The organism is Cupriavidus pauculus, assembly GCF_008693385.1.
GTDB lineage: Bacteria > Pseudomonadota > Gammaproteobacteria > Burkholderiales > Burkholderiaceae > Cupriavidus > Cupriavidus pauculus_D.
The window spans coordinates 1865021-1922691 of record NZ_CP044067.1 but is presented as its reverse complement, the minus strand read 5'-3'; the positions used below and the strand labels follow the sequence as shown (position 1 = coordinate 1922691).

The following is a 57671-nucleotide window of genomic DNA, read 5'->3' as shown; positions in this document are numbered from 1 at the left end:
CGCCTGTGCGCGCCGCCCGCGCACGGGAAGCAAGCCGATGTCGACTATGCCGGCAAGTAGCCCATGCGCTGGTTTGTGGGCTGGCGAACGGTCCCGCCCCCGGTGCCGCGTCACGATGGTACGCATATGGGCGCCGGTGGCGCGGAACCGGAAGAAGGACCCCACAACATGATTCAGGATCTGTCGTCGTTCAGGATGCCGCCGGGCTTCCGTGGACGCTCCGTGGTGGTGGTGCAGTTGTGGTGGTGCGTGCAGAGCCTGCTGTTCCATCGCTCTCCACGTTTCGCCAACGGCTGGCGCCGATGGCTGCTGCGCTGCTTCGGCGCGCGCGTCGGACGCGACGTGCTGATCCGGCCCAGCGTCAAGGTGACCTATCCGTGGAAAGTCTCGATCGGGGACTACGCATGGATCGGCGACGACGTGGAGCTGTACAGCCTGGCCGAGATCGAGATCGGCAATCACGCGGTGGTCTCGCAGCACAGCTACCTGTGCGCGGGCGACCACGACTATCAGCGCAGCGATTTTCCGATTCGGGGCAAGCCCATCCGGATCGCCGACGAGGCGTGGGTCGCGAGCCATACCTTTATCGCGCCCGGTGTCACGATCGGACATGGCGCCGTGATCGGCGCCTGCAGCGCGGTGTTCCGCGACATGCCTGCCGGCATGGTCTGCATGGGCAGCCCCTGCCGGCCGCTGCGCCCGCGCGCGGACACGTCGGCCGAATCGGAAAACGCGACGGGGCCCGCGGCAGCGCGGGCCCGGACGCGACGCGCTGCCGCGCGGATCCACGAAGACTTGCACGTCAACTAGCACGGTAACTAGCACGTCAGCCAGCACAGCAGCGAGGGCGAGCCATGCGAGAGCTGGGAGGGGAGAGGGGACCTCATGATGATCGATATCTATCACAACATGCTATGGCCGAAGTACAAGGGCGCGGTGTTCAGCGAGGCGTTCTCTCGCGCGCGCGCCATCGGGCGCGAAGTCAGGTTTTCCCATATCGCCCCCACCGGCTACGGACGCTCGGCTTACAGCAGCGTGGATACCAGCTATCACCGGTATCCGTATCGGATCCTCTTCGACGAACCCTATGACCGCGTGCCGCAGTGGCGCGTCGCGCTTCGCCTGATCAGCGAAGTGTGGCGCTCGCAAAGCGAACTGGTGGTCCTGCCCGGCTATCACCGTGTGGAGTACTGGGCGATGCTGCTGGCCTGCATGGTGCGCGGCAAGCGCCGCGGCGTGTTCTGCGACTCGACCATGCGCGACCAGCCCGACCGCCCGCTCAAGCGGCAACTCAAGCGCTTCTTCTTCCGCCGCTGCGACGGCATCTTCGTCTACGGCCAGCGCTCCGCGGAATACGTGATCGCGATGGGGGCCGATCCGGCCAGGATCATCGACCGCTGCCAGGCCGCGGCCCTGCCCCATGCGTACAGCCCCGAGCAGGCCGCGTGGCAGCGCCTGGCCAATGCGCCGCGCGCCGACGCGCCGCGCTTCCTGTTCGCCGGCCTCGTGTGCCGCAACAAGGGCATCGCGGACCTGCTGCGCGCGTTTGCGCGGGTGCGCAAGCAGCATCCCGCGGCGACGCTGGTGCTGGCCGGCCCCGTCGTCGAAGGCGACGGATTGCGGGAGCTCGCCACGTCGCTCGGCATCGACGGCGCCACCGAATTTCTCGGCGCGCTGGATATCGAACAACTGGCCGACCAGTATTCGCAGGCCACCTGCCTCGTGTTGCCCAGCCATACCGAAGCCTGGGGCCTCGTCGTCAACGAGGCGCTGAGCTACGGCTGCCCCGTGGTCGTCAGCGACTGCTGCGGCTGTGTACCCGAGCTCGTGCATGAAGGTGTGACCGGGCACGTGTTCGCCACGGGCAACGTGGACGCGCTGGCCGGCACGCTGGACCGTGCCGTCGAAAGTTTCGGCGAGGTGGAGCTGGCCATGCGCAACTGCCTGCAGCTGGCCAGCCAATACACCCCTGCCTGTGCCGGCCGCTCCATTATGGACGGCTGCGTGAAGATCATCGAGGAGAACCGCACATGACCACGCCCATTGCCAAGCAGCGCACCGAGCCGGCGGCCGAAGGCCCGTCGCCGCAGGCGCGGCACGCGGCGACGCCCGCGGACCTGGCGCGGCCGGTGATCTTCCTCGGCCATCTTGGGCTGGCGAACAACGGCTTTTCCGCGGCATGCCAGCGCATGCTCGAACGCATTCGCGAACGCGGGCCGGTGGTCGTTCTCGACGTGGCCCGGCGCGGCCGCGGCGCGATGGCGGGCATCGGCACGCTGGGGAATCGCCTGCGCCAGTTCGCGCGCATGTTCGGCACCTGCGTGGCCGCACGCCCGCATACGCTGTATCTCGGATTCTCCGGCGGATTCGGACAACTGATGGATGTGCCCTTCATCGCACTGGCACAGTTGTTCGGCATGGAGATCTATTTCCACCATCACAGCTTCGCGTATATCAATCAGCCCACCTGGTACACGCGGCTGGCCATCCGCTGCGCGCCGCGTGGCCGGCATCTCGTGCTCTGCGACATGATGCGTACCGAGCTGGCGCGCATCTACGACCTGCCGCCGGAACGCGTGCAGGTCTTGTCCAACCTGGGATTGATCGAGCTCGCCGAGCCGGCGCCGCAGGGCGCCGGGCGCCAGACGGAAGACGACGCCATCCATGTGGGATTCCTGTCGAACATCACCGCGGCGAAGGGCATCTTCACGTTCTTCGAGGTGGTCCGGCTCGCGCAGGAGATGAACATTCCCGTCTGCGCCCGCATCGCGGGCCCGGTAGAGGCCGCCATTCGCGAACGCTTCGACGCGGAACTCGCGCGCACGCCCTGCGTGCGCTACCTCGGTCCCGCCCACGGCGCGCAGAAGCAGGACTTCTTCCGCAGCATCGACGTGCTGCTGTTTCCGACCACCTACCACAACGAAGCCGAGCCTCTGGTGGTGCTCGAAGCGCGCAGCCATGGTGCCTCGGTGGTCGCCTATGCGCGAGGCTGCATCGGCGCCATGATCGACGAATGCAGCGGCCTGCTGGTACCGGCCGACGCGGACTTCGCCGAGGCCGCGGTGCCCTATCTGCACCGCCTGATGCTCGAGCGCGCAGGCGGTGCGAGGACGGATGGGAATGCAGAAAGGGATGCAGAAGACTTGCGTGCCCGGCGCGTGGCGCATTTTCATGCGGACCGGATCCGCGCGGAAGCGACGCTGAGCAATGCCGTGGCAATGATCAGCCGCCGCCCCTGAGGCGCCGCTCAGATGTCGTGATAGCGCATCAGCACGGCGCCGGCCTGCTTCAGCGTCTGGGCCAGCGCCGCCGGCGCCATCAGCGGCGCGCCTTCCTGCTTGCGCCAGTCTTCCGAGAAGCCCGGATGCACCGACATCTCGGTGACGCCTTCGGCCAGGACCGCGGGCACCTGCGCCGCCCAGTCCGACTCCAGCGCATCCACCCCGAGGTAGTAGTCCGTATAGCGCAGGCCGCCGAAGTTGCGCAGCAGCATCGCGTTGAGCGTGCCGCGGACGTTGTGCGCGGTCGGATACCAGTTCTGCGGACGGCGCACGCGCGTAATGCCGGCGCGCAGCATTTCGTCGCGCAGCACGCGCATGATCGCCGGGTACTTGTGCATATGCCCGTGCCCGTCCACATGCGTGACGGAAACGCCGTTGTCGCGCAACTCGTCGAGCTGCAGGCGGAATTCGCGGCGGATATCGGCCGCATCGATCAGACCTGCCATGGCGCGGGCGCGCTGCACCCGCGCGGGAAACAGCGAGCCATCCTTGCGGCACAGCGTGCTGGCCGCGCTCTTGGGCCGCCAGCCCTCGACGATATTGAAGTGCAGCCCGAACGAGAAGCGATCCCGATGCTCGCGCGCATAGGCGCAGGCCTCGGCCGTGGCGGGCCGCCCCGCCAGGATCGTCGCGCTCGTCAGCAGCCCCGCATCGAAGCAGGCCACCGTCGCGCGGAATGTATCGTCGTCGTAGCCGAAATCGTCGGCATTGATGATCACGCCTTTCATCCGTTTTCCCCTTTCGCTTTCCCTTGCCATGCATGCCGCCCATGCGACGCGCATGGGCCGTGTGCGCCACGTTATGCGGCGCGTCCGCAGGCCTCGGTGCGCTGTGCCACGTTGCCATGGTGGGGTCCGGGATCAATGTGCGAGAGCGCACCGATAGTGGCATGACGTGCTCCTAGCATCCCATCAACCGGACCATGGCTGACGTTCCAGGCCATGGCCGATCGAGAGACTGGGGAGAGTGCCGTGAGCCATATCGAATACCCGATTACCACCCGGCTGGGCGCCATTGCGGCCATGCTCGGCGCCGCCATCGTGATGGCCGGCTGTTCCACCGCGCCGGGGATGCAGTTCAGCCCCAAGGCGCCCGTCTCCGCGGTCAGCCCGGATGCCGTACCCGATGTCACGCCGATCACGCTGGACCTCGTGCGCGAACAGCGCGCCAAGTCCAAGCCCACGAACGATGGCGTGGAAGAGCTGTACGCCAAACCCGAGCCCTATCGCATCGGTCCCGGCGACATCATCTCGGTGGTCGTGTGGGACCACCCCGAGCTCGTGTTTCCGACGCAGACCTACAGCATCGGCGCCGCGTTCGAGATCCCGACGTCGAGCGGCGGCTCGAACATGCCCGGCTACGTGGTGAGCCCGGCCGGCGACATCCAGTTTCCGTACGCGGGCGTCATGAAGGTGTCGGGCAAGACCGCCAACGAGGTGCGCGACGAAATGGCGCGCATTCTCTCGCGCGTGGTGCGCGACCCGCAGATGACCGTGCGGGTGCTCGGGTTCCGCAGCCAGCGCGTGTATGTCGATGGTGAAGTCAAGACCCCCGGCATGCTCGCCATCGACGATGCGCCGATGACGCTGGTGGAAGCGCTCAACCGCGCGGGCGGCGTGCTGAACCTGACCGGTGACAACAGCCGCGTGCGCGTGACGCGCGGCGAGCGCAGCTGGTACGTCAACATTCCGGCGCTGCTCGCCAAGGGGACCGATCCCTCGCGCATCCTGCTGCGCTCGGGAGATATCGTGCGCGTGGAGCAGCGCGAGGACAGCAAGATCTTCGTGACCGGGGAAGTGGTCAAGCCCTCTTCGCTCCTGATGCGCAACGGACGCATGACGCTGAACGAGGCGCTCGGCGACGCGGGCGGTGTGAACCCATCCTCCGCCAATGCCGAGCAGATCTTCGTGATTCGCAAGGCCAGCGACGGCAACCCCAAGGTCTATCACCTCGACGGCACCTCGCCGGTGGCGCTGGCCATCGCGGAGAGCTTCGAACTCGAACCGAAGGACGTCGTGTACGTGGACGCCCGCGACCTCGTGCGCTGGAGCCGCGTGATGACGCTGCTGATCCAGCCGGTCGTCGGCACGGCCAGCATCGCACGTCCGTGAGAGGAGACTCGATGGACGGGACGCGCACCATTCACACGGTACTCGTCGTGTGCCTGGGCAACCGATGCCGCAGCCCGATGGCGGCCGACCTGCTGCAGCGCGCGCTGCCCGAGTGCAGCGTGATCTCGGCCGGGCTCGAGCCGCCCCCGGACCTGCCGGCCGATCCACGCGCGGTGCGCCTGCTGGCCACCGAGGGCTCGGACCTCAGCGCCCATCGCACGCGCGCCATCGATGCCTCGCTCGTTGCCCGCGCCGACCTCGTGCTCGTGATGGACAACGAACAGCGCGAGGCGCTGGAAGACCTGTTTCCCAATGCACGCGGCAAGACGTATCGCCTGTGTGAGAAGGAAGAGACCGATGTGCCCGATCCCTATGGTGGATCGCAAAGCATGTTCGTCATCGTACTTGGCTTGATCAAGCTGGGTGTTGAATCATGGTCGGCAAGAATCCATGCCGCGGAGCCGACCCATCACGACGGAGGGGCATGATGAGCAACGTTAGGAGTTTCCGAGATCGGGCGCCCGAAACTTGGGAAGAGGACGACAAGCCGATCGACATGACCTCCTACCTGGACGTGTTGATCCGCTACCGAATGACCTTCATCGTCGTTGCCGCGGCGATTCTGGGCCTCGGACTGCTCTATGCCTTCCTCGCGAGGCCTGTGTATCGCGCCGACATGCTGGTGCAGGTCGAGGACACCAACCCCGGCAATTCGGCCAGCAAGATGGTGGCGAACATTTCCCCGGTGTTCGACGTGAAGCCCGCCGCGTCGGCCGAGATCGAACTGCTGCGCTCGCGCATGGTGGTCGGCAAGGCGGTAGATTCGCTGCGCCTCGACATCGAGGCCACGCCCAAGTATCTGCCGCTGATCGGCGCCGCCATCGCCAGCTATAACCCCGAGCTCACCAAGCCCGGCCTGTTCGGCTTCGGCGGATATGCCTGGGGTGGCGAGTCGATCTCGGTGTCGCGCCTCGACGTGCCTGCCGAAATGGACGGCCGCGCCATGGTGGTGACCGCACTCGGCAACAAGAAGTACCGCCTCAGCTTCGCAAGCAGCGACCAGACTGCCGAAGGCACGGTGGGCGCGCCGCTGACGGTGGCGATGCCCAGCGGCGACGTCACGCTGCAGATCGAGCGGCTCGACGGGCAGCCCGGCGCGCAATTCGTGGTCCGCCACGTGGCCCGCGCCACCGCGATCACGCAGTTGCAGGAGCAGCTGATGATCGGCGAGCGCGGCAAGCAGAGCGGTGTGATCGGCGTGGCGCTGGAAGGCTACTCGCCCGGCAAGACGGCGGCGATCCTCAACGAAATCGGCAACGAGTACGTCGAGCAGAACGTGCGCCGCAAGGCCGCCGAGGCGGAGAAGTCGGTCGCCTTCCTCGAGAGCCAGCTGCCGCAGCTGAAGCAGCAGGTGGAAACGGCAGAGAGCCGCTACAACACGATGCGCAACCAGCGCGGCACGATCGACCTCAGCGAGGAATCGAAGCTGATGCTGGCGCAGTCGGTGCAAATCCAGACCAAGTTGCAGGAACTGCGTCAGAAGCGGCAGGAACTGATCGCGCGCTTCACCGGCAACCACCCGACCATCGAGATCCTCGACAACCAGATCGCGGGCCTGACCGGCCAGCTCAACGGCGTGAGCGGCAAGATCCAGCGCCTGCCTGAAGTCGAGCAGAACGTGCTGCGGCTGATGCGCGATCTCAAGGTCAGCACCGAGCTCTACCAGTCGCTGCTCAACGACGTGCAGCAGCTGCGGCTCGTGAAGGCCAGCAAGGTCGGCACGGCGCGCCTCGTCGATCCCGCAGAGGTCCCGCTCCGGCCCGTGCGCCCCAACCGCATGCTGATTGCCGGCACGTCGGCGGCCCTGGCGATCATCGCCGCGCTGCTGATGGTCGCCATGCGCCGCATGCTCGACGGCGGCGTGACCGATGCGGACGAGATCGAATCGCAATGCGGCCTGACCGTCTACGCGACCATCCCGATGAGCCCGCAGCAGGCACGACTCGCCCGCGCCAAGGCCGCGCCCAACGATGTGCTGGCCATCCAGCAGCCCGACGATCCCGCGGTCGAGAGCCTGCGCAGTTTCCGCACCGCGCTGCAGTTCGCGCTGCTCAACGCGCCGGACAACCACGTCGTGCTGTTCACGGGCCCGGCGCCCGATGCAGGCAAGTCGTTCCTCTCGGCCAACTTCGCCGTGGTCGCCGCGGCGTCCGGCCGCAGGGTCATGCTGATCGATGGCGACCTGCGGCGAGGCGAGCTCAACAGCCGCTTCCATGCGACGCGCAAGCCGGGCCTGACCGAACTGCTGACCACCGGCGCGGACCTCGACGAGGTGATCCAGCAGGGCGTCGCACCGAATGTCGACTTCATCTCCACCGGTTCGGTACCGCCGCTCGCGGCGGACCTGCTGCAGAGCCCGGGCATGGACCGCCTGCTGTCCACACTGCGCGGCCGTTACGACCTCGTGCTGATCGATACGCCGCCGGTGCTGGCCGCGTCGGACGCCAGCATCCTGGCACCGAAGGCGGGCGCGGTATTCCTCGTGGCACGGGCCGATGCGACCACGGCAAGCGAACTGACCGCGGCGCGGCGTCTGATCGAGCAGGCAGGCGGCGAGGTCAAGGGCGTGCTGTTCAACGGCCTCAAGGTGGAAGGGCGCTGGTATCGCGCCCACTACCGCTTCGGCAAGTACCGCTACCTGAACCGTTACGGCAGCGAACAGGCCAAGCGCGCGTAAGTCACCACCAAAGCGCCACCACCAAGGCGCGCAAGAAGAAGGGGCTGAGCCTTGCGGCTCGGCCCCTTTGACGTTTCCGGGCGCTTCTCAGCCGATATTCTCAGCCGATATATTCCACCAGCGCGACCGCACCGCCCCCGGGCGACTGATCGGTGCCGGCGCCGGCCACCAGGCTTAGCGTGCACTGCTGCCGCGTGGTGCAGCGAAAGACCGTGCGCTGGTCCGCCAGACCGCCGGCCGAGAACTGCTGCATGCGCAGCGTGGCGAGCACCGTGGGCTTGCCCTCGCCGCTCTGGATCGTATAGACGCCCGCGCCCGACGACGTCGCGGCGCCGGGCGGCACATCGAGGATCACGCGCGTGACGATCGCATTGAGCGGCAGCACCACGGTCTGCGCGCCGTCGGCCGCCGAGGGCAGCCTGCCGAACGCGTTCTTGAACGACACCACCTTGGTCCTGACCGTGGCAGCGGCCGCCACATGCCAGCCGATCTCGGCATCGGCGAACACGCCACCGCTGGAGTCTCCGCGGCAGCCTTCCATCGTCACCACGCGGCGCCGGCCCAGCTGATTGCCGGCCTCCGAGAACATCACGGCTTCGTCCGGATGCTTGTAGTTCAGGAAGTCGCAGTTGCGGTACACCGCCCGGCCCTGGCCGGCCGGCCCCTGCCCCGCGTTGTACTGGTGCTTGCCCATGATCGCGCAGTTGTCGAACACCACCTGCGCGCCGGCGGTATTCCCGGGAGAAAACACCGCGGAGATCGTGCCGGCCGCATAGGGCTGGTAGGCCTGCGAGCCGAAGTCGCAATCCTTGAACCCGATGTTCCCCTGCTCCCACTCGCAATAGATGACCGCCGCGTTCTTCGTCTTCTGTTCGACGCGCAACCCCTCGGCCTTGAACGAGCACACGCCCAGCGCATGGTTGTTGCCGCGCAGGTTGAACAGATACGTCTGGCCGGCGGGCTCGTAGCCGCTGACATCGCAGTCGGTCAGCTTCACGTTGCCGCCGCGCTGCATGTCGATCCAGTTGCTCGAGGACCAGTACTTGCAGTGATCGAACCAGTAGTTGAGGAACTGGTCGGACGTGTTGTCCTTGCCGACGTAGAGAAACGATTTCCAGTTGCCGGCCCACGCGCAGCGCCAGAACTTCCATTCGCTGTTGCAGTTCTCGCCCGTCAGGTTCGCGCCATAGCGCCAGTCCCCCGTGAAGATGCAATCGTCGAACGCATAGTCCTGCGCGCCGCCGGCGCTCACGCTGTCGATCAGGTCGTTGTTGGGCGCCTTGCCATGAAACTGCAGATTGCGGAAACGGACGACCAGCGCCTTGTCCTGGTTGCGGATCAGCGCACCGCTTCCGCGCGGGTCGTAGAGAATCACGACCGATCCGGGCGGTCCGTCGCCTTCGATGACGAGCCCCTGCGTGCGGCCCGAAAGCAATGACGAATCGAACAGCGCGCCCGGACGTGTCAGACGATAGGTGCCCGGCGGCAACACGATGCGCTTGCCGCCGATGAGGTTCGGGTTCTCGCCGAAGGCCGACTGGCGTACCTGCGTCGCCATGTTGCGCAGGGCGCTGGCGAACGCGCCATCCGACGGCGAGCGTCCAGTCGGGTCCAGCCCCTGGAACTCGGCCACGGACACCACGCGCTCGCCCGCGCCGTCGTCGGCGGGGCGGGCCAGCACGTTGCGCGATGCGCCGGTGGCCGCGAGCGCGGCCCCCGTGCTGCCGATCACGCCGAGCCGTGCGAGAAAACTTCTGCGAAGACTGCGCATGCGGTTGTCCTTATATCGGTGAATTCACTGCGTCAGCAGGAACGACCAGAGCGCGGTGCAGTCGGCATCCGCGAGCTGGTATTGCGGCATCGCCTTCGCCAGCAGCACCCCGCCCTGATCGATACTGCTGGCCAGCGCGTGGCAGAAGCCGTCGCGGTCGTAAGCGGTGGGAGGCCCACCGCGGCGCGCGGTGAGCGTGAGCAGGGAGTCGGAGGTCAGCCGGGGCCCGAGCGGCTCGGCGCCGGCCGCCGCCGCATGGCAGTTGATGCAGCGCACCGCGGCCGCCGGCAGCAGCCGGGTTTCACCGCGCATATGCGCGGTGACCGGTGCCTCGCCCTGGAAGATGCGCCGCCCCCGGTCGACGTCGGTCGCCGCCTGGGCCTGTACCCACAGACTGGCGGTGGCCAACAGCCACGCCAGCCTGCGCAGACGGGCGCTCGCCCGCATCAACGTACGCGCACGATCGCGGACACGCTCGGCACCCCGGCGGCGTTCATGGCGAACAGCATGTAATAGCCAGGCACCGCCACGCCAGGATCGGCCGGAATCTGCAGCTGGTACTCGCCGCCCGTGCCGACCGTGAAGTTCAGCGGAATGCGGCGCTGCTCGTTGTTGACCGAGTGCGTGACCGAGGACATCCGCACCAGCGAGAATGCCTTCATGTTCGCGGTCGCGTTGACCGCGATGGTGGTGCCGAGATAGGCGTCGGCCGGTGCGTTGGTGATGGCCGGCCGCGTGGCCGCGGTGCCATCCGCGTTGAGCAGATACGGCGGCGTCAGGATCTCGACGTTCGGATGGTTGGTCGCGCAGTTGCCGCACAGACCGCCGCCGCCGCTCAGCACACGGCCGTCGGGCAGCAGCAGCGCCACGCTGTGATACGTGCGCGGTGTGACCATCGATGCCAGGCGCGAGAACTTCTCGGTGGCCGGATCCCACATCTCGGCCACGAGCACCGCGCCATCGTCGCTGAACGTCACCGGCCAGGCCTGGCCGCCAATCACTACGATCTGTCCGTTCGGCAGCACCACGCTGTTGTGGAACGCCCGTGCATACGACATCGAGGCCACCTTGCGCACCGTGGGCGTCGTGGTACGGATGTCGATGACATGCGCGTTCGCGGTGGCGTTGGAGTTCTCGTAATCGGGTGCGCCCCCGACCGTGAAGATCCTGCCGATGTCGTAGAGCACGGCGTTGCCGTTCATCGCATCGCCGTCCGCCGCGCGCGTGCCTGCGGGTGTCACGCCGCCGTTTCCCGCGGTGTCGATCCAGTTCATCTGCTTGCTCGGGCCCGCATGGAACACGCGGCCGTTGGACACCGCGAACAGCCAGGCATGGTTGTCGGAGCGATAGATGCCGCCCGCATCGCCGGTCAGGATGTAGTCGTCCCACACGGCGCTGTTCAGCTTCCATCCAGTGGCCGATTGCCAGGTCTCGCCGTCCTTGTCCCCGATGTTGCCGCTCCAGGAGCCGCCGATCGTGAACACGCCGCCGTTGCTCAGCGTGACAGCACCCTGATAGCCGCGCCCCTTGACCATCGCCGCCGCAGCCGTCCAGGCATTGGTGCTGGGGTTGTAGATGCTGGTCTTGGAGTCGCTGCTGCCGCCATTGACAAGGATCCGGCCGTCCGGAAGATTGGCCGTACCCGGGCAGAACATGTCGTGCTGGGTGTTCGTCACGAGCTTCTCGGTGGACGTGTTGTTGGCCGGGTTGAAGATGGCGGTGTAGGTCTGCCCGTTATCGCCACCGAAGTTGAAGCGATCGTAGGCCGACCACACGAGGATACGGCCGTTGGGCAGATTCGCCGCGGCCGCCGGTACCAGCGGCAGGGTGATCGGCGCCGACCACTTCGACGGCAGCACCGTGACCTGCTGGATCGTGATGTTCCACGTCTGCGCCACCGCGCCCGTACAGGTCTTCTGCACGACGGCCTGTCCATCGGCCGCAGTCGAATTCGGCGCGAGACATTTGCCGCTATGAACGGCCACGATCGCGTAGCCGCCGTTCTGGGCCTTCAGCGTGTAGCGCTGGTTGGTCGTGCCGCTGCAGGTCCACTGCAGGGCCGGCGCATTGTTCGCGGTGCTCGCGTACTGGATATCCAGGCACTTGTTGCTGTGCGACGCGGCAAGCTGGTACTGGCTGCCGAACGCAGTCAGGATCCACTGCTGGTTGGCATCGCCATGACAGGTCCAGATGATGGCCGGCGCATCGTTGTCGACGACGCCACCCGAAATATCCAGACAGAAATTGGTGCCGCTCAGCTTGATGGGCACGGGCGCCGACTGCGCCTGCGCGGGCGCGCTGCACAGGAGGAGCAGCGGCAGCAGGCACGCGCCGATCCACCTCGGAAGCCATGCAAGGGGCGACCAGTTGCGAGAGTAGAGATTCATGTTAGGTCCCCTGAAGTGAACCGGTTCAAACGTTATGGTCTTGGTGTCCGCGTGTGCCGTTATGTGTTTGCCAGATGGTCGAGGACGGTCACGATGTCCCCGGGCTCGGGCAGCGACGGACTACGCCAGCACAGCTGCGCCGCCGCGTTGAAAAAGTAGACCTGTGTGGTATGGCGATCGAGGTTCGCGTCGGGCGGGCGGCCGGCCAGTGCGCTCCGGAGGTCGCGCGCGTCGCCGACGGGAATCACGCCCGCCCACGATGGCCCCGCATTCATCTGGCGGAGCCACGCCTGCATCGACTGGGGGGTATCGCCGAGGGGATCGATACTGAGGGATAGCAGGCGTTTCGGGCGGCGTCCGCTGCTGCGTGCCAGGCCCTCCTGCACGGCGCCGAACATCGCGCCCTGCAGCGGGCACACCGAACTGCATCCCGTGAACATGGTTTGCACCGCAGTGGCCTTGCCGAGAAGCAGTTCGGGCAGGCGGCGGCGCTGACCGGTCGCGTCGAGCACCCAGATATCGGGTGCCGGCACCAGTGGATCGACAGGCCCCGTACCAATATGCGCCGCGAGGTCGCGCGAGGCGACGGCAAGGGCAGTGACAGAAATGCTGCGCAGCCAGGCGCGGCGGGTCCAGCTCATCGAAACGCTCCAGCCATCGGTGCATGCCGCACCGGATCATCGCCTCATCTTGCGAGTCCGATGGTGCCTTCATCCGTGCGCTTCCGCACAAAACACGCCTGTGGAGTGAAGCCGCACTCTGTCACCATCCGGGTAGGTGGTCAAACAGACCGATGCCGGAGAGCCACTGTTCTCATAGTTGGCATGACTACCCCAACAACAGGAAGAACCCAGGGAGAAAACGTGAATCCGCATCGGACACCAGGCGCGGCACACGCGCACCGCATCGCCGTCATCATCGCCACCAAGGGACGTCGGGAAGCCCTCTCGCACGTGCTACGGCTGCTCGAGACGCAGACACGCGCACCGGACCTCGTGGTGGTCTCGGCCACCTCGCAGGACGACGTGGAAACACCGTTCGTCACGACGTTGCCCATCGAGTACCTGTTCGGGCCCGCGGGTCTCCCCGCGCAACGCAATCGCGGGCTGGAACGGGTGCTGCAAGCGAGCGACATCGTGGTGTTCCTGGATGACGACTTCGTCCCCGCGACGGACTGGCTCGCGCGCTGCGCGGAAGGCTTCGACGCGCGTCCCAATGCGGCCGGCATGACCGGCGCGGTGATCCGTGACGGCGCCAACGGCGATGCACTCGACTGGGACCAGGCCGCGGCGTTGCTCGCCGACGATGCCGCGCATGCACCCGCGGGTGGGCTGGTGCCGGTGGGCAAGCTCTACGGCTGCAACATGGCATATCGCTGCGCCGCGATCGGCGACCTCCGCTTCGACGAACGGCTGGTGCTGTATGGCTGGCTCGAGGATATGGACTTCTCGCGCGCCGTGGGACGCCGGGGGCAGCTGCTCGAGGTCCATGCCGCGCGCGGGGTGCATCTTGGACTGCGCTCGGGCGGCCGGACATCGGGTAAACGGCTCGGCTTCTCGCAGATCGTCAACGCGTGGTACCTGTACGAGAAAGGCGCGTTGTCCGCGCGGGAAGCAATCCTCAACACGCTGCGCGCGCTTCTCGCCAACAGCGGCAAAGCGTTCTTCCCCGAGGCGCATATCGACCGTCGCGGGCGGCTCGCGGGCAACCTCATCGGTCTGCGCGAACTGCTGTCCGGACAGTGCCGGCCCGAGCGCAGCGCCGAACTCTGAGCGTAGCGCCGCGCTGAAGTTGCCGCCGGCCGCGGGCACCATGCGCGGGCCGGCTCAGTCCTTCTGACGGGCGACGGGATTCTGCGCGACGCGCGCGGGCACGCGCACGGGGCGCGGCGGCCGCACGGTATTGCGCGCGGCCGCGCGCTCCACGCGCACCAACTGGCGTGCCATCGAATCCTGCACGCGCGCCACGTGCGCGAGCAATTGCTCCGCAAACGCCTCGCGGCTCGCCACAAGGAACAGCGAGTGGTCGAGCATCGGCAGGATACGCACATCGACGGATGGCAGCGATGCAATCGCCTCCAGCTGCCGTCCGAAGCCAAGCCGCACTTCGCGCAGGCCCACGTCGCTGGCGCCATAGACGAAATCGGTGCGCACGCCGCGCCGGTTCAGCTCGCGCACGGCGCCGCACGCGAACGCCGACACCCCGGACTCGCCGCCGCCCTCCGTGTGCGCCGCGGCACCCGCGGCACGTGCGCGATGCCGGATCCGCCGCAGCGTCGCGCTGACGATCCGCGCCACATCGAGTCGGCCGCTCAGCAGCCGGCGCCAGTTTTCCCACTTGCAGGCCGCGGCCAAGTACACACGTGCCGAGCGCAGGTCGTCCGATGCCTCGGCCTCGTCGGCGGCATCCCAGCGGAACTTGACGAGGTTCGCGAGCACCACGCCGGTCACGTTCGGGTTGGCCAGTGCCGCGTGCAGGCTCAGGAAGGCGCCCGAGCAGACACCGGCGAGCACGATGCGCCGGTAGCCATGCGCGCGCATGCCGTCCACGGCGAGGCTGACGTCGTGGCGGGCCGTGCGCGAGTAGATGCTGGACAGGTCCATCGTACGCGCCGCGCAGAGGCTGTCGCCGAGCAGCGAGACGTCGAGCCGCAATGCCGCCACGCCCTCGCGTGCGAGACGGCGCGACAGCTCCACGAAGATCCGGCCATCGCCGACATGATGGTTGCCGCCGGTATTCGGAAAGATAACGACGAGATCGGCGGGGGCGCGCTCGGGCGTGCACAGGATGCCGAACAGGCGTCCGTTGCCGAGCCGCACGGGCTGCTCCACCATACCGTCCGCGAGCAGCGTATCGGGCGGTGGCGAGACGCTGACCGCCGTGATTGACTCGTGGGGGGACTCGTTGGGCTGCGAGCGCTCCGCCACCCATCCGACCACGGCTGCCCAGGCGCGTGACGGCACGTCGGCGAACTCGGCCGATCGCATCATCATCGGGTACTCGTCGAACCTCTCCATCCGCACCTGTGCGCCGAGCGAATGAAACTGCCCCAAAAGCGCGGGCGCCGGCGACACATGCTCCGGTCCCGCATCGAGCAGCAGCACGTGCGGGGCCGGCGCCTTGTCGAGGCGATCGAGCCGCAGGGCCTGGATAGCCTCGACAGTGGCAGCGGGCATGCGGAAGCTCAGCACATCCATATCGCCGGCGGGTGCCGGTGGCGGCTGCAGTTCGGGAATGGCGCTGTTGCGCCAGCCCGCGTGGAGCGCGCGCAACTCGCGCAGATAGGCGCGGCCGTCGGCCACGGGAGACAGCATGACGAGCCCCGATGCGCCCACGCGCGTCGCGGCCATGGCCGCCAGGCACGCGCCCATGCGCAGCCCGCACAAGACGACCTTTTCCACGGCGCCATGCCGCCGCAACAGCGCCGCGCCCGCCTCGATATCGGCCACGGCGCGCATCATGGGGTCCTGACTGGCGACATCGGCGGAGTCGCCCGTGCCCGCGTAATCGAAGCGCAAAACCGGCACGCCGGCGGCGGCCAGCTGATCGGCCAGATGGCGCCAGGCCCGGTGCGACCACACGGCCTCATGGCCCAGCGGCGAACACAACACTACCCCCGTATCCCGCGGACCGAGGGGCCCCGTACTGCCGTGCAACCATCCCGCACAGCCGTCGAAAATGACCCGTTGCATCGATTCTCCTCGTGCGGCTGCCTGAGGCAGCCCCGGCGATGCGCACGCAGGAAGGTGTACGCAGAAACGGGTACGCTCGCCGGCGCTTGGGTGTCGTCAGTGACTGCTTTTTTCTTCTTCGGCGGCCGCATGGGCGAGGCGCCTGGGTTCGTCCGACGTGCCGATCAATGGCATGCCGAGATACGGGTTCATGGTGCCGAACTCCGCGCGATTGCTGCGCCGGGGTGTCACGCCATTGAGAATGCCGCCGAGCATGTGGGCATCGGCACGCGCCAGCCGCTTGAGCGTTTCCTCGGCCTGCGAGGGCAGCGTCGATTCCGCGCGCAGCACCAGCAGCGTCGAGCCGGCGAGATTGGCAACCAGCGTGGCATCGGCCACTGCCAGCACCGGCGTGGTGTCGATCATCACGAGGTCGAAGCGCGAAGCGCAGGTATCGAGACACTCGGCAAACGCGGGCTGCATGAGCAGTTCCGACGGATTGACCGGTGCCGTGCCCGCCGACAACACGGAGAGGCCACTGACAATGCTGGGCCGTACGGCGTCGGACAGCTCGACACGCCCCGCCAGCACTTCCGCCAGACCGGGTTCCGGATGCTGGTCGAACCAGCTCGCCACACGCCCGCGGCGCAGGTCCGCGTCGATCAGCAGCACGCGCTTGCCCGCTTCGGCAAACAGCACGGCCAGGTTGACCGAGACGAAGGTCTTGCCCGCGCCGGCCGTGGGGCTCGTCACCGCGATCACATTGGCGCGCGGCGCCTGCGATTTGCCGCCCGTCGCCAGCATGGTGAAATGCAGGGCGGCGCGCACGTTGCGCAGTCCTTCCACCGCCATCGAATGCGGGGCATTGCGCGCAAGCAGGAAGTGGTCGTGCAGCACCATGCCGGGGAGCGCGTCGACGTCCTCGTCATCGTCGTCGTACAGCAGCGCGTCCACCACATCGCGGCCCGGCGGGGGCGACGCCAGCTGGGCAAGGCGCGCACCGCCTGGATACCAGTGCGTGCGCGTGCACGATGCGAGCAGCCGCTCCAGTTCCACCTGCTCGCGGCTGTAGCAGATATCGCCGAGCATCGGCAGCCCCAGACTCGCCTCCGCGTCACCGATGTTCGCGACCACGGGCTTGATACGCTGCCGGAACGAGACGAGCCCCATGGCCAGGAAGATGCCCAGCACGCCGCCGCCAGTCGTCAGCAGGCCCGTGCTCATGCCGATGGGCGCGGCGGGCATCAGTGCGGCGTCGACCACGCGCGTCGGACGCGCGCGGTCCATGCTCGCCAGCGACAGCTGTTCGAGCCGGTTGCGCAGGCCGATGTACGTATCCTCGGCCACCTTGACGTCACGCGTGAGCGCCACCGACTTCCGCTCGGTGACCGACAGGTTCTGCAGCTTGGAGTCCATGTCGCGACGTTCGCGCGTCAGCTGCTGGATCTGGTTGTCGATGGTCTTCACCTCGTTGGATTCCTCGGTGAAGCGCTGCAGTGCCTTGGTGCGCTCGAGCTTCAGCTGCGCGATCTGGCGCTGGTAATCCATGCTGCCGTTGAGGTACGACTGCGCATCCTGGCTCGGCTGGATCGAACCCTCTTTCGCGCGATAGCGCGTCAGCGCGGCCTCGGCGCGTTCGAGCTCGGCCTGCACGCGCGGCAGTTCGCCGGACAGGTAGGCAATGGCGGCCGCGCCTTCTTCGCGGCGCAAGCCCGCCTGTTCGCCGATATACGATTCCGCGATGCCGTTGACGAGCGGCGCCACCGCGGTCCGGCTCGGGCTCTCCCACGTGATGCGGACCGTGCTCGAGTCGTTGCCGTCGCTGTCGATGCGAAGATCGCGCGCGATCGTGTCGATCGTCTGCGCCGTGTCGCGACGGGTCACCACGAAGCGCGTGCCGGGGCGCGCGGCAATGCGGTCCACCTGGAACGTCACGCCATTGACCTGCACGCGCTCGCCCACGCTGCCCTCCAGCAGCGGCTTGTCGTTGTGCCACACGCGAAACGTATTGGTCGGCAGCACCTGAAGTACCAGCGGCGCGTTGAGCAGGGCGTCCGGCACATCGAGCGTGCGGACCTCTAGCTGCTCGCCGCCCCATGCGTAGCCGAGACTTTCCGGCCACGGCCCATGCAGGCTGCCGGGTTCGGCAAGGTGCGCGGCCACGCCGCCGATCAGCGGCGCGCGCAGCGGTTCCACCGAGACATCGAGGCGAAGGCGCTCGACCACCGGCCCCACGACCGTACGGCTGCGCAGCATGCCCGTGTCGAATGGTGCGGCGCGCTTCGCGCCGGCGCCGGTGTCGGCATCGTTCTGATTGACCTGGATCAGCGTGTTGGCACGGTAGACATACGGCCGCGAGACGGCGGCCACGCCGGCGATCATCGCGCCGACTGCGCCTGCGGCAAGGATCCAGCCCGCATGGTCCATCCACGCTCGCACGTGCACGGCCCGTTTGCGTCCCATCTCCCCCGGAGCCGGCATGGCGCCGGCAAATGACATGGTATTCACGAGATGCTCTCCTGGCGTGTTGCCTATTTGCGCCCGTAGTTGTCTTCGAATCTCACGATGTCGTCTTCCTCGAGATACGCGCCCGACTGGACCTCGATGATTTCGAGCGGTGTCTTCCCTGGGTTTTCGAGACGATGCAGCGTGCCGATCGGAATGTAGGTGGACTGATTTTCCGAAAGGATGCTGACCGTATCGCCACAGGTCACGCGCGCGGTACCGCGTACCACCACCCAGTGCTCGGCGCGGTGATAGTGCATCTGCAGCGACAGGCTCGCGCCGGGATCGACCACGATGCGCTTCACCTGGAAGCGGTCGCCATGATCGATCGAGTCATAGCACCCCCACGGCCGCCGCACCTTGCGATGGTTGACCACCTCGGCGCCATGTTCGGTGCGCAGGCGCTGCACCACGTTCTTGACGTCCTGCACGTGGTGCTTGTCCACGACCAGCACCGCGTCCGCGGTTTCCACCACCACCACGTCCTGGACGCCGACGCAGGCGATCAGGCGCCCTTCCGAATGCGCGAGGCAGGAGGTGGCGCCGTCGAACAGCACACGGCCCCGGCAGGCGTTGCCGGCGTTGTCCTTCGCCGCGATATCCCAGATGGCCGCCCATGAGCCGACGTCGGACCAGCCGGCATCGAGGGGCACAAGCATGCCGGGAATGCCGGGCAGCGCGTCGAGCTGCTCCATCACGGCATAGTCGATCGAATCGGAGGGACAGCCCTCGAACGCATTGCGCTCCAGCTGGAAAACTTCGGGCTGGGCCGCGTTTCCGCTCTCGCCAGCCATCTCGCAGGCGGCGCGGCACTGCAGGTACATCTCGGGCTGCAGCTGGCTGACGGCCTTGAGCCAGACCGACGCCCGCACCACGAAGATGCCGCAGTTCCACCAGTACTCGCCAGAATCCACATAGTGCTGCGCGAGTTCCAGATGCGGCTTCTCGACGAAGCGGTCGATCAGGAAGGCCCCGGGAGACACGGCAGCGCCGGCATGGATATAACCGAAGCCGGTCTCGGGCGCGGTGGGACGCGCGCCCAGCGTGACGATCGCGCCCTGCTCGGCGTGCTGCACGGCCGTGGCGACGGCATCGCGGAACGCTTCGGTGTCGGTCACGCAATGGTCGGCCGGCGTGGCGATCAGCACCGCATCGCCTGCGTCGCCGGCCGCGAGCAGCGCGTGGAGCGCCGCCACGGTCAGCGCGGGCGCGGTATTGCGGCCGCAGGGTTCCGACACCACGCGTGCCCGCTTGCCCTGCCGCTTCAGCATATCGCTCACCATGAAGCGATGTTCCTCGCCGCACACGACGATCGGCGGCGCATCGAGGCTCACGGGACGTCCGGTGCGCGCGGCCACGCCTTCGAGCCGGAGCGCGGTGGCCTCCAGCAGCGTGTCGTCGGCCACCAGGTTCAGCAGCTGCTTGGGATGCTTTTCGCGGGACAGCGGCCACAGGCGCGTGCCCGATCCGCCAGCGAGGATCACAGGTTGCAGCGCCACGCGCACGGGCGGCGCCAGCACCGTGTCATCGACCGCCCCCAACGCTTGCGCCTGTCCGGCAGGGGGGAGGGCGATGCCCGTCGGCGCGATGCCGTCCTGAATCCGAAGTTTCATGATGTCTCCTGCGTGCACGCAGAAATGGGTACGAAATCCACTCCGGCACGAGCGCCGGAAGATGCGGCCCAGTGTGAAACGTGCACTGCGCAGTATCTGTTCGATTCCGCACACGCTTGCCGGCGCCGCGTCGGCGCCGGCTGGGTTGGACAGCGAACAGATGCGCGGGCGCGCCGGTGCTGCAATGGCACGCGCTGTTTCCAACGTTCCGGAGGGACAAGATGGAGCAAGGCATCGAGACGGTCCTCGAACGCGCGGGCATCGACGGGCAGCAGGACACGCCGCGCCCCGGCAATCTGCACGGCGACGACGCGGTCTGGCAGGAAACCAACTGCTATATGGATCTTTGGATCGAACTGCTCTACGGCTGGGGGCTCGATCCGCGCGCGGCGCTCGCGTTCACGGTCACGCAGGATTTCGAAGGCGACCACTTCACCTTCTTCAAGTATCCGGTGGCCGACCTCGAGCAGCTCTACGGCACCGCGGTGCAGGAGATGGCGATCTACGACACGCTCGAGGCGCATATCGGGGAGCAGGTGGGACGCGGGCACACGGTGCTCGTCGAGGTCGACAGCTTTTACCTGCCCGACACGCGCGCCACCGCTTACCGCCGCGGTCACGTGAAGACCACGGTGGCTGTCGAGGGTATCGACACCGCGCAGCAGCGGCTCACCTACTATCACAACCTGGGCCGCTACACGGCCGTGGACGAGGACTATCGCGGTCTGCTGCGGCTGGAGCCGGCACTGCGCGACAACTCGCTGTTGCTGTTTCCTTACGCCGAATGCGTCAAGCGCGTGCGGCCGCCGCTCGATGGACGCGTGCTGTCCAATGCCGCCGCGGCGCAGATGCGCCAGCACCTGGACCGGCTGCCGGAAATCAATCCCGTCAGCCGGTGGCGTGAGGTCTTCGACGACCACGTCGGCACGATACTGTCGCGCGGCGATGCGTATTTCCATCATTACGGATTCAACCTGCCGCGCCAGCTCGGCGCCAATTTCGAGATGCTTGCGCATGGCCTGACATGGCTCGGGGAACACGGCTATCGCGTGCCGCAGTCGATCGTTGCCGGCGCAACGTCGATCGCCACCGAATGCAAGGTGCTCCAGTTCCGCCTGGCCCGCGCCGTCGCGCGGGGCCGTGCGGACGCGTGCAGTGAATGCCTGGACACGCTCGAGAGCGCCTATACGCATGTCACGCAGGGGCTGCTGAACTCGTTCGGCCGCGCCAGTGCCTGGCAGACGTGAACCGATGCGAGAAGGCGGCGAGTGAACGGCCTGCGCGGCCATTCATCTCCGCCCGCTCGCGTATCGCCGCCGGCTCACGTCGCCGCGTTCGCGCTCAGGCATGCACGCCGGCCAGTGCCGGCAGCAGGCGGTCGTATTCGCGCTTGACCAGCTTGTAGCATTCGCAGGAATGCCGCTCGAGGCCGCAACGGTCCAGCACCGTGATATGGCCGCGGCTATGGTGGATCAGGCCCAGGTCTTCGAGCTTGCCGGCCGCCTCGGTCACGCCCTCGCGGCGCACGCCCAGCATGTTGGCAATCACCTGCTGCGTGATCACCAGTTCGTTGGAGCTCATGCGGTCGATGGCCAGCAACAACCAGCGGCACAACTGCTTGTTCAGCGAGTGGTGGCGGTTGCAGGCGGCCGTCTGCGCGATCTGGGTGAGCACGGCCTGCACGTAGAGCAGCGTCACGCGCTGCAGCGTGGGCATATGGCCCAGCTCCGCACGCAGCACGCGCGCCGGAATGCGATAGGCAAAGCCGGGACTGCGAACCTCCACGCGGCTCGGCATGGTGTCGCCGCCCGTGACCACGGGAATGCCGACCAGGCCCTCGTTGCCCACCGCGGAGAACTCCACCGTGGCGCCATCCTCGAGCAGCGACAGCAGCGATACCACCGAGGTGGTCGGGAAGTAGACGTGCACGATGCGCTGGCCGGAATCCGTCAGCAACTCGCCGGCACGCAGGCGAACCAGTTCGAAATGCCGCGAGAGCGTTTCCCACTCATGGCGAGGCAACGCGCTGAGCAAGTGATTGACATGCAGGTCCGACCGATGCGTGATCATTTTTCTCTCTCCCATTAACCCCGGAAGAAGCGATATCGGTCCGCGCCGCACCTGACGTGCGATATGTGACCCGACTTCGCCGCTCCACCGTATCTCGATGACTGACGAAATTTCGGCAACCTTTTCAGCATTCGCCGCGGTTGCCACCCGTGTTTCCCTGTCCCAGGCGATTGGCCCGGTTTGCTCTTGCTGTGCTTGTATTAAGTGTCATGGCGCACAGAACTGACAGTAGGCAGACGGATAGGTCAGACGATCATGCTTTGGTAGGTTGTATGGAGGAAAACGGCGGAGACGGCACGCGCGGGACACATCCGCGTGGAGGATGGGTCGAGTGGGGCGGCAGGGGGTTGAAGCGGCATTCCGCCAGTCCCGGCGTGGGCTGGCGGGAAAGGTGGAGAAGGTTGAGGTCAGCCTTGATAGAACACCGGCGAATCCGCGTTGAGCGCGTGGATCTCACCCGAAGGGATGGCATGCGCACTGCCTGCCGCGGCGGCCTCATGCATCAGGCGGACACGACGCGTTTCGCCGGGCCCGAGGTGGAACCAGTCATGCTCCGCGACGAACGCGTGGTCATCCACATGGACCCACCGCGCGAAGCGGCGCGTACCGATGGTGAGCCACCACTCGCCGTCTTCTTTCGCGACGCTGGCATGCAGGCCCGGATCGCGCAGCGCGGCGGCACGCCTGTCGGGCAGATAGGCCGACTGGCTGAGCAGCGTGCCCGCGTCATCGTGCAGTGTGGCCAGCACGACGTCGTGCGCGGGCGGCCCGAAGCGGTACGCATAGGTGAAGTCGAAGAAGTGGTCGAGCAAGGCCGCGGCCGTCAGCTGGCGCGTCTCGCGCGGTGCCAGCGTGACGTCGAGCGAGGCGCGTGCCGCCACCGCTTCTCCATCGCGCAGGCAGCGCAATGACAGCCGTACCGTCCGCGGTGCCGCCGTCTCGTTGACCAGATGGATGTGCAGCCCGTTGAGCCCCTCATCCGTCAGGATGACCTGCAGCGGCTGCCACACCTGACGCAATGCATGCCAGGCCGACTTCGGCCGCGCCTGGGCGTCGACGATTCCCCATCCCGCCCCCGGCTGCAGGTCCTGCAGCTGCCATACCAGCCCGCCCGCGCACGAGGAGCCCGCCCGGCGCCATTCGCCGAACACCTCGGTCATCAGTTCGGCCACCACGGCGCGCGACAGCATGAGGTAACGCGCGGGCTGCTCGTAGCGCAGTCGCGGCGGATCGACGTCATAGAGCGCGCGCAGGTAGTAGTCGCGGATATCCTCGAAGTCCCACGACGCGCCGGCATCGCGCGGCACGCGCGCTTTCCAGCGCGGATCGTGCACGGGCTGGGTCAGTCCGGCTTCGGCCAGCGTTCGCGCGCAGGGCACATTGGCGAACGCCAGGCATTCGGCGGCAAAGCGCACACCCGCAAGGCGGGCATCCGACAGCGGACGCTGGTAGGCGCCGACGCCGTAGTAGTGGGTCACGCCGGTGTCGGGCTGGAAAGGCCACGCGCCATCGCTGGGCGAGTTGCGTACATAGACCACGTCTGGGCGATGCTCGGCCACGAGCCCCGGAATGAGCGTGTCGAACAGCGGCTGGCGCCAGTCGCCGCGCGCCGCGCCCATCATCGCCGCCTGCTGTTCGGCTTCGCTGCCGCCGCACAGCACGGCAAGGCTCGCGTGGGCGCGCGTCGAGGCGAGCCACTGCGCGACCTCGCGCGCGGCGTCGTCCATCAGGCCCGCATTCGCACCGCCCGCATCGCCGTAGTCGAAGTTGGCGAACATGAAGTCCTGCCAGACCATCAGGCCCAGCGCATCGCACTGGCGATAGAACGCCTCGCCCGGATAACAGGTCACGCCGCTCACGCGCACCATGTTCGCGCCCGCGTCGCGCGCCAGCCGCAGCCAGCGCGCCACCGCCTCGTCGGTATCGGCAAGGCCCGGCAGATCGTGCGTCGACACGCACGCTCCCCGGCAGAACACGCGCTCGCCGTTGACGCGCAGCGTAAAGGCGCCGCCCTCGCGATCCGCCTCGACGGTACGAAAGCCGACATGCCCGCAGGACACCACATTGCCACCGATACTTGCCTCGACCCCATACAGCGCGGCCTCTCCGTGCGTATGCGGCCACCAGCGCTGCACCGCGGGCACGCGCAGTTCGCCGGCCAGGAGGTTCGGCGCCACCCTGCGCAGTTCGCCATGCCACATGGCGTGGTCGGGACCGGTAACGGCGAACGCGCCATGCGCGGGCGTCAAACCCGCGATATGCAGGCGCAGCGCGACGATACCGTCCTCGCCGTCGAGGCGGCTGGACAGCTCGGCCCGCACGCCGCGCGTCGGCTCGGTGCCCATGGGGTCGAGCAGCTCGATATCGCGCCACGGGCCCACCGCGTGCACGGGCGGACACCAGCCCGGCATATGGCCGAGCAGCGTGGTCCGCACGGTGCGCAGCGTGGGCGGCACGATCATGCGCGGCTTCCACCGGACCGGGCCGCGTTGCCCGCGCAGCCATGGATGCAGCGCGCGGAAGCAGATATGGAGCACGTTGTCGGCACCGGCGAGCTCCACCTCGACCTGGTGGGCGGCAAACATATGGCGCGTGGTCAGCACCTGCACGCCATTGAGCCAGACCTCCGCGATCGTCGCCAGGCCGTTGAAGCGCAGCAGGCGGCCACCGCTGCCGGAGAAATGCAGCCGGTACCAGTAGTCATGCCGATGCAGGGGCGGCGGCGCCGTATCGTCCCAGCGGTTCGCGGCGCGCAGCGCGCCCGCCACGGTGCCTGGCACCTGCGCCGGCAGCCAGTGCCCGGTTTCCGACAGTTCGTCGGGATGGGCCGCGGCATTCGCGAACGTCTCCAGGAATGTCCAGTCGCCCTCGAGCCTCGAAGGGCCGATTGCCACGCCAGGCTGCAGCAGGCGCTGCAGGGCAAGCATAGGGTCGCGCGCGGTCATGAGACAGTCTCCCCGAAATAAGCGGCCAGTGCCGGCACGGTGCCCCGGTAGGCCAGTTCGAGCTGCTCCAGGCAGTCTTCGCAGCTATCGGTCTTGTGGCTGATGACGGCGCGCATCAGGCGGAACTGCATGACCATCGCCTCCGACGCCATCGTGTAGCAAGACTCGGCCACCGTATCGGGCAGCACCTGGCCATTCATGACGAGCCAGCGCAGGTAGCAGCCCAGCAGTTCGAAGTTCGCGCCGAGCTGGCGCAGCACGCTCGCGGCATAGGCCTGGAACGTGGGTTCGCCGCACGACATCAGCCGCTCGAGATGCGCGGGAAACGCGGCGCGAAACGCCTCGATCGGATTCGACCGGGGACGCCGTCCCAGATGACCGCGCAGGAGCTGGAGCGAGACGCGCACGAGTTCGTCGGAGCTCGGCGCCTCGAAGCGCCGCCGCACCACCTCCGCGTGCGGGAACGTCGTGGTGCCCCACATGGCATCGTTGCCGGGCAGGCGGAAGATGGACATGTAGTCGTCGCCGCTGGCCGTGTGGTAGCCGTCGTGGTGGTAGTAGCCCACCGCGGTGGCTTCCGGCACGAGCACGTCGATCGCGATGCAGGAGCGCGCGTGCTGCCGGCGATAGGCGCCCGGCGGCTGCGGCAGCTGGTAGTTGTCGACCTCGAGCAGCACCGCGTTGCCTCGGTTCGTCTGCGCGGCCACATGCGCCTCGAGCGATCCATAGGTCGACAGCTCGTCCTGCACGATGCCGTAGAGGCGCTCGAGATCGGCCGACGGAATGTTCGACGACGTGAACTGGTCGCCTTCGAAGTCGAGCGTGACGGTGAATGGCAAGGCCGCGATGGGCTCGAAGTTCCATCCGTGCAGCAGCTCGACCCAGAGATCGATATGGCGATTGACGTGCGACCACACGGGGTTTCCCCCGAACAGTGCGCGCGTCCCGCCGCGTGTACGAGCCTTGCCGTCACCGTACATTCACACGCCTCCCAGCGTTTCCCGTACTGCCTGTGGCCAGCGCGAGGGATCGAGCCCATGGTGGCGCAGCAGCGCCAGCGTGAGGCGTTCGATGCCGAAACCCACACAGCCGGTATGCGCGACGCCACCGTCGGGCAATGCGATGTGCCAGAGCTCTCCGAAATGGTCCATGTGGTAGTTGAAGCTCATGCATGCCGTCGGCCCGGCACCGTCGTTGACCGGAATCAGCAGTTCGAACTTGAGCTTCTGTTCGCGCTGGCTGTCCGCCACGATCTTGCCGCCGCGGCCGAAGAACGGATCGTTGGCGATATCGAGTTCGACGGGCAGTTGCAGCGCGCGGCCGAATGCCTGCCCGCGCGCCATCCAGCGCTCGCGGAACGCGACGATCTGCTCCGGCGTGCCAAGGCAGACGAACTCGCGCATCCGGAACAGCTGCATGCGGGTAGGCTCGAGCGATGGCTCGTGGCGATAGCAGTACGACAGCACATCCACCACCTTGCCGTCGTCCGGCAGCGCTCCGCGCCGGGCAATCACCGGATAGACCGGATAGCACGCGGCGGGCGTCAGTACCACGCCCGTCGGCGCCTGCTGGTCGGTCCAGTCCTCCTTGTCCTCGAGCCGGGCAAGCAGCCGATGATGGCCACGATCGTCGCCGCAGAAACTGTGCACCGTGCCCGCGAGTTGCGGAAAGCTCTTGAGGTACTCGCTGGTCTCGAAGTCCTGCTGGCCCATGGCCGGCGGAAAGCGCAGCACTTCGGCGTGCTGGTCCGCGCCCATCCGCGTGACGGCCGCGTTCAGGCCGTCGGCAATGGCTTCGAACACCGCGCTGCGCCCGTACAGGCCCGGCACGCCGGACTCGATCAGAAGTCCCGCGTCCAGCAGCCGGCGCAGGAACGTCGGCTGTGCCGCATCGCCCGCGCCACCGACCGGCTTCACGTCTGTCAGTGCTTGTACATCCATGTCTGTCTCCGTCAGGAACGATCCGCGAGCAGCAGGTTGGCCGTGTTGGCCTGGATGCGGTCGTTGTTGATCATCAGCGGGGCCGACCACAGGTCGCGCAGCTGGCGGCCCAGGCTGAAGGGCGTGCCTTGCTTGTAGCCAGCCATGCCGCAGACCATCAGGGCCTGCTGCGCGGCCTGCAAGGCCAGCGCGGAGAGCGAGGTCTTGAGGCCATTCATTTCCGCGGCCAGCGCGAACGCCGCGGAGACGGACCCCCCCTCGGAGCCGCCATCGGCCCGATGCCGCGCCTGCTGATGCGAGAGCGCCATCTCGAGCCGCGCCTCCATCAGCTGCAGCACGCCGACCGCCTCGGCCACACGGGCACCCGATGGCGGCAGGGAGCCGGGACGCGCGCGCGCCTGCCCCTGAAAGAACGTCTTGGCACGCGCCACGGCATCGGTGGCCACGCCCAGCCACAGCGCACCCCAGACGATGTGCGAAACGGGCGTCATCGTGCCGTCCGCAATCTCGTTGAAGGGCACCGGCATGATCTGTGCGACGTCGCCCGTCGCTTCCAGCCGAAAACCGTTGCTGCAGGTACCACGCATGCCCAGCGTGTCCCATGTGTTGAGGCTCTGCAGCGTGTAGTCCTGTTTCATGGCGCAGACCAGCACCTGGTCCGACGGCGCCGCATCCGCGTGGCGTCGCGCCGTGACGAGAATGCCGTCCGCATGCGCGCCATAGGAAATGGTGGGTGCCATCTTGAGCAGATGGAAGCGGTCGCCATCGGCACTCACCGCGCAACCGCTGGTGCGCAACGCGCCGCCGATCGCTTCTTCCGAAGTCGCCGAAGCCAGCAGCAGCTGCTCGCCCGCCACGCGCGCCAGCAGACCGTCATGCCATGCACTGCCGCCACCGTGCTCCACGACGCAGGCCACCTGGATCTGATGCATCGCGTAGATCATGCCGGTTGCCGCGCATGCCTCCCCGAGGATGCGGCAGATCCTGGAGACTGTCGCCAGCGATGCCCCCGCGCCACCCAGCGTGACAGGTACCATGGCGCCCAGCAGCTTCTGCTCGCGCAGCGCGGCAAACGCTTCTTCGGGAAAGCGCGCGTCACGATCGACCGCGTCCGCGTGCTGAGCCGCGACGGCGGCCGCGGCACGCGCGCCGGCAAACAGGGCGTCCGCGGCCGCACTGGAAGCGATGGCGTCACCGGGGTTCGCGTGCGCGAGCGCGATCCGGGCCACGGCGCTCACGCAGCCTCCTGGCGCTGCCGGATCGCCGACACCGCGCCGGCCAGCGAATCGATGCTGCGGAACAGCTGGCGCGTCAGCATCTGGTCGGGAATCTCGATATCGAACGCGTTCTCGAGGGCGAGCATGACATGCACGGTGGCCAGCGACGACAGTCCGGCCGCGTAGAGATCGTCGTCGTCGGCCAGGGAGGCCGGCGGCACGTCGAGCCGTCCGACGTCGCCAAGAATCTTGCGGATCGTTGTCTTCATGGATTTCCTCTGCTGATGGTCTGCGCGCCGGACGGCGACCTGCTGCCGCCCGGTGTCTCTCAGTAAGCGGTGGCACCGGCCCAGCCATGCAGGGCGGTACGAAGGATGATGCGAAGGTCGAGCTGGAACGACCAGTGCTGGATGTAATAGATGTCGAACTCGATGCGGCGGCGCATCTTCTCGACCGTGTCGGTCTGCCCGCGCAGCCCGTTGATCTGCGCCCAGCCCGTGATGCCCGGCTTGACGCGATGGCGCAGCATGTAGCGGTCGATCAGTTCGCGGTAGATCTCGTTGTGCTCCATCGCATGCGGACGCGGTCCGACCACCGACATCTCGCCACGCAGCACGTTGAAGAATTGCGGCAATTCGTCGAGGCTCGTGCGCCGCAGGAATGCGCCCACGCGCGTGACGCGCGCATCGCCGCGGCATGCCTGCGTCACACCGGTGTCCTCGTGCATCTTCATGCTGCGGAACTTGTAGACATGGAACTGCCGGCCATCGATGCCCAGCCGCAGCTGACGGAACAGCACGGGGCCCGGAGACGACAGCTTCACGAGCACGGCGATCACCAACAGGAGCGGGGAGAGTCCGACGATGGCGGCCAGGGCGAAGATGCGGTCGAAGCTTGCCTTGAGCACGCCGGTGATGCCCGACACGGGCGGCGCGTTCAGATCGATGACGGGCAGCCCCATGAAGTCGCTGAAGCGATGGCCCAGCAGTTCCACGGACGCGACATCGGGCACCCAGCGAATATCGATCAGCTCATTGCGGAACTGGCGCACCACATCGGACAGGTCGCGGCACGCGGCCATCGGCAGCGTCAGCCAGATCTCGCGCACGCCCTCGCTGTGCACGAACTGGTTCACGTCGTCCATCGTGCGCAATGTCGCCACGTTGGCGGGAATCGCCTGCGACGACTCGTCGTAGATGCCCACCACGCGATAGCCCGCGGCGCGAATCTGCTGGACGCGCAGGTACATCTCCCGGCCGAGCGGCCCATAGCCGAAGATCAGCACACGCTTGGCGTTGATGCCCTGCTCGCGGACGTTGGCCAGCATGCGGAACATGATCACGCGCCCCGCCAGCAGCGCGGCGGACGAGGTCAGGAACCAGCCCATCGACCAGATCCGCGACACATGCCCGATCTGATGGATCAGAAACGTTCCCATCAGCGCTGTCAGGAACACCGTGGCCCACGCGGCACCGGTGCGCAGCGCCAGCACGGCCTGGCTACGGCCACGCCACGAGTCGTAGAGGCCGAATGCGGGAAACACCACCAGCGCGCCGAGCGCGCACAGCATGGTGAGAAAACCGTGAACGGCGTTGGCCTGTTGCAGCCCTCCCGGAAAATGCAGCTCGCCTACGATGACGCCGCTGGCCGCGATCAACACCGCGTCGCCGAGTCTGTAGAGGTAGTGAAGCGCCGTACGCCGCTCGGCGGCAACATTCCAGTTCGATGCCATGACCGCTCCCAAACCCTTGCGGGATTTCTATCTGGGTCATGGTTGCGCACGCGTCCCGGAGCGTCTGTTAGCGGGCGCACACACGTTGGCGTGCGTGGAGCGCCGCCGATCCTACAAGAACGAGGACCACTCGCCCCGCTCATAGGGGCGATCGCGTCCGGACAGGAACGTGGCGAGGTCCTGCACCCACACGTGGGTCACACCGGCGAGGCGGCCCACCGGCAGGACCAGCAGTGTGGCGAGTGCCGCCGATACGAGCGCCATCGTCATCGCGCCTCGGGGTACGCCACGGCGCATGATGAACGGCACGCTGACGCAGAAGCCGAGTGCAAGGCCACTCGCGACTTCGGAGACCGAATGCGCGCCGAGCTTCAGCCGCGACACGCCCACGGCAAGCGCGATCAGCACGCCGGCTAGCGCCGCCAGCGATCCCAGCCTCGGGCGGCTGGCGGGCACGGCCAGATACAGCAGCACCGGCAGGATCGAAGCCGCCATCACGGCGTGGCCCGAGAAGCCGGTGAAGTTCATGCGCTCGCTGCCGATGCCCCATCCCATGAACGCGAGCTTCGAGGCAAGCACCAGTGCCGCGATGGCGGAGAACGCGAACAGCCAGTGGCGCGCGACGTCGGTGGCGCCTCGCCATCGCAGCCAGCCGTAGAGGAATGCCGCGCATGGGATGAGGAACGCGGACTCGCCGAGAAAGGAAACCAGATGCCATTTCATGTCAGGTTCAATACGTTCATGTCGTCGCGCCGCGTGGATATGATGAACTTCGGACGAAGGACATCGGGGATGAGATGCCCGTCGCGCATGCGTCTTCTGGTTGATAGAGCACCCAGAGTGGATTCGATATGCTCAAGGTAATGTCCGCCCATTCCACATGGACGGACATTTCAAAGCCCGCATGGTCCCCCGGTCGGCGGGCTTCTTTTTTGGTGCGCGCTCAACGCGCCGGGGTATCGTAACGCGGCGGAATGTCGGAGGGCGACAGGCCGTCGGGAGACGCCGCGCGATCGACCGCCTGGGGATGTGGCAAGCCCGGATGAGGCGAGGCCGGATGAGACCATGCCACGATCATCGCGCGGGCGCGCTCCACATGCCGGGTCGCCTCGCGCTCACCGATCTCGCAGGCCGCGACGATCGCCGCGGCCTCGGTCGGATACCGTCGTCCATGCAATTCGCCCCGATATAACAACAGCGGCTCGCCACTGACGATGGCGAGCCGGATCTCGTAGCAGCATGCCCATTTTCCCCGGCCCTCGCGCACGGCGAACCCGTGGACGACCAGGATATCCAAACCGCGTTCCATACGACCCCCTGCTTCCCGCGCCGACTGGCCTCTGTACCAGCTTCTTTCGACGGGCGAGTTCAGCATAGCCCTTTCGAGGGTCGCGCGCCTTCATCCCATCGCAGTAGAGCCGTCGGGGCCGCCGGCATGTACGCTGCCGATGGATGAGTGGAGTACAGGGGGCGGATCAGCCTGACGGTTGTGCTCGCGCAGCAGCGTCAGCGCAGTGCGCGGAAAACACTGGCCGCCAGCCCATGCGAGCGAGGCCGCCGCACAGACCAGTTCGACCGGTGCGGGCACCGCGAGGCAGCCGCTCGCACCGAGGCGCGCGGCATGGAACATCAGGCCCGCATCGAGCGCATCCGACAGGACGAGCCATCGGCGCGGTGCAAGCCGGGTGCGTACGAGATCGAGCAGCGCGCGCGGGTCCTCGTCCACCCCGCTGCAGTCGACCAGGGCGATATCGACGGTGTGGCCCGAGGCCGCCCACTCGTCATCGGTGTCATCGGCAAGCCAGTCCGGCGTGCGCCACAGCACGGGCATGGGCAGGTCTTGTCCTTCCATGCGGCGCGCAAGGATACGGCACATCATCTCGTTGCTGGCGATCAGGTAGGTCGTCATCGAGCATTCGGCGAGGGTGGAATGGCGTGGCTTGGTGTGCCTGCCATTCCCCGTTCATGATCGGCATCCGGATATCGGCGTGCGGCATGGTGGCGGTATCGGATCGTGCCGGGTTGAGGCCAATCGTTCTGCGTCTGGGCTTTCTTCGTCTGATCGTTGTTATCGGGCTGATCTCGCGCATCGATCCGCGCGTCCTGCTCCTTCACAAACTAGCAACGTACAAGCGCCGCCGCCTCATGCAAACGGATGAGACGGCGGCGCAGGATGATGTAGACAGCTGAACGCGGGGCATCGGACACCGCGTCGGTTCGCGCAATGTCAGGCCGCTTCGCAGGCCTCCCGCAGCGGCATGACTGCCGGTGCGGAGGACGAGCCGGGACGCGGCGTAGCCGTCGGGCCGGCCCAGTTCAGCGTGGCACCGCGCTGCAGCGCGACGTAGACGGCCTCGCCCTTGTTACGCACATGCAGGCGTTGATACAGCGTGCACGCATGCGTCTTGGCGGTCGCCACCGAGATGTTCAGCAGCCGGCTGACCGTCTTGATCGGATAACCGCGGGCAAGCAGCGCGAGCACTTCATATTGACGCTCCGTGATATTGAGCAGGTGCGCGCCGGCGGCCGGCGTTTCCGGCGGCACCGCGGCGGCGCGTCCATGCGCTTCCGCGACGGGCAGCTCGCCGTGCGTGGTAGCCACGCTGTGCAGCGGCACGACGATCGGGGCTGACGGATGACGCGGCTCCGAAGCAGGCATCTGGCGCGACGGCGTCCCGGCGATGAACTGGCCTGGCTGCTGCATCGCTTGTTGTCCAAGGTGCAGATCGCCCCAGCGCATCGCGGGCAGTTGCGACGGGAAGCACTCCCCGCCAGCCAGCACCAGCCGGATCGCGGCTTCCAGCGCATCGGCACTGCACGACTTTGCCAGCAGTCCGCGCACGGCATCGGGCAATCCGCCCTCCGGCAGGGCCGGCGGCACATGTTCGGCAAGCACGAGCACACGCTGCGGCGACAGCTGGCGGCAATAGGTTGCCAGCGTGTCCCAGCCGGCGGCGGCATCGGTCGGCAGCCCATAGATCAACAGATCCGCGTGGCTGGTCCAGGGGTCGGGATCGGCCAGCACGGCCGGATCAACGTCGATCAGATCTCCGGGCATGTGCGCCTGGGCAAGCAGGTGACGAAGTCCAAGGCGCAACAGCGGGTGAGGCTCGAGCAAGAGGATGGTGGCCATGGCCGCTCTCTCTTATTATTGGCGCGACCCCGGTTGCGACGGACCGTGTACGCGCTGATTGGAAATGCTCCGCTTATATCGTGGCTGCACTTCCATACGGTCTGGGCGAAACCTCCTGATCCATGCAGCGCGTCCCGTCCTGGCTCATGCTGCTGGATCCTCCCTCGAGGATGCCCGACCGCCCCGTTTGCGTCATGTTGACGCGTTAGATACTTCTGAACTCAGATTCAAAACTTATCTAATTCTGGCTTCAGCATAGGTATCGTCCACTTCAATTGCAAGCGCATGCTGCGACGCAATGGGTATGTCCTTAAATGTATGACAACGATTTCACGCCATATGGGAACGGCGGGCCACTTACCGCGCCATTTCTCTCGCTGACCTCCTTCTTCAGTGGGGTCAATGTTTTGCAACAGCGGTATTGGCGCCCTGGCAAAAATAATTTACATTAACTTTTGTGATGCAAAAGCGCCCGGTTCGACCCGTCGGTCCGCGGTTTCGGTTATAGATCAGTCACTTAGGTGAAATGCAGGGCACAGGCGGATGAGCGAAGACCGGGATACCCTTGCCGCAACGAAGCTGACGCGGACTGAATTTGCCGTCGTCCGAGCGTACGCGCAAGGCATGCGGCCGGTGGATATTGCCAACCGGTACCTGCTTGACCCCGACGACGACGATGCCCTGACGGAAGCCCAGGCGATCACGCGCATCCTGTCACTGCGCGACCGCCTGGTGCAGTTTGCACTGCAGCACGACCGGCCTGACATCGCGGATATGTTCGAGGCCCTGCGCGGGCGGTCCGACGTAGGCATGACGCGCCGCGTGGACGCGCTATCCTCGCTCGAACAGTTGGGCCAGGGACGGCCGCAGCAGACGCACGAGGTCGGCCTCTGGTTCGGCCCGAGCCTCGCCCGGCGCCTCACGGCTGCCGGTCTGCTGCGCATCGCCGACCTCACCGCCCTGGCCAACCGGCGGGGCAGCAGCTGGTGGCGCGCCGTACCCCGGCTGGGCCCGAAGTCCGCCGACACGATTACCCGATGGCTGATCCAGCAGGGCTCGCTGGAAGGGACGCGCCCGGTCGCATGGGTCCGGCCGTACGTCACGCCGGCGCTGGCAGCATCCGCCCGGCAGCCATTGCGGGCGATGCCGCTCGCGCGCGGGATGCCCTATCCGGTGCCGCTCGAGCATATGGCTGCGCCCACACATGAGTCTCATAAAGCACTTTACGCCCATGTGTCGTGGGTTCGGCGCTGGCTGGCGCGGCCGCTCCAATCGCACACGCTCAAGAGTTATCGAAGGGAAGCCGAGCGCCTGCTGCTTTGGCTAGCCGCGCAGGGCCTGACGCTCGCCGCGTTCGATACCGATGCGTTCGCGCGTTACGCAGCCTTCCTCCAGGCACCCGAACCGGCGACGTTCTGGTGCGGACCCGCGGGGCCGCGGGATGCCGAGTACTGGCGGCCGTTCGAAGCCCCGCTGAGCGCGGCCTCGCAGGAAGCCGCGCTACGCGTCGTCCGTGCGCTGATGCGGGCCGCCCATCGCGATGGGATCGTTGGCGTCGTTCCTTCGTTAGCGGGAGGCCCCCATCCGGGGACCGACACGCACCGAACCGGCGGCGCCTTGCCCGTTGCGGCCTCATCCGGCCCGTCACTGAACGACGCGGACATTGCGGCGTTTCTGGATTGGCTTGAGCGGCAGGCTGCGGCACCGGTACCGGCCGACCCGGCGCTCGCGGACCGGCGCCGCGTCGCATGGATCGCCGCGCATCTGGTACGACAGGGGGACACCCTCGGGGCCATCGCCGCGCGCCAGTGCACGGCGCCCTGGCCAACTTCGGCGCCCTTCTGGACGGCGCTGTCCGCGCACTGGAATGCCCGGGGTATCGATCCCAGGGCAACGCCGCATGCATCCCTGCTTGCCCCGCTCCATGTGCCGCCGACGGGCCGCGCCGCGGCGCGGCACGGTCCCGGCTCCCTCAGCGGGTACTCCCCCAGCGGGCTGGATCAACTGCTTCGCAGCATCTGGAAGGACTATGTCCGGCAGCAGGGGCTCACGCTGCCACCGTTCACGCCGAAGATGCTGCGCCTCGGCCGGGAGGCGGCATGATCCCGGGGGATCGCGCCTTCAGAGCAGTGTCTTGTCGAGCCCGAATCGCGTCTTGAGCAACTCCACGAGATCTTCGCGGGCATTGCGATCCGACAGTTGCACGTCAAGCATCACGCGGCCCGAGTCCCACTCCTTGATCGTGCCGAGCAACTGCCCCGCTTCGGTCCGGATCTTGTACTGCCGGCTGATTTCCTTGACCTTGCGCGGCTTGCCTTCCTGCGCCTGCTTGCGGATGGCTTCCACCTCGCGGCTCGACAGCCCATCGGCGAGGATGCGGCTCACGAGGTCACGCGTCCGATCCTCGCCGGCCAGCTTGAAGTACAGCGTCAGCTCGTAGCCGGCGGCGATGCCGATCGCGCTTGGTCGCTCGCGCATGGCGCCCAGGACCGACTCCGGCAGCTTCAGCAACGCCAGCGTCTTGTTGACCGTACCCGCCGACATGCCCGTCAGCTCGCAGATTTCCTCTTCCTTCTGGACCTTGCCTTCGTCCAGTAACTGGCGCCAGGCAATGGCGTTGTCCAGTGCGGATTGATCGGAGCGCTGCTCGTTCATCAGGAACGACAGCCGGTAGAAATCGAGATCGCCGAGGTCGCTCTCGATGAAACATTCCATGTCGAGCTTGCCGGCCGACGCCAGCGCGCGCTTGCGGTAATGGCCGTCGATCAGGATGTAATGGCCCGGCCGCGCGGGATCCGGCGCGGCCAGCCCGGGCGTCTTCTGCCCGTGGGTCGCGATCGATGCGGCCCGTTCCTGCACCACGGCCGGATCGTAGATGCGGCGCGCATTGAGCGGGTTGTCGTGCAGATTCGCGAGCGGAATCCGGATCAGCTGCCGCCCGCTTTCCGCGGCGTCCGCACTTTCAGCGCTGAAAGCGGCCACCACCTCGGCCGGCGGACGCCCTTGCAGCAGCCCGTTGGGGTGCCGCGAGATCGCCGCCTCCGCACGTGCAAACCGGTCGATGGTGTCGCTGCGGGTCTTCTCCGCCGCCATGCCGGCAAGCATGCCGGCCTTCAAACTCTTCAATTTCGTGGCCATACGTATTACTCAATCAGCGACAGGACCTCGTCGACCATCATGTCGACCTCCTGGACGGCCTCGCGCGCACCGGGCACGCCATGCACCGTGCACCCAATCGCCTGGCATTCCCGGAATGCCGAGCGCGATCCGATCATGGCGTTCAGCAATGGCACATCGCCGTCATCGCCAAGAATTTCGATGGCCTGGCGCGCAATCGAGACGCGGCGCTGGACCATATTGGCCATGACGCGGATCTGCAGCGTCTCGTTCTGGACCTGCGCGTGCTGCGCCAGTGTCTTGGCGGCGACCGCGGCCCAGAGATCCGGGGGCGAGGGAACAACGGGAATGATCGCCAGATCGGAGATCAACAATGCGCTCGATGGCGCCGCAGAGTGCACAGCGGGCGGGCAATCGACGAGGATGTAATCGTAATCGTTGATAAATTTGCGAACTTCGCGGTGCATCGCGCCGCCGGAGGGGGCGAGCCCGATCACGGACGCCGGAAAGGGCCGCTCATCGCTGGCCTGGGCTGCCCATCGTGTCGCCGTCCCCTGCTCGTCCATATCGACGAGCATCGATCGCGCGCCGCGCAATCCCAGCGTTCCAGCCAGATGCATGCTGACCGTGGTCTTGCCGCAACCGCCCTTCTGATTGAAGACGGTGATGATTTTTGCTGCCACTTCGGCCTCTCTTTCGATCTCTCAGCGCCATCTCAGCGCCATCACTTTCAGCGCTGAAAGCGCGTGGACCATCCACTACAAGACGCAACTTTAGCCAAAGTAGACTGGCTATTCAACCGCAATTCAAATATTTAAATAATTAATCACTGGAAGGGCGCGCGAAGCCGGCCAAATCGCGTCCCGGTGCCATCCATGGGGCGTTCCATTCGGCAATAAACATGAGGTAACGCAAAAGGTGTGGAATCTTCGGGATTCTTCTGCTTGAAAAGAGACATGCAATCCGCCTAAAGTAAAGGCAGTGCGCATTACCCCGCACATGACACAGCAGAACAAACTGGTTATGATGCGCGCTACAGTCGAGTCAAGTCGTGTCAACCTCGTCGACTTCCGTTCGGTATCTACGAGACCTCAACGTGCTTGAACGGTTGTTTGCGTTGTGTACAAGAACTTGCTTCGAAAGGATATTCCTATGGCAACCGGTACGGTCAAGTGGTTCAACGAGACCAAAGGCTTTGGCTTCATCACCCCGGACGACGGCGGTGCCGATCTGTTCGCGCACTTCTCCGAAATCCAGGGTTCGGGCTTCAAGACCCTGAAGGACGGTCAACGTGTGACGTTTGAAGTCAAGCAAGGTCCGAAGGGTCTTCAGGCATCGGGCATCAAGCCCGCCTGAGGGCGACTTCACCGCGCTCGACGACAGCGTTTAGCGTATGTGCCTGCGGTAAGTGGTCCTGCAGTACGGCCACACGACCGCGGCAGCAAAAAGGGCAAGCGAATCGCTTGCCCTTTTTGTTGTTGACCACGCAGGTCTGGCGGTCAGGCGATCTTGCGTACGCTGGTGCGCGACGGTTGCAGAATCAGGGCCTTTGAAGAGTCCGCATCGACCTTGGCTCCCGGATACACCACGAGCACGTCCTTGAGTGCCTTGCGGAACAGCGCCCGGAACTTCCGCTCGCTCTCGGTCTCCGTACCGAACTGCATCTGCAACGCTTCCCACGGAATCTCCGTGCGACGCTGGATCGTAAAGAACCGGTACGTCAGCCACGAATACACGTCAAGCGCGAAGGGCGACTGCTTCAGTGCCTTCAGCGCGCGCATATCGACCGGCACCGGCCGGTTCACGAGCTCGTTGAAGAACGGCTCCGACAGCACCACAAAACTCTCGAACATCGAGCCCTGCCCCGGCTGCATCGGATCCCACCAGGTCGACAGCTGATCGGCAAGCAGATAGCCCACACGATCGATCGCCAGCGGTTCATGGTTCGGATTCTGGTTCTGGCTCGGCGTCGACTTGTTCTGCACGATGGCGATCGTGGCCGAGAACAGACGGATCATCTGCTGACGGACGAGGGTCATCGTGCCGCGCTTGCCGCCAGTCGCCATCGGAATACCGAGGTTGTACATGAACTCCGACAGCGAGTTGCCGAGCGAAATACGGCGGTCCTCCACGGTTCCCGTGAACTCGCCCCGCTTCTTCTTCGCCATGATCTCCTTGCCGATCCATGCCAGCATCAGGCGCGGATACGACCCATACGGGTAGCCAAGGGAGACGGTCTCGGAGACCAGCTTCTGCCGGCCATTCGACGCGCGTTCCGACCGCTGCTGCGTGAAATAGCCGGGCTGGATCATCAGCGAGATATTGCCGCTGGTGCGCGTCCACACGGGCGGCGCGCCCTTGGGCGCGCGATACGGCAGCGTGACCTGCACGCTCGCCCGGCTCAGAAAGCCGACTTCACCGCTTTGCCATGCATCCTCGCGTTCCATGGCCTGGGCTTCATCGAACAGGCGCTGGAATTTCTCGGACGGAACCAGGGCGTTCTCGTTACCGGGAACGATGATTCGGGACGGCTCGCGATCCAGGTCGAGGACGGAGCGGTTTCCGGCGGAGCGACCCACCACGGAGGCTTCTCCCGCAGCGGAGTCCCTCGTCGCGGTGTCCGTTTCAGTGGCAAGGGAGCGTTTGATGGCCATAAGGGACGTGCTTCAAGTTACCCGCCTTTGTACGCGAAGCATTTCTTCTTGTCACGCAGAAACGGGTACGCGAAGGATTTTCCCGCAGGCCCGTTGTGTTGGGCCCATCGGGGCTCTCAATGGTCGCTGGATGGCAGGCACACGGTGGGCAACCCGGGAGGGTTGTCCACGGTTGGCTGCACATCAGCTACAAGTAAACGATACCGATACGGGTTAACTACTTGTAAACCGTATACGCGACGTATACGTGCTTGATTTCAAAGCCTAAAGTCGACCTCTCCGTACCCGATTCTGCGCGCATCCGTACTCGTTTCTGCGTAGGCCCGAACCCGAATCTGCGCAAGAGCGAACCCGTTTCAGCGCTTTCCCCGAACCCGATTCAGCGGGGATAACTCCGTGATTCCACAGGCTTTTCCACAGTTTCAGAGGGGAAAGCGTACCCGATTCTGCGCCGCGTCATCCACGCGGCCGGCTGTCAGCGCACCCAGCGTGCCGAATCGTGGTTATCCACGCAGAATCGAGTACGTTTTGGGGCCGTACGCCGCCTGCCTGCGGGCAAAGCGTACCCGTTTCTGCGCCGGCACCGTCGCGGAGCGTACCTACTTCTGCGTCGACGAGGTTGAGGCCCCGCATGCACCTGAAGCGTACCTGTTTCTGCGGCGTACCCAATTCTGCGAAATCCAGCACCCGGGCGGTCCGCAGGCCAAAGCGTACCCGTTTCTGCGCAACAATTCGCCGCCCGAAATTTGCAAAGCGTACCTACTTCTGCGTAACTTTCGGAGGTGGATTTCACGCTGTGGCGACGACGTATACGTATACGCGCGGGTTCCGGCCGAGCCAGCGCTCACTGTATACCGACGTAAACGGGATACGCATCGTCGACCGCGTACCCGTTTCTGCGCGACGTTTACGGATTCGCCGTCGGTATACCTCGACGTATACGGCCCTAGCGCACCCCCTCCCGGGAGCTGGCGTACCCGATTCTGCGTCGACGCGGTGCACCAACCCGGCTGCGGGAGCGTACCCGTTTCTGCGCAGGGCCCGCCGACGATGTTTTCGGGGGCCCGCGCGACCGCTTTCGTACCCGAATCTGCGTGGATAACGTTGCCCACAGGCCGGCCAGCGGCGTGGGGGCGCCAAAGCGTACCCGATTCTGCGTGGCGCGCACGGACGGGGCGTACCCATTTCTGCTAACGATATTTGACGGTGCCGGGGTGGCGTGTTGTGCCACGCCAACGCGCGCGGGCGACGGCCACAAGCCGGGGGCGTACCCGTTTCTGCGCGGGCGCGGGGGTGGGAAAAACGGGGCGCAGGGGGGCTGGCGGGAGAAAAGCGAACCCGTTTCTGCGGGTGGAGGCGTCAGCCTCCGTGGAGGAACATCGGGACGAAAAAAAACCCTGCCGCCAGGGCAGGGTTTTCTGTGTTCCCCGGTGCCCGGTGGGCACCGAATGAACGGCGACTTAGATCGGCGTGATGTTCGCGGCTTGCAGACCCTTCGGGCCGTTCTTGACTTCGAACGACACGCGCTGGTTTTCCTGCAGCGACTTGAAACCTTCCACGCGGACTTCCGAGAAGTGGGCGAACAGGTCGTCGCCGCCGGCGTCCGGCTTGATGAAACCAAAGCCCTTTGCGTCGTTGAACCACTTCACGATACCGGTTTGAGCGGACATGGTATTGCTTTCCAAATAAATAAATGAAGAAATCGATGGCGCATTTGCCACCGTACTGCCAACTCAAGGAAAGGACACCATGGACAACCGAAATACCAAGACGGTGGCAAACGAATGCGCTGTTGCCTCGTCGCTTGAATCTGCCGGGCATTTTATACGAGGGATGCCCCGGAGCGTCAAGGTAGGGTGATTCCCGACATCGAATGGTGCCGCCACGCTCCACCCATGGGATGATTGCGCCCTTTTCGTTTGCGTGCGCACCTCGCCCGTGCGCACGTTCGTTGCTATTGTCAGTGCAACGCAATCGTCACCGCGCGTCCGCCAGAACGCGACCAACAAGAACCGGAGCCAACCCATGCCCCTTTCCGCGCCCCCGACACCGGATGCGTCCCACGCTTCATCGTCCTGGATCGAACGATGGTTCCGGCTGCGCGAACATGACACCAATGTCCGGACGGAACTGCTTGCAGGGATCACGACGTTCCTGACCATGGCGTACATCATCTTCGTCAATCCGAGCATCCTCGGCGATGCCGGCGTGCCGAAGGACGCGGTCTTCGTCGCCACGTGCGTGGCCGCCGCGATCGGCACGCTGATCATGGGGCTGTACGCCAACTATCCCATCGGCATGGCGCCCGGCATGGGCCTGAACGCATACTTCGCGTACACGGTGGTCAAGGGCATGGGCCTGCCATGGGAAGCGGCGCTGGGCGCCGTCTTTATCTCGGGCTGCCTGTTTCTTCTCGTGACGCTCGTGCGCATCCGCGAGATGATCGTCAACGGCATTCCGCATGCCATTCGCGTGGCCATTACCGCGGGCATCGGTCTGTTCCTCGCCATCATCGCGCTGAAGAACGCCGGCATCATCACCGCCAGTCCGGTCACCATGGTCACGCTCGGCGACCTCCATCAACCTGCCGCCGTGCTGGCGATCGTCGGCTTTCTTGCGATCGTCGCGCTCGAGCGCCTGCGCGTGAAGGGTGCAATCCTGATCGGCATTCTGTTCACGACGATATTGAGCTTCGTCTTCGGCGGCAATGCATTCCACGGCATCGTGTCCATGCCGCCGTCGCTGGCGCCCACGCTGTTCAAGCTCGATATCTCGGGCGCGCTGTCCATCGGCATCATCAACGTCGTGCTCGTATTCTTCCTCGTGGAACTGTTCGACGCGACCGGCACACTGATGGGCGTGGCCAATCGCGCGGGACTGCTCAAGGCCGGCAAGATGAACCGCCTGAACAAGGCGTTGATGGCCGACAGCACCGCGATCATGGCGGGCTCGCTGCTGGGCACGTCGTCCACCACGGCCTATATCGAAAGCGCTTCCGGCGTACAGGCGGGCGGGCGCACGGGCCTGACCGCCGTCACTGTCGCGGTGTTGTTCCTCGCGTGCCTGTTCCTGGCGCCGCTCGCGGGCACCGTTCCCGCCTATGCCACCGCGCCCGCGCTGCTCTACGTGTCGTGCCTGATGTTGCGCGAGCTCGTCGATATCGAATGGAACGACGTCACCGAAGCCGTGCCGGCCGTACTGACGGCGCTGGGCATGCCGTTCACATACTCCGTCGCCAACGGTGTGGCCTTCGGCTTCATCACGTACGCGGCGCTCAAGCTGCTGACCGGACGCGCGAAGGAAGTGCCCGTCATCGTCTGGATCATCGCGATCGTCTTCGTGTTCAAGTTCTACTATCTGCCGGGTCACTGACACCCTCGCGCCAGCGCCCGAGCGTACCCGTTTCTGCGCTGCGGGCGCAGGCGCCGACAGAGGTCGACCGTACCCGTTTCTGCGTCACGCCAGATACGACACAGATGCGATAAGGAATGTGCCGAATGGCCAAATGTAAGTGCTCATTTACCTTAAGGCCGTGTTGCGAAGCGGCGTTTCGCTCTCATACAAAAGAATGAGATAAGGCTGAAAGCAGGCACACCGGGCTGGACAAACGGGCACAAATGCACTCAACTAGATGCGTGGCAGAGAAGGGCGCGTAGGAGCGCCCTTTCTTGACTCCGCATATGTCGCGCGGGTCTTTTCCGGAATGGGTCAGACATTCCTTTGCATGGACAGATCGTCCGCATCATCACGTCGCTGGAAGACGATAGAAGACGACTTCGCCACCAGGAACATCGCGACAGAAACGACAAAGCGCAGAGCGCGCCGCGACGCGCGCCAGCCAGACAGTTAGCCAAAAAACCAGACAGCAAGTGGTAGGCGCGAACCGCGTTCGCGAGCATGCAGTGCCGGGGGTGTTGTTCAACGGGGAACAGATCATGACCGCAGGAGAGATCCGGCGTCCCGACATCGGGCCCATCAGTGAATCCGCCAACCAATCCATACATCGCGCCTGGGCTGCGCTGGGAGAAGCGGCGGCATCCGCAGGCGATATCGCAATAAGAGACCAAGGGCAGGACAACGGGCACGAGGAACACACGCTAGCGGATCTCGCGGCGATGCTCGCGGAAGAACCGGACCTCTCGCCGCGCATGCGGGGCGCCGTCGAAGGCTTGCTGAACCGGCACCGGCTTCTCGCCGTCGAGGTCGTGCGCCAGCGCAAGCTGCTGCAGGAATGGATCCTGAGCCAGCTGACCTACAAGGCCCTCTACATGCAGTACTCGGGCCAGACCCCGGAAGCGCCCAGCGTGGAACTCATGCGGGAAAAGGACATGGTCCGGCGGCGCATCCGGGAGGAACTCCAATCGGGACGCGACTATCGCAGCGTCCTCGACGAACAATCCCGCAGTCCGTCCAGACCGTGATCCCAACGTTGCGTGCGGGAGCGCATCTCTCGCCGGCGGAAGACATGGCCGCCGTCATCAACAAGAAGCCCAACGTCAGGGAGAACGTCATGGACCGACTGTGCAAGGCGTCGACACGCTCCGCACAGATCGTGCTCGTGTCGAGGTATGAAGACTTTGGTTTCAGCGCGAACCAGTTTGGCTCCGGATGGGAGATCCGGCGCGTCCAGCAGGTGCGCGATCTCGAACGCGTGGTGCGCGGCAGCGCACCGATGGCCGGCATCATCGACCTGCAGGCCACCTATACCGACGCGGAACTCAATCAGCTCGAGCAGGGCCTGCAGCATCTGCATGTGATGTGGGTGGCGATCACGTCGACCGCGATGCTCGAGGACGAGCGCGTGCGGCGGCTGATCCGCGATTACTGCGTGGACTACGTGCGTACCCCTTTCTCGTTCGACGAGCTGCTCTACACCCTCAAGCACGCGCACGGCATGGCGTGCTTGCATGGCGCGCGCGTGGTGGAACATGCCGCGCACGGGCCGATGATCGGCGAGTGCGCCGCCATGCGGATGATGTTCCGTTCGCTGGCGAAGGTGGCGCACAACGACGCACCGGTGTTCATCTCCGGCGAGTCCGGCACGGGCAAGGAACTGGCCGCGCAGGCGATCCACGAGTCGTCGAACCGACGCAAGGGTCCGTTTGTCGCGATCAATTGCGGCGCGATTCCTTCGCACCTCGTGCAGTCGGAACTGTTCGGCTACGAGAAAGGCGCGTTCACCGGCGCGAACCAGCGCAAGATCGGCTGGATCGAGCAGGCGCAGGGCGGCACGCTGTTCCTCGACGAGATCGGTGACCTGCCGCTCGAGAGCCAGGTGGCGCTGCTGCGCTTTCTGCAGCAGGGGACGATCACGCGGCTCGGCGGGCATCAGTCGATTCCGCTCGACCTGCGCATCATCTCGGCCACCCACGTGGACCTCGTCGCGGCGCAGGCCGACGGCCGGTTCCGCGCCGACCTGTTCCACCGGCTGTGCGTGCTGACGCTGACGATTCCGCCGCTGCGCGAGCGCGGCGAGGACATCCTGCTGCTGGCTAACGCCGTGCTGGCCGAGCACGGTCACGAGGCGCACCGCCGCATTCGCGGATTCTCCGCGTGCGCGACGCAGGCCATGATGCAGTACACGTGGCCCGGCAATGTGCGGGAGCTCATCAATCGGGTACGCCGCGCGATCGTCATGACCGACAATCGCAAGATCACGGCCGACGACCTGCAGCTGCATGGCGGCGCGGAGCTGCCTCGCAAGACGCTCGATGCCATTCGCGAGGAGGCCGAGCGCGAGGCCATCCGCACCGTGATGGCCAGCCACGGCTTCCACGTCGTGCCGGCCGCGCGTGAACTCAATGTCTCGCGCGTGACCTTGTACCGCCTCATGCACAAGCACAACATCCGCGTGGACATGCAGGCGAGCGCGACTGTCAGCGAGTCGTGAGCGTGTCATAAGCGGCGCCACGCTGGCGCTACCGGGAGGCCGGCGACGTCCGCTCGCCGGCCTCCCGGGTCAACCACCACCGTGCGTTGCCGCGGCGGTGGACTAGCGCTCCGTCACTCGCGGCCGCGTGGCGACACCGGGCGCGCCGCCAGGTCCGTCGTCGGGCATCCGCACCGCGAGGTTCATGCTGATCTTGCCGCGCGGCTGGCGCGGCTGTGCGTTGTTCTGTGGCGCGGCGTGGCCGGGCGGGAGATCGCGCGGGTCCAGTACGCTCTCGCGCGCCTGCCGATCGCCGCCGGGCGGCTGCTCGTCCCGGCCATACTTCACCTCTCCCCACGCCCAGCCGAAGCTGCGCACGTAGATATCGTTGCTCACGGCGGCGTGGCTGTTCGGATTGATCGCATCGCCGCGATCGAAGTACGAATAGCTGCCCGCCAGCGCGGACATCGCCGCGGTGGAGAGCAGGACCAGCGCCGCGGCGGCGAAGACTCTGGCATTCATGATGGCTCCCTCCCTCGCTGGAAAAAAAGTGCCCGCCGGGGGACGGAGCACGTAAATCTCCCGATCGCTATTTCGCGGGGCGCATGCGGCTCGCGTGCGCCGCCAGCACACGGCTGGACGCGGCGCAGAATGGCGACGGATGTCTCGGAGCATGGGGAAACGGCAGCAATGGCGGCGACAGCAGATCCTGTACCGACGGCGGCGGACCGGCCAGTCGATAGGATCGCCTGCGGGCCGTCATACGCGCGGGCGGATGACGCATGGCAGTGTCCTCTGCGTTCTATTGATTGTTGACTCGTGACTTCTTCCTGCCCTTGCAGAGCGACAAGCGTGCCAATGCCCGGAAGCGCTTGCGGGGCGCGGGATTCGCCGCGCGCGGCGCGAATCGGGCGCGGTATCGATCGGTTTCGCGCCGCGATCGGTTTCGCGCCTGTTACGCAAATCGTCAAACGCCCGCGCGTTGTGTTCGCCCGATGAAAATGCGGGGGCGCCAGCCGGGGCCGTGTGCGTGCCCCACGGAGGGGAGGCAGGCGGCCGTCGCCGGCAAGATTTAGCACCGCGCGCGCCCGGCAATGCCCGTCACCAACGCCCTTGTGGGTATGCCGAGCAAGCCTTACAACAATAGTGGTCGCTCGCATCGCATGCGATGTGCAGCCTGAGTGCGCACGACGCCGGTGGATGGCCGTGCATCCGGTTGCATTGCTGAAACATGCGTTTGACGCAGAAACGGGTACGCCTGCCGAAACGGGCCGACCCTAGCGGGGGCGGCAGGTGCGCTGGCGGCAGGCACGGGGGCCGTGCCGGAAATCGGCTTCGGGCCGGGTCCGGGCTGGCTCTTGTCGCAGCCCGCGAGCGCCAGCAGGCAGGCCGCAAGCGCGAGCACAGGCAAGCGCCCGGCATGAGTTGTGCAATTCACGAAAAGTCTCCATTGGCGGCCGGATGGCCGGCGGTGTCGTCACGCCGTGCCGCCGGGCCCATGGATTCACTCTAGCAGGTCGAGTCGGCGCCGCCCGCCCGTGACCGGGATGGGCAGTATCATGAACGCAAGGCATCTTCGGAACGGCACACCGCATGGGACAGACTGACACGCCATCTTCGCCCCCCTCTCCGCCACACACGCCGCCACCCGCGTCGCCGCCGTCCCCGCGGCGCGGGCGCTGGCTGCCCGACCGGCACACCGGCGCGCGCACCGTGCGCGTGGTCGTCGCGGCCGTCCGCGACTGGCTCGATCATCGCGCGGCCAGCAAGGGCGCGGCGCTCTCGTTCTACATGCTGTTCTCGCTCGCGCCGATTCTCGTGCTCGTGATCTCGATCGCCGGGCTGTTCTTCGGCGCCGAGGCGGCGCGCGGCGAGATCTTTGCGCAGATCAACGGGCTGGTCGGCGAGCAGGGTGCGACGGCGATTCAGGGCATTCTGGCGGCCACGCATCGCGCGGGCGGCAGCGGCGTGGCTGCGGTCATCGCATTCGGCGTGCTGTTCGTGGGCGCCACGAGCGCGTTCGCCGAGCTCAAGAGCAGCCTGGACGATATCTGGAAGGCCCCGCCGCCACTCGGAGCCGGCTGGAAAACGCTGCTGCGCGCCCGGCTGCTCTCGTTCAGCGTGGTCCTGGCGCTGGCCTTCATGCTGCTGGTCTCGCTCGTGGTCAATGCGGCGCTGGCCGTGGTGGACCGTTTCTGGGGCCAGATGTGGACCGCGTCATGGTTCGCGCCGGTGGCGGAGGTGATCTCCGCCACGTTTTCCTTCGCGGTGGTCACCATGCTGTTCGCGGTGATCTTCAAGATGCTGCCCAACGCGCGCATCGCCTGGCGCGACGTGATCATGGGCGCGATCATCACGGCGCTGCTGTTCTCGGTCGGCAAGCGGCTGATCGGCATCTATCTCGGCAACAGCGCGGTGGCGTCGTCGTATGGCGCCGCGGGTTCGGTCGTGGCGCTGATGCTGTGGATCTACTATTCGGCCCAGATTTTCTTCTTCGGGGCCGAACTGACCCGGCAGTACGCGCTCCAGTTCGGCAGCCTGCGGGGGAAGGATCCGGCGCATCCCGGGACGTATCCGGGAGGGCCCGCGGGACCCGGCACGCCCGCCGGACCCGCGAACCGGTAAAATAGCGCCCTTTCCTGTTTCAGTTCCTCCTGATCCCCCTGCCGTGAGCTCGCTCGTATCCGAAATTGCGCGTCGTCGCACATTTGCCATCATCTCCCACCCGGACGCGGGCAAGACCACCCTTACCGAAAAGCTGCTGTGGTTCGGTGGCGCGATCCAGGTCGCGGGCGAGGTCCGCGCGCGCAAGGCGGACCGGCATGCCACCTCCGACTGGATGGAGCTCGAGAAACAGCGCGGCATTTCCGTGACGTCCTCGGTCATGCAGTTCCCGTACCGGTCGCGTCCGGACGTGGACGAAAACATCGTGAACCTGCTGGACACGCCGGGCCACGAGGACTTCTCGGAAGACACCTACCGCACGCTGACGGCGGTCGACTCGGCCGTGATGGTGATCGATTCGGTGAACGGCGTGGAAGCGCAGACGATCAAGCTGCTGAATGTCTGCCGGCTGCGCGATACGCCGATTCTCACGTTCATCAACAAGCTGGACCGCGAGGGCCGCTCGCCGATCGAGCTGCTCGATGAAATCGAGGATGTGCTGAAGATCCAGTGCGCGCCGATGACCTGGCCGATCGGCATGGGCAAGGCGTTCCGCGGCGTGTACCACCTGATCGACGACAAGGTGCAGCTGTTCGACCCGCGCGGCGAAAAGGGAACGGCCGCCATCGTCGATGGCCTCGACAATCCCGAACTGGACCGCTTGCTGGGGTCGCAGGCCGACGAATTGCGCATCGAGGTCGAACTCGTGCGCGGTGCCTCGCACACCTTCGACAAGGAAGCGTTTCTCTCGGGCAAGCAGACCCCCGTGTACTTCGGCTCGGCCATCAACAACTTTGGCGTGCAGTCGCTGCTCGACGCGCTGTGCGAACTCTCGCCGCCGCCGCTCGCGCGCAATACCGAATCGCGCGTGGTGGAGCCGGAGGAGCCGAAGTTCACGGGCTTCGTGTTCAAGATCCAGGCGAACATGGACCCGCGCCATCGCGACCGCATCGCGTTCGTGCGGGTGTGCTCGGGCCGCTTCGACCGTGGCATGAAGCTGCTGCACGTCTCGGCCGGCAAGACCGTGGCGATCAACAATGCCATTACGTTCATGGCACAGGATCGCAATACGACCGAGGAAGCGTTCGCCGGCGACATTATCGGCGTGCCCAACCACGGCACGATCCGGCTTGGGGATGTGTTCACCGAGGGCGAAGGCCTGAAGTTCACGGGCATTCCGTCGTTCGCGCCGGAATTCTTCCGCCGCGCGCGGCTGAACAACCCGCTCAAGGTCAAGCAGCTGCAGAAGGGTTTGCAGCAGCTGGCCGAAGAAGGCGCCACGCAGATGTTCCGCCCGCTCGGTTCCAACGAACTGGTGCTCGGCGCGGTCGGTATCCTGCAGTTCGACGTGGTGGCGCACCGGCTCGAGCACGAGTACGGCGTGGACGCGATCTTCGAATCGCACGAGTGCGCCACGGCGCGCTGGCTCAAGGGCGACGCGGCCGAGATCGAGAAGCTCATCGACAAGGCAGGCCATAACGTTGCGCTCGACGGCGCGGGCGACCATGTCTATCTGGCACCGAGCATGGTGAACCTGCGGCTCACGCAGGAGCGCTTTCCGAACCTGCAGTTCCTCGAGACGCGAGAGATCGTCTAAATCCCGCTTTAAAGTGCCGCATCAGGCACTATGACGTCATGTATCGATGCTGATACATGACGCCCGCCCCGGCGCGAGGGCGGTCGGCTAAAATTGCCGACTTTGCGGCGTGCGCGCAAGCGCCGCCGGCCCCGCCCCTTCCCGTTCATGTCCACCGCAGCCCCGCTTCCGGCCGACGCGCCGGAGTCCGTTTCCCGCGATCCCGCCTTCCGTCATTACTGGTTCGCGCGCCTGTGCACCACCATCGCGTACCAGGTCGTCACCGTTGCCGTGGGCTGGCAGATGTACGACCTGACGCGCGACGCGTTCATGCTCGGCATGGTCGGGCTCGTGCAGTTCCTGCCGTCGATCGTGCTGATCCTGATGTCCGGCCACGTGGCCGACCGGTTCGACCGGCGCGTGATCGTGCGTACCTGCCAGGGACTCGAGGCCGTGCTCGCGATCTGCATGGCGGCCGCGAGCTTCACGGGATGGATCAACCGCGACTACATCTTCGTCTTCGTCGCGCTGATGGGCGCCTGCCGCGCGTTCGAGACGCCCACGCTGCAGGCGCTGCTGCCCAGCGTGGTCACGCCGCAGGCATTGCCGCGCGCGGTGGCGCTTGCGAGTTCGGCCGCGCAGACCGCGATCATCATCGGCCCGGCGATGGGCGGGTTTGCGTATGTCGCGGGGCCCGGCGTCGTGTATTCGATCGCGGGCGTACTGTTCGCCGTCGCCGCCGGGCTCGTCGCCTCGCTGAAGCTGCGGCAGGTTGCGGCGCGATCCACCGCGCCCGTCTCGATCAAGACACTGTTCGCGGGCTTCTCGTACATCCGCAGCCATCCGATCCTGCTCGGCGCGGTGTCGCTGGACATGTTCGCGGTACTGCTCGGCGGCGCCACGGCGCTGCTGCCAATCTATGCGCGCGACATCCTGCATACCGATGCCTGGGGCCTCGGCCTGCTGCGTTCCTCGCCGGCCATCGGTGCGCTCGTCATGGCGCTCTGGCTGTCGCGGCATCCGCTCAACCGCCGTGTTGGCCGCGTGATGTTCGGCGCGGTGGCGCTGTTCGGTGCCGCGACGATGGTGTTCGGTATCTCGAGCTGGCTGCCGCTGTCGATGGGCGCGCTCGTCGTGCTCGGGGCGTCCGACATGATCAGCGTGGTCGTGCGTCAGACGCTCGTTCAGCTCGACACACCCGACGATATGCGTGGGCGGGTGGGCGCGGTCAACTCCGTGTTCATCGGCGCATCGAATCAGCTGGGCGAGTTCGAGTCGGGCGTCACCGCGGCGTGGCTTGGGCCCGTGGGCGCGGTGCTGCTCGGCGGTATCGGCACGATCCTCGTCGTGGGGGCGTGGATGCGCCTGTTTCCGGCGCTCGCCTCGCGCGACCGCCTGCACGAGCAGACGGGGCACGCCCGCTGAACGTCGCCGCGCGCGTGCCGGACTGGCGCGCGCGATCCCCCCGATTCGCCAAAGCGTACCCGTTTCTGCGTGAGTGAAGGATTTGCACGGCGTGCGCTTCCCGTCTTGTAACGCCTACCCACACCGCCCGTACCCTTTGCGCCCGTGTGCGCGTTGGCGATATCTCACAGGCGCGCGGCATGCCCCTTCCTGCACGCAGAAACGGGTACGCTTTGGCGTCGCCGGCCCCGCTGCGCCGGGAACGGTACTCGGCGGGCAATACACGCTGGCACGCCGTTCGCAAGGTGGACCGGAGTCGATTTTCCGGAGTCCGCCGCATGAACATGTCTTTCCTCGATGCCGACAAGGTCCAGGCCGCCTGGGCCTATCTGACGCAATTCGCGATCAGTCAGGGCCTCAATTGCCTCGCCGCGCTGGCCATACTCATGGGCGGCTGGTGGCTGGCCGCGCGCGCCGCGCAGGCGATTCGCCGCACGCTGCAGCACACGCACGTCGATGACACGCTGCGCCCGATGCTGGCCAGCGTCGCGCAATGGGTCGTGCGCGTCATCACCGTCGTGCTCGTGCTGTCGCAATTCGGCGTGCAGACCGCCAGCATCATCGCGATGCTCGGCGCCGCCGGCCTTGCCATCGGCCTCGCGCTGCAAGGGACGCTGCAGAACATTGCCGCGGGCATCATGCTCGTGCTGCTGCGGCCGTTCCGCGTGGGCCAGTACATCGACGCGCAGGGCGTGGCCGGTACGGTCCGCGAGACCGGATTGTTCATGACCGAGCTGACCACGTTCGACGGCGTTTGCCTGCGCGTGCCCAACAGCAAGATCTGGGGGAGCGCGATCACGAACTACAGCGAGAACATGACGCGTCGCATGGACATCGAGGTCACGGTCACGTTCGACAGCGACGTGGCGCAGGGCCTCGAAGCGCTGCGCCGCATGCTCGATGCCGAGCCGAGGCTGCTGGCCGAGCCGAAATCGGAGGTCATGGTCGTGCGGTACACCGATCGCGGCATCACGCTCGATGCGCGCTACTGGACGTCGAATGCGGACTTCTGGAGTGTGCAATACGCGTTCTTCGGCAAACTGCGATCCGTGCTGAATGCGGCCGGCTGCGAGATCGCCGTGCCGGTCCAGGAGGTGAGGGCGCCCGTCGGCGAGGCGCCGCAGGCGGAGACGCGCAAGCGCGCCGAGGCGCCGCATCGGAGCGGTCCGCAACCGTACGATGCGCTGGCAAGGCATGGCGCCGGCTAGTCGCGTTCACGCGCGCGGCGGGATGCTGCGTGCGAACTGTTTGCGAACTGCGTGCGAACTGCGTGCGAACTGCGTGCGAACTGTTTGCGCGGGCGCAAGGTCCGCACGCGGGATCGGGATCAATCTTGGCACGTTGGTCCCGCCGGAGAAAGATCGTGCGTATCCCTCGTCCGCTTGTCGTCGCGCTGCTGTCCTCGTTCGTCTCGTCGGTTCCGGCCGAAGCGGAAGCCGGCCAGTGCAAGAGTGTCTGCCGGCGAGCGTCCGGCGATCCCGACCAGGTGCGGGGCTCGGGGTTTCGCTCCTATCTGCCGCGTCCGACCGTTGTCTACCGGTTCGACATGCGCCCGCCGGCGCTCGTCGCCGGACAGGGGCTGTCGGGCAATCCGCACGACCGCCGCGGGCTGCGCTGGAGCGGCGCGCCGTACGACCGATATACCTACGTGACACGCCGCTACGAGGCCGCGTGGCAGGATGCCAACGCGGTCCTGCCCGCGCAGCCGGATGCGCCAGGCTATATCTACGAAATTGCGATTCCGGAGAGCGACCTCGCCGCGCCGGGCCTCTGGTACGACCCGCTGACGGATGCGTCCGCCTCGCTGTTCGATCGCTTGCTGCAGCCGCTGCTGCGATCGGCGCCCATTCCCGCGTATATGGTCGTGCGCGTGCATCGCGTGACGCGTCATCCGGAGACGCGTGTGCTCCGTGTGGGCGAGCCGCAGCCGCTGCAGGCTGGCGAGAGCGGCGGTGACAGAGCGGATGACAGAGCGGATGAGAGGGGCACCGAGGGGGGCGCTGAGGGGGGCGCCGAGGGGGGCGCTGAGAGGGCCGACGCGCCGGCGAACGTGTCGGCCGACGCATCGGACTGCGAGGGCCCGTCGGCCTCGGCGGGGCAGGGCTTGCCACTGCCCGACAGGACCAGCGGCGACCTGCGCCGCAGGCGGGGCATCGCTCCCGCGATGCCTCCCCGCACGTACTGCGCGGGCCTGATGTTTCAGGCGTTCTGAGTCGCGGGCGTACCCGTTTCTGCGTGCGTGGCCGCGGCCTCCGCTTCCGCGCCTTCATCGGCAAACAGCGAGCAGGCCCCCGTTTCCGCCGTGCCCACGTGACGGCGAAAACCGCTGAACAGGTCGCGGCCCACGCCGTGCCAGTTGCGGGATAGATCGGGCCGCTCCGGTTTGCGCGCCTGCCATTCGGCCTCGTCCACCTTGACGGTGAGCAGACCGGCCGGCGCGTCGACGCGCACGATATCGCCGGTGCGCACGCGCCCGATCGCGCCACCGTTCAGCGCTTCGGGACATACGTGGATGGCGGCGGGCACCTTGCCCGATGCGCCCGACATGCGCCCATCGGTAACGAGCGCGACATGGAAGCCGCGGTCCTGCAGCAGCGTCAGTGTCGGGGTGAGCTTGTGCAACTCGGGCATGCCGCACGAAGCGGGTCCCTGCCATGGCAGCACTGCCACGAAGTCGCGCTCCAGTTCGCCGCGCTTGAACGCGGCAAGCACGTCGTCCTGCGTGGTGAAGACGATGGCCGGCGCCTCCACGACCTGATGTTCGGGCTTGACCGCCGAGGTCTTGATCACGCAGCGGCCCAGCGCGCCGTCGAGCACCTTGATGCCGCCATCGGGCGCGAAAGGCTGGTCGAACGTGCGCACGATCGCGTCGTCGAGCGAGGCCTCGGGTCCCGCCTTCCATTGCACGCGGCCGTCCTGCACGACGGGTTCGCGCGTATAGGCGTCGAGACCCTGGCCGACGACGGTCGTGACATCGTCGTGCAGCAGCCCTTCGGCCAGCAGTCCGCGAATCACGAGCCCGAGGCCACCGGCGGCCTGGAACTGGTTCACGTCGGCCTTGCCGTTCGGATAGACGCGCGCCAGCAGCGGCACCGCGGCGGACAGCTCGTCGAAGTCGTCCCACGTGAGCTGGATACCGCCAACGCGGGCCATCGCGATCAGATGGAGCGTATGGTTCGTCGAGCCGCCCGTTGCCAGCAGCCCGACGATGCCGTTGACGAAGGCGCGCTCGTCGAGCACGTCGGCGACGGGCGTATAACGCTCGCCACCGTGGACAAGGCGCAGCGCCTGCCGGGCGGACTCGCGCGTGAGCGCCTCGCGCAGCGGCGTGCCGGGATTGATGAACGCGGTGCCGGGCAGATGCAGACCCATGATCTCCATAAGCATCTGGTTCGAGTTGGCCGTGCCGTAGAACGTGCAGGTGCCCGGCCCGTGATAGGACTTCGTCTCGGCCTCGAGCAGCCCCTTGCGGTCGATCTTGCCTTCCGCGAACAGCTGGCGGATGCGGGCCTTCTCTTCGTTGCCGATGCCCGTGGTCATCGGACCGGCCGGTACGAACACGGCGGGCAGGTGGCCGAACGAGAGCGCACCCATCACCAGCCCGGGGACGATCTTGTCGCAGACGCCGAGGTACAGCGCCCCGTCGAACATCTGATGCGATAGCGCGACCGCCGTGGCCATCGCGATGACGTCGCGCGAGAACAGCGACAGGTCCATGCCGTCCTGCCCCTGCGTCACGCCATCGCACATGGCGGGCGTGCCGCCGGCGAACTGGGCGGTGCCACCCGCTTCGAGCGCAGCCTCCTTGAGCCACTGCGGATACGCGGCCAGCGGCTGATGGGCCGAGAGCATGTCGTTGTACGCGGACACGATGGCGAGGTTGGGAAGCTCCTGCGCCTTGAGGCGGATCTTGGCCTCGTCGGGCATCGCGGCCACCGCGTGCGCGAGGTTGGTACACGAGAGTTGGGCGCGTTCGACCTTCTGGCCGGCCATGGCGCGTGTGCGTTCGAGGTACGCCTGGCGCGTGGCGGCGCTGCGGGCCACGATGCGGGCCGTGACCCGTTCCAGCACGGGATGTCGGGGCATTGTCGTTCTCCTGCAATGCGGGGAACTCTCAGCGTAGCCCAAATGGGCCGGCGCCACCGTCGGGCGCGCGCCGACACCCGGCCAAACATTTCGGAAATATGCGTCGCGCCGACTTGATGCACGACAAAAGGAAATCCCCGGGGTCGGCGTGATGCTGTGGCAGGCGCAGCGCCGTCCGGCACTGCCTCGATTATTTCCCGGAGGTGAACAATGCAACGAAACACCCTGTTAGGCCGTGCGTTTCCGGCCTGTCTGCCTTTGCTGGCGCTCTTGCTGGCAACGTCGTCAGCGCGTGCCGAGACCTTCGAATCCCACGGGTACCCGAAGTGGGGCACGGACGGCTACTGTCGCGGCAGCGGGTATTGGGAGGATGTCGGCGTGATTACCCGCGTGACGGCGGGCGGCTGGTATCACAGCGACCAGGCGATGTTCGTCGAGCTGACGGTGGAAGGCGGGCGGCGCGTCGGCGGGCAGGTCGCGACGCGCGCGTACGGCAACTACGCGTACGATCATCTGGTCCGGATGGCCATGTTCCTGCAGGCCACCGGCAGCCGGGCGCGCGTGTGCTGGCTCAATGGCTACGTCTACGCCATCGAGATGCACTGACGCGCGCACTGACGCGTGCATTGCCCGGATCGGCCACGCAGAAACGGGTACGCTCGGGGCGCGCTCTGGGCCAGTGCCGCGCACGTCCACTGCCCAACCCGGCGGGACTCACGTAACATGTCCGGAACTTCCTGGCCGCTGACCGGCACTCACTCCATGCAGCCGCAACAGTGGGACATGCGCGCGACATGGGAGTGAGCATGGACCGGCGGCGGCACAACCCCCGCAAGGAGTCCAGGGTGAGCTTGCCCGATTTCGACATGGTGCTGTTCGGCGGCACCGGTGACCTGGCACGGCGTAAGCTGTTGCCGGCCCTTTTCGACGCGCATCGCTGCGGTGGCATGCACGCGGCGTCGCGCATTCTCGCCACCGGCAGCCACGCGCAGACGACCGAGCAGTACATCGCCACGCTCGAGGAAACCGTTCGTCCGGCCCTTGGACAGGCGAAGCCGGAGGACTGGGCCTCGTTCGTGCAGCGCATCTGTTATGTGCAGGCGGATGCACGTCAGCCCGGCAATTTCGACGCGCTCGCGGAGAAGGTGCATTCGCGCAACCCCGAGGTGGTGGTCTGCTACCTCGCTACGGCGCCGCATCTGTTCGTGCCTATCTGCGAACAGCTGCACCGAACGAAGCTCAACACGCCGAATGTGCGCGTCGTCCTCGAAAAGCCGCTCGGGCACGATCTCGACTCCAACGAGGCGATCAACGCGGCCGTCGCGCAGTTCTTTACCGAGGATCAGATCTATCGTATCGACCACTACCTCGGGAAGGAGTCGGTGCAGAACCTGATGGCGATCCGTTTCGGCAACGCGCTGTTCGAACCGCTGTGGCGGCGGGAATGGGTGCAGGACGTGCAGATCACGATCGCCGAGGAACTCGGCGTCGAGACGCGCGGCGATTTCTACGACCGCACCGGCGCGCTGCGCGACATGGTCCAGAATCATTTGCTGCAGCTGCTGTGCATGGTGGCCATGGAGCCGCCGGCCAGCCTCTCCGAAGACGCCATCCGCGACGAGAAGATCAAGATCCTGAAGGCGCTCAAGCCGATCACGCCGCAGGACGTGGCGGAGAAGACCGTGCGTGGCCAGTACCGCGAAGGCGCCATCGGCGGCAAGCCGGTGCCCGGTTACCTCCAGGAGCAGGGCATCGCGCCCGACAGCCGTACGGAGACCTTCGTCGCGATCAAGGCGGAAATCGCCAACTGGCGGTGGGAAGGCGTGCCGTTCTACCTGCGCACGGGCAAGCGCATGCAGTCGCGCCTGGCCGAGATCGTGATCCACTTCCGCGACGTGCCGCACGCGATCTTCCCGAAGCCGCTGACCCTGTCGCCGCAGAACCGGCTCGTCATCCAGCTGCAGCCCGAGGAAAGCATCCGGCTGTATTTCCTGGCCAAGCAGCCTGGCGACACGCTGGAGCTCACCCCGACCTCGCTCGACCTCGATTTCGCGCACTCGTTCAAGGTGCGCCGCGCTGGCGCCTACGAGCGCCTGCTGCGCGATGTCATCCGCGGCCGCCTGGGTTTGTTCGTCCGCCGCGACGAACAGGTGCAGGCATGGCGCTGGGTAGAGCCGATCATCGACACCTGGGATGCAAGCTCGGTTCCGCCCAAGCCCTATACCGCGGGTACCTGGGGCCCCGCGGCATCGTCGGCGCTGATGTCGCGCGATGGCGCGCTCTGGCACGAAGAAGTCTGAACCCTAACGGAGACCGCATGCGACAGTTCGAACATCCCACGGTGATGGATCAGGCGGAGTCGCTCGCGATCTCCGTCAGTCATGCGCTGGAACTCGTGATACAGGCCAAGGGCTGGGCCGTGCTCGCGGTATCCGGCGGCAAGTCGCCGCTGCCGATGTTCGAGCGGCTGCGCTATCGGCCGATCCGCTGGGATGCCGTCACGGTGACGCTCGTGGACGAGCGCGCGGTGCCGCCGGACCATGCGGACAGCAATGCCGCGCTCGTGCGTCATACGTTGCTGCGCGAGGCCGCGGCGCTGGCCGCGTTCGTGCCCGTCATCGCCGACGCGGCCGAGGCCATGCAGCCCGCGCGCGCGGTCGAACGCCTCAACGCCGCGTACCAGCAGCCCGATGTGGTAGTGCTCGGCATGGGCGAGGACGGGCACACGGCCTCGTTGTTCGCCGACGCGCCCGAATTGCAGATCGCGCTGAGCGAACCGCAGCCGGGCTACGTCGTCACGCATCCGGCCAGCGCGCCGCACGCGCGCGTGACCATGAACCTTGCCGCGCTGCTCGCGGCCGAGCGCACGTTCCTGTCGATCGCCGGCGAGAAGAAGGCGGCCGTGCTCGCGCAGGCGCTCGAAGGTCCCACGCCAACGCTGCCCGTCAGCCTCGTGCTCGCGCGGCATCGCCACGGCGTGGATGTTTTCCGAACCTGAACCCGATCCGATGACGCGTACCTCGTCCCATCACGATTCGTATCCGCGCCTGCTTGCCGATGTCGGCGGTACCAACGTGCGCTTTGCGCTGGAGACCGCGCCATTGCGCATCGGTCCCGTCACCGCGCTC

The 57671-nt window shown here is 66.4% G+C and carries 49 protein-coding genes (2 of these 49 running past the window's edge); 24 read left to right on the top strand and 25 right to left on the bottom strand.

Annotated elements, in window-relative coordinates:
- The 4 genes from FOB72_RS26920 to FOB72_RS26905 all read left to right on the top strand — a co-directional run.
- Window positions 1-60, top strand: partial view of a glycosyltransferase WbuB gene (locus tag FOB72_RS26920; RefSeq protein WP_150375969.1) — the 3' portion only. 1203 nt of this gene lie to the left of the window's left edge; the window shows 60 of its 1263 coding nt (coding positions 1204-1263); the start codon falls outside the window, past its left edge; the stop codon is at window positions 58-60.
- 108 nt (window positions 61-168) lie between these two features.
- A complete protein-coding gene (locus FOB72_RS26915) occupies window positions 169-810 on the top strand; it encodes a putative colanic acid biosynthesis acetyltransferase (protein ID WP_150375967.1) in 642 nt (213 codons plus the stop codon).
- Window positions 811-885: 75 nt separating this feature from the next.
- On the top strand, window positions 886-2034 hold the full coding sequence (locus tag FOB72_RS26910; RefSeq protein WP_223851586.1) for a glycosyltransferase family 4 protein: 1149 nt from the start codon (window positions 886-888) through the stop codon (window positions 2032-2034).
- Window positions 2031-3239: a glycosyltransferase family 4 protein gene (locus tag FOB72_RS26905; protein WP_150375965.1), complete on the top strand. Its 1209-nt coding sequence runs from the start codon at window positions 2031-2033 to the stop codon at window positions 3237-3239. The genes FOB72_RS26910 and FOB72_RS26905 overlap by 4 nt, the downstream gene beginning before the upstream one ends.
- An 8-nt stretch (window positions 3240-3247) precedes the next feature.
- Here the strand turns inward: FOB72_RS26905 and FOB72_RS26900 are convergent, their stop codons facing one another.
- Window positions 3248-4009: a ChbG/HpnK family deacetylase gene (locus tag FOB72_RS26900; RefSeq protein ID WP_150375963.1), complete on the bottom strand. Its 762-nt coding sequence runs from the start codon at window positions 4007-4009 to the stop codon at window positions 3248-3250.
- 294 nt (window positions 4010-4303) lie between these two features.
- Here FOB72_RS26900 and FOB72_RS26895 point away from each other — a divergent pair, with 294 nt between their 5' ends.
- Genes FOB72_RS26895 through FOB72_RS26885 form a run of 3 tightly spaced genes read left to right on the top strand, consistent with a single transcriptional unit; the run spans window position 4304 to window position 8129 of the window.
- Window positions 4304-5392: a polysaccharide biosynthesis/export family protein gene (locus tag FOB72_RS26895; RefSeq protein WP_150377448.1), complete on the top strand. Its 1089-nt coding sequence runs from the start codon at window positions 4304-4306 to the stop codon at window positions 5390-5392.
- Between the two features lie 11 nt (window positions 5393-5403).
- The gene (locus FOB72_RS26890; protein WP_150375961.1) at window positions 5404-5880 is read left to right on the top strand and encodes a low molecular weight protein-tyrosine-phosphatase; all 477 of its coding nucleotides are present in this window, start codon (window positions 5404-5406) and stop codon (window positions 5878-5880) included.
- Window positions 5880-8129 carry a polysaccharide biosynthesis tyrosine autokinase gene (locus FOB72_RS26885; RefSeq protein ID WP_150377446.1) on the top strand — a complete coding sequence of 750 codons (2250 nt, stop codon included), beginning with the start codon at window positions 5880-5882 and terminating at the stop codon, window positions 8127-8129. The genes FOB72_RS26890 and FOB72_RS26885 overlap by 1 nt, the downstream gene beginning before the upstream one ends.
- 100 nt (window positions 8130-8229) lie before the next feature.
- On the opposite strand, the gene FOB72_RS26880 is transcribed toward FOB72_RS26885, so the two are convergent.
- From FOB72_RS26880 to FOB72_RS26865, 4 genes are read right to left on the bottom strand one after another with little or no spacing between them, the layout of a single operon-like run.
- Entirely contained in the window at window positions 8230-9900 is a 1671-nt protein-coding gene (locus tag FOB72_RS26880; protein ID WP_150375959.1) for a hypothetical protein, read from the bottom strand.
- Between the two features lie 24 nt (window positions 9901-9924).
- Window positions 9925-10308: a hypothetical protein gene (locus FOB72_RS26875; RefSeq protein WP_150375957.1), complete on the bottom strand. Its 384-nt coding sequence runs from the start codon at window positions 10306-10308 to the stop codon at window positions 9925-9927.
- 38 nt (window positions 10309-10346) lie between these two features.
- The gene (locus tag FOB72_RS26870; protein WP_150375955.1) at window positions 10347-12287 is read right to left on the bottom strand and encodes an RICIN domain-containing protein; all 1941 of its coding nucleotides are present in this window, start codon (window positions 12285-12287) and stop codon (window positions 10347-10349) included.
- 59 nt (window positions 12288-12346) lie between these two features.
- A complete protein-coding gene (locus tag FOB72_RS26865) occupies window positions 12347-12928 on the bottom strand; it encodes an SCO family protein (protein ID WP_191002279.1) in 582 nt (193 codons plus the stop codon).
- A gap of 222 nt (window positions 12929-13150) precedes the next feature.
- Between FOB72_RS26865 and FOB72_RS26860 the strand changes: the two genes are divergently transcribed.
- Window positions 13151-14059, top strand: coding sequence for a glycosyltransferase family 2 protein (locus FOB72_RS26860; protein WP_191002278.1), 909 nt, complete (start codon window positions 13151-13153; stop codon window positions 14057-14059).
- A 54-nt stretch (window positions 14060-14113) separates the two neighbouring features.
- Here the strand turns inward: FOB72_RS26860 and FOB72_RS26855 are convergent, their stop codons facing one another.
- The 3 genes from FOB72_RS26855 to FOB72_RS26845 all read right to left on the bottom strand — a co-directional run bounded on the left by FOB72_RS26855 (window position 14114) and on the right by FOB72_RS26845 (window position 20076).
- A complete protein-coding gene (locus FOB72_RS26855; protein ID WP_223851585.1) occupies window positions 14114-15979 on the bottom strand; it encodes a serine aminopeptidase domain-containing protein in 1866 nt (621 codons plus the stop codon).
- Window positions 15980-16075: 96 nt separating this feature from the next.
- Window positions 16076-18457 carry a polysaccharide biosynthesis tyrosine autokinase gene (locus tag FOB72_RS26850; protein WP_191002434.1) on the bottom strand — a complete coding sequence of 794 codons (2382 nt, stop codon included), beginning with the start codon at window positions 18455-18457 and terminating at the stop codon, window positions 16076-16078.
- 32 nt (window positions 18458-18489) lie between these two features.
- Window positions 18490-20076: a mannose-1-phosphate guanylyltransferase/mannose-6-phosphate isomerase gene (locus FOB72_RS26845; RefSeq protein ID WP_150375952.1), complete on the bottom strand. Its 1587-nt coding sequence runs from the start codon at window positions 20074-20076 to the stop codon at window positions 18490-18492.
- 221 nt (window positions 20077-20297) lie between these two features.
- On the opposite strand from FOB72_RS26845, the gene FOB72_RS26840 reads away from it, so the two are divergent.
- Window positions 20298-21323, top strand: coding sequence for a DUF1839 family protein (locus FOB72_RS26840; RefSeq protein ID WP_150375951.1), 1026 nt, complete (start codon window positions 20298-20300; stop codon window positions 21321-21323).
- Window positions 21324-21417: 94 nt separating this feature from the next.
- On the opposite strand, the gene FOB72_RS26835 is transcribed toward FOB72_RS26840, so the two are convergent.
- The 10 genes from FOB72_RS26835 to FOB72_RS26790 form a co-directional block, all read right to left on the bottom strand.
- Window positions 21418-22146, bottom strand: a complete 729-nt coding sequence (locus FOB72_RS26835) for a Crp/Fnr family transcriptional regulator (protein ID WP_150375950.1) — start codon at window positions 22144-22146, stop codon at window positions 21418-21420.
- A 407-nt stretch (window positions 22147-22553) separates the two neighbouring features.
- Window positions 22554-25091 (bottom strand): glycoside hydrolase family 2 protein, encoded by a 2538-nt coding sequence (locus FOB72_RS26830; protein WP_150375949.1) that lies wholly within the window; start codon window positions 25089-25091, stop codon window positions 22554-22556.
- Entirely contained in the window at window positions 25088-26071 is a 984-nt protein-coding gene (locus tag FOB72_RS26825) for a DUF1839 family protein (protein ID WP_150375948.1), read from the bottom strand. The genes FOB72_RS26830 and FOB72_RS26825 overlap by 4 nt, the downstream gene beginning before the upstream one ends.
- Window positions 26072-27031, bottom strand: a complete 960-nt coding sequence (locus FOB72_RS26820; protein WP_150375947.1) for an amino acid--[acyl-carrier-protein] ligase — start codon at window positions 27029-27031, stop codon at window positions 26072-26074.
- 11 nt (window positions 27032-27042) lie between these two features.
- Window positions 27043-28269, bottom strand: coding sequence for an acyl-CoA dehydrogenase family protein (locus tag FOB72_RS26815; protein WP_150375946.1), 1227 nt, complete (start codon window positions 28267-28269; stop codon window positions 27043-27045).
- The gene (locus FOB72_RS26810) at window positions 28266-28517 is read right to left on the bottom strand and encodes an acyl carrier protein (RefSeq protein WP_150375945.1); all 252 of its coding nucleotides are present in this window, start codon (window positions 28515-28517) and stop codon (window positions 28266-28268) included. The genes FOB72_RS26815 and FOB72_RS26810 overlap by 4 nt, the downstream gene beginning before the upstream one ends.
- A gap of 59 nt (window positions 28518-28576) precedes the next feature.
- Window positions 28577-29980 carry an undecaprenyl-phosphate glucose phosphotransferase gene (locus FOB72_RS26805; RefSeq protein WP_150375944.1) on the bottom strand — a complete coding sequence of 468 codons (1404 nt, stop codon included), beginning with the start codon at window positions 29978-29980 and terminating at the stop codon, window positions 28577-28579.
- Window positions 29981-30091: 111 nt separating this feature from the next.
- Window positions 30092-30703 (bottom strand): phosphatase PAP2 family protein, encoded by a 612-nt coding sequence (locus FOB72_RS26800; RefSeq protein ID WP_150375942.1) that lies wholly within the window; start codon window positions 30701-30703, stop codon window positions 30092-30094.
- 220 nt (window positions 30704-30923) lie between these two features.
- The gene (locus tag FOB72_RS26795) at window positions 30924-31277 is read right to left on the bottom strand and encodes a hypothetical protein (protein WP_411859849.1); all 354 of its coding nucleotides are present in this window, start codon (window positions 31275-31277) and stop codon (window positions 30924-30926) included.
- Window positions 31278-31379: 102 nt separating this feature from the next.
- A complete protein-coding gene (locus FOB72_RS26790) occupies window positions 31380-31889 on the bottom strand; it encodes a DNA-binding response regulator (protein WP_223851583.1) in 510 nt (169 codons plus the stop codon).
- A gap of 56 nt (window positions 31890-31945) precedes the next feature.
- On the opposite strand from FOB72_RS26790, the gene FOB72_RS26785 reads away from it, so the two are divergent.
- Window positions 31946-32170, top strand: a complete 225-nt coding sequence (locus FOB72_RS26785; protein ID WP_150375940.1) for a hypothetical protein — start codon at window positions 31946-31948, stop codon at window positions 32168-32170.
- A gap of 37 nt (window positions 32171-32207) precedes the next feature.
- On the opposite strand, the gene FOB72_RS26780 is transcribed toward FOB72_RS26785, so the two are convergent.
- Window positions 32208-33113 carry a response regulator transcription factor gene (locus FOB72_RS26780; RefSeq protein WP_150375938.1) on the bottom strand — a complete coding sequence of 302 codons (906 nt, stop codon included), beginning with the start codon at window positions 33111-33113 and terminating at the stop codon, window positions 32208-32210.
- A 543-nt stretch (window positions 33114-33656) separates the two neighbouring features.
- Here FOB72_RS26780 and FOB72_RS26775 point away from each other — a divergent pair.
- The gene (locus tag FOB72_RS26775; RefSeq protein WP_150375936.1) at window positions 33657-35216 is read left to right on the top strand and encodes a phage integrase family protein; all 1560 of its coding nucleotides are present in this window, start codon (window positions 33657-33659) and stop codon (window positions 35214-35216) included.
- A gap of 18 nt (window positions 35217-35234) precedes the next feature.
- On the opposite strand, the gene FOB72_RS26770 is transcribed toward FOB72_RS26775, so the two are convergent.
- Both FOB72_RS26770 and FOB72_RS26765 read right to left on the bottom strand, forming a co-directional pair.
- On the bottom strand, window positions 35235-36251 hold the full coding sequence (locus FOB72_RS26770; protein WP_150375934.1) for a ParB/RepB/Spo0J family partition protein: 1017 nt from the start codon (window positions 36249-36251) through the stop codon (window positions 35235-35237).
- Between the two features lie 5 nt (window positions 36252-36256).
- The gene (locus FOB72_RS26765; protein WP_150375932.1) at window positions 36257-36913 is read right to left on the bottom strand and encodes an AAA family ATPase; all 657 of its coding nucleotides are present in this window, start codon (window positions 36911-36913) and stop codon (window positions 36257-36259) included.
- 469 nt (window positions 36914-37382) lie between these two features.
- Here FOB72_RS26765 and FOB72_RS26760 point away from each other — a divergent pair, with 469 nt between their 5' ends.
- Window positions 37383-37586, top strand: a complete 204-nt coding sequence (locus FOB72_RS26760; protein WP_029045138.1) for a cold-shock protein — start codon at window positions 37383-37385, stop codon at window positions 37584-37586.
- 143 nt (window positions 37587-37729) lie between these two features.
- Here FOB72_RS26760 and FOB72_RS26755 read toward each other — a convergent pair whose 3' ends face one another.
- The gene (locus FOB72_RS26755) at window positions 37730-38884 is read right to left on the bottom strand and encodes a replication protein RepA (protein ID WP_223851582.1); all 1155 of its coding nucleotides are present in this window, start codon (window positions 38882-38884) and stop codon (window positions 37730-37732) included.
- A 1460-nt stretch (window positions 38885-40344) separates the two neighbouring features.
- Entirely contained in the window at window positions 40345-40554 is a 210-nt protein-coding gene (locus FOB72_RS26750) for a cold-shock protein (RefSeq protein ID WP_150375928.1), read from the bottom strand.
- Window positions 40555-40909: 355 nt separating this feature from the next.
- On the opposite strand from FOB72_RS26750, the gene FOB72_RS26745 reads away from it, so the two are divergent.
- From FOB72_RS26745 to FOB72_RS26735, 3 genes are all read left to right on the top strand, one after another.
- Entirely contained in the window at window positions 40910-42256 is a 1347-nt protein-coding gene (locus FOB72_RS26745; protein WP_150375926.1) for an NCS2 family permease, read from the top strand.
- Window positions 42257-42819: 563 nt separating this feature from the next.
- Window positions 42820-43305, top strand: coding sequence for a hypothetical protein (locus tag FOB72_RS26740; protein ID WP_150375924.1), 486 nt, complete (start codon window positions 42820-42822; stop codon window positions 43303-43305).
- 89 nt (window positions 43306-43394) lie between these two features.
- Entirely contained in the window at window positions 43395-44774 is a 1380-nt protein-coding gene (locus tag FOB72_RS26735) for a sigma-54-dependent transcriptional regulator (protein WP_150377441.1), read from the top strand.
- A gap of 102 nt (window positions 44775-44876) precedes the next feature.
- On the opposite strand, the gene FOB72_RS26730 is transcribed toward FOB72_RS26735, so the two are convergent.
- Window positions 44877-45275, bottom strand: a complete 399-nt coding sequence (locus tag FOB72_RS26730) for a hypothetical protein (RefSeq protein ID WP_191002277.1) — start codon at window positions 45273-45275, stop codon at window positions 44877-44879.
- Window positions 45276-46346: 1071 nt separating this feature from the next.
- Between FOB72_RS26730 and FOB72_RS26720 the strand changes: the two genes are divergently transcribed.
- From FOB72_RS26720 to FOB72_RS26700, 5 genes are all read left to right on the top strand, one after another.
- On the top strand, window positions 46347-47378 hold the full coding sequence (locus FOB72_RS26720) for a YihY/virulence factor BrkB family protein (RefSeq protein ID WP_150375920.1): 1032 nt from the start codon (window positions 46347-46349) through the stop codon (window positions 47376-47378).
- 43 nt (window positions 47379-47421) lie between these two features.
- Complete coding sequence (locus FOB72_RS26715; RefSeq protein ID WP_150375918.1) at window positions 47422-49014, top strand: peptide chain release factor 3; 1593 nt, start codon at window positions 47422-47424, stop codon at window positions 49012-49014.
- 147 nt (window positions 49015-49161) lie between these two features.
- On the top strand, window positions 49162-50418 hold the full coding sequence (locus FOB72_RS26710; protein WP_150375916.1) for an MFS transporter: 1257 nt from the start codon (window positions 49162-49164) through the stop codon (window positions 50416-50418).
- Window positions 50419-50735: 317 nt separating this feature from the next.
- Window positions 50736-51665, top strand: a complete 930-nt coding sequence (locus FOB72_RS26705) for a mechanosensitive ion channel family protein (protein ID WP_150375914.1) — start codon at window positions 50736-50738, stop codon at window positions 51663-51665.
- A 155-nt stretch (window positions 51666-51820) separates the two neighbouring features.
- Window positions 51821-52669: a hypothetical protein gene (locus FOB72_RS26700; RefSeq protein ID WP_150375912.1), complete on the top strand. Its 849-nt coding sequence runs from the start codon at window positions 51821-51823 to the stop codon at window positions 52667-52669.
- Here FOB72_RS26700 and edd read toward each other — a convergent pair.
- On the bottom strand, window positions 52657-54543 hold the full coding sequence (edd, locus tag FOB72_RS26695) for a phosphogluconate dehydratase (protein WP_150375910.1): 1887 nt from the start codon (window positions 54541-54543) through the stop codon (window positions 52657-52659). The genes FOB72_RS26700 and edd overlap by 13 nt on opposite strands.
- 210 nt (window positions 54544-54753) lie before the next feature.
- On the opposite strand from edd, the gene FOB72_RS26690 reads away from it, so the two are divergent.
- From FOB72_RS26690 to FOB72_RS26675, 4 genes are all read left to right on the top strand, one after another.
- Window positions 54754-55149 carry a hypothetical protein gene (locus FOB72_RS26690; protein WP_150375908.1) on the top strand — a complete coding sequence of 132 codons (396 nt, stop codon included), beginning with the start codon at window positions 54754-54756 and terminating at the stop codon, window positions 55147-55149.
- 245 nt (window positions 55150-55394) lie between these two features.
- Window positions 55395-56843 (top strand): glucose-6-phosphate dehydrogenase, encoded by a 1449-nt coding sequence (gene zwf, locus FOB72_RS26685; protein WP_223851806.1) that lies wholly within the window; start codon window positions 55395-55397, stop codon window positions 56841-56843.
- 17 nt (window positions 56844-56860) lie between these two features.
- Entirely contained in the window at window positions 56861-57541 is a 681-nt protein-coding gene (pgl, locus tag FOB72_RS26680) for a 6-phosphogluconolactonase (RefSeq protein WP_150375904.1), read from the top strand.
- A 10-nt stretch (window positions 57542-57551) separates the two neighbouring features.
- Window positions 57552-57671 carry the beginning of a glucokinase gene (locus tag FOB72_RS26675; protein WP_150375902.1) on the top strand. It continues 909 nt past the right edge of the window, so only the first 120 of its 1029 coding nucleotides appear in the window; the start codon lies at window positions 57552-57554; its stop codon lies off the right edge, out of view.

Coding starts and splice junctions, on each gene's coding strand:
- FOB72_RS26915 (WP_150375967.1), top strand. CDS start 169: ATGATTCAGGATCTGTCGTCGTTCAGGATGCCGCCGGGCTTCCGTGGA.
- FOB72_RS26910 (WP_223851586.1), top strand. CDS start 886: ATGATGATCGATATCTATCACAACATGCTATGGCCGAAGTACAAGGGC.
- FOB72_RS26905 (WP_150375965.1), top strand. CDS start 2,031: ATGACCACGCCCATTGCCAAGCAGCGCACCGAGCCGGCGGCCGAAGGC.
- FOB72_RS26900 (WP_150375963.1), bottom strand. CDS start 4,009: ATGAAAGGCGTGATCATCAATGCCGACGATTTCGGCTACGACGACGAT.
- FOB72_RS26895 (WP_150377448.1), top strand. CDS start 4,304: ATGCTCGGCGCCGCCATCGTGATGGCCGGCTGTTCCACCGCGCCGGGG.
- FOB72_RS26890 (WP_150375961.1), top strand. CDS start 5,404: ATGGACGGGACGCGCACCATTCACACGGTACTCGTCGTGTGCCTGGGC.
- FOB72_RS26885 (WP_150377446.1), top strand. CDS start 5,880: ATGAGCAACGTTAGGAGTTTCCGAGATCGGGCGCCCGAAACTTGGGAA.
- FOB72_RS26880 (WP_150375959.1), bottom strand. CDS start 9,900: ATGCGCAGTCTTCGCAGAAGTTTTCTCGCACGGCTCGGCGTGATCGGC.
- FOB72_RS26870 (WP_150375955.1), bottom strand. CDS start 12,287: ATGAATCTCTACTCTCGCAACTGGTCGCCCCTTGCATGGCTTCCGAGG.
- FOB72_RS26865 (WP_191002279.1), bottom strand. CDS start 12,928: ATGAGCTGGACCCGCCGCGCCTGGCTGCGCAGCATTTCTGTCACTGCC.
- FOB72_RS26855 (WP_223851585.1), bottom strand. CDS start 15,979: ATGCAACGGGTCATTTTCGACGGCTGTGCGGGATGGTTGCACGGCAGT.
- FOB72_RS26850 (WP_191002434.1), bottom strand. CDS start 18,457: ATGTCATTTGCCGGCGCCATGCCGGCTCCGGGGGAGATGGGACGCAAA.
- FOB72_RS26845 (WP_150375952.1), bottom strand. CDS start 20,076: ATGAAACTTCGGATTCAGGACGGCATCGCGCCGACGGGCATCGCCCTC.
- FOB72_RS26840 (WP_150375951.1), top strand. CDS start 20,298: ATGGAGCAAGGCATCGAGACGGTCCTCGAACGCGCGGGCATCGACGGG.
- FOB72_RS26835 (WP_150375950.1), bottom strand. CDS start 22,146: ATGATCACGCATCGGTCGGACCTGCATGTCAATCACTTGCTCAGCGCG.
- FOB72_RS26830 (WP_150375949.1), bottom strand. CDS start 25,091: ATGACCGCGCGCGACCCTATGCTTGCCCTGCAGCGCCTGCTGCAGCCT.
- FOB72_RS26825 (WP_150375948.1), bottom strand. CDS start 26,071: ATGTACGGTGACGGCAAGGCTCGTACACGCGGCGGGACGCGCGCACTG.
- FOB72_RS26820 (WP_150375947.1), bottom strand. CDS start 27,031: ATGGATGTACAAGCACTGACAGACGTGAAGCCGGTCGGTGGCGCGGGC.
- FOB72_RS26810 (WP_150375945.1), bottom strand. CDS start 28,517: ATGAAGACAACGATCCGCAAGATTCTTGGCGACGTCGGACGGCTCGAC.
- FOB72_RS26805 (WP_150375944.1), bottom strand. CDS start 29,980: ATGGCATCGAACTGGAATGTTGCCGCCGAGCGGCGTACGGCGCTTCAC.
- FOB72_RS26800 (WP_150375942.1), bottom strand. CDS start 30,703: ATGAAATGGCATCTGGTTTCCTTTCTCGGCGAGTCCGCGTTCCTCATC.
- FOB72_RS26790 (WP_223851583.1), bottom strand. CDS start 31,889: ATGACGACCTACCTGATCGCCAGCAACGAGATGATGTGCCGTATCCTT.
- FOB72_RS26785 (WP_150375940.1), top strand. CDS start 31,946: ATGATCGGCATCCGGATATCGGCGTGCGGCATGGTGGCGGTATCGGAT.
- FOB72_RS26780 (WP_150375938.1), bottom strand. CDS start 33,113: ATGGCCACCATCCTCTTGCTCGAGCCTCACCCGCTGTTGCGCCTTGGA.
- FOB72_RS26775 (WP_150375936.1), top strand. CDS start 33,657: ATGAGCGAAGACCGGGATACCCTTGCCGCAACGAAGCTGACGCGGACT.
- FOB72_RS26770 (WP_150375934.1), bottom strand. CDS start 36,251: ATGGCCACGAAATTGAAGAGTTTGAAGGCCGGCATGCTTGCCGGCATG.
- FOB72_RS26760 (WP_029045138.1), top strand. CDS start 37,383: ATGGCAACCGGTACGGTCAAGTGGTTCAACGAGACCAAAGGCTTTGGC.
- FOB72_RS26755 (WP_223851582.1), bottom strand. CDS start 38,884: ATGGCCATCAAACGCTCCCTTGCCACTGAAACGGACACCGCGACGAGG.
- FOB72_RS26750 (WP_150375928.1), bottom strand. CDS start 40,554: ATGTCCGCTCAAACCGGTATCGTGAAGTGGTTCAACGACGCAAAGGGC.
- FOB72_RS26745 (WP_150375926.1), top strand. CDS start 40,910: ATGCCCCTTTCCGCGCCCCCGACACCGGATGCGTCCCACGCTTCATCG.
- FOB72_RS26740 (WP_150375924.1), top strand. CDS start 42,820: ATGACCGCAGGAGAGATCCGGCGTCCCGACATCGGGCCCATCAGTGAA.
- FOB72_RS26735 (WP_150377441.1), top strand. CDS start 43,395: ATGGACCGACTGTGCAAGGCGTCGACACGCTCCGCACAGATCGTGCTC.
- FOB72_RS26730 (WP_191002277.1), bottom strand. CDS start 45,275: ATGAATGCCAGAGTCTTCGCCGCCGCGGCGCTGGTCCTGCTCTCCACC.
- FOB72_RS26720 (WP_150375920.1), top strand. CDS start 46,347: ATGGGACAGACTGACACGCCATCTTCGCCCCCCTCTCCGCCACACACG.
- FOB72_RS26710 (WP_150375916.1), top strand. CDS start 49,162: ATGTCCACCGCAGCCCCGCTTCCGGCCGACGCGCCGGAGTCCGTTTCC.
- FOB72_RS26705 (WP_150375914.1), top strand. CDS start 50,736: ATGAACATGTCTTTCCTCGATGCCGACAAGGTCCAGGCCGCCTGGGCC.
- edd (WP_150375910.1), bottom strand. CDS start 54,543: ATGCCCCGACATCCCGTGCTGGAACGGGTCACGGCCCGCATCGTGGCC.
- FOB72_RS26690 (WP_150375908.1), top strand. CDS start 54,754: ATGCAACGAAACACCCTGTTAGGCCGTGCGTTTCCGGCCTGTCTGCCT.
- pgl (WP_150375904.1), top strand. CDS start 56,861: ATGCGACAGTTCGAACATCCCACGGTGATGGATCAGGCGGAGTCGCTC.